Below are 57,671 nucleotides of genomic sequence, written 5' to 3'. Positions count from 1 at the left end.
GCGTTACAGCAAAGACCGCATTCTTGAGCTGTATATGAACGAGGTGTATCTCGGTCAGAGCGGCGACAACGAAATCCGCGGTTTCCCGCTGGCGAGCCTGTACTACTTTGGTCGCCCGGTAGAAGAGCTGAGTCTCGACCAGCAGGCGCTGTTGGTTGGTATGGTGAAAGGGGCGTCGATCTATAACCCGTGGCGTAACCCGAAACTGGCGCTGGAGCGACGTAACCTGGTGCTGCGTCTGCTGCAACAACAGCAGATTATTGATCAAGAGCTCTATGACATGTTGAGTGCACGTCCGCTGGGGGTTCAGCCGCGTGGTGGGGTAATCTCTCCACAGCCAGCCTTTATGCAACTGGTGCGTCAGGAGCTGCAGGCGAAATTAGGCGATAAGGTAAAAGATCTCTCCGGCGTGAAGATCTTCACTACCTTTGACTCGGTGGCTCAGGACGCGGCGGAAAAAGCCGCCGTGGAAGGCATTCCGGCACTGAAGAAACAGCGTAAGTTAAGCGATCTGGAAACGGCAATTGTGGTCGTCGACCGCTTTAGTGGTGAAGTTCGTGCGATGGTCGGTGGTTCTGAGCCGCAGTTTGCAGGTTACAACCGTGCGATGCAGGCGCGTCGTTCGATTGGTTCCCTTGCAAAACCAGCGACTTATCTGACGGCCTTAAGCCAGCCGAAAATCTATCGCCTGAACACGTGGATTGCCGATGCGCCAATCGCGCTGCGTCAGCCGAATGGCCAGGTCTGGTCACCGCAGAACGATGACCGTCGTTATAGCGAAAGCGGCAGAGTGATGCTGGTGGATGCGTTGACCCGTTCAATGAACGTGCCGACGGTGAATCTGGGGATGGCGCTGGGGCTGCCTGCGGTTACGGATACCTGGATTAAACTGGGCGTACCGAAAGATCAGCTGCATCCGGTTCCGGCAATGTTGCTGGGAGCTCTGAACTTAACGCCAATCGAAGTGGCGCAGGCGTTCCAGACTATCGCCAGCGGCGGTAACCGCGCGCCGCTTTCTGCGCTGCGTTCGGTAATCGCGGAAGATGGCAAGGTACTGTATCAGAGCTTCCCGCAGGCGGAACGCGCTGTTCCGGCTCAGGCGGCGTATCTGACACTATGGACCATGCAGCAGGTGGTACAACGCGGTACGGGACGTCAGCTTGGGGCGAAATATCCAAATCTGCATCTGGCAGGGAAAACGGGTACTACCAACAACAACGTAGATACCTGGTTTGCGGGCATTGACGGCAGCACGGTGACTATCACTTGGGTAGGCCGTGATAACAACCAGCCGACCAAACTGTATGGAGCCAGCGGGGCAATGTCGATTTATCAGCGTTATCTGGCTAACCAGACGCCAACACCGCTGAATCTTGTTCCGCCAGAAGACATTGCTGATATGGGCGTGGACTATGACGGCAACTTTGTTTGCAGCGGTGGCATGCGTGTCTTACCGGTCTGGACCAGCGATCCGCAATCGCTGTGCCAGCAGAGTGAGATGCAGCAGCAACCGTCAGGCAATCCGTTTGATCAGTCTTCTCAGCCGCAGCAACAGCCGCAACAGCAACCTGCTCAGCAAGAGCAGAAAGACAGTGACGGCGTAGCAGGTTGGATCAAGGATATGTTTGGTAGTAATTAATGTCTAAGCGTGACATACCGGATGGCGAGTCGCCATCCGGTAAAATAACATCCTACCCAAAGTATTAACCCTTTCTTTTCATCTGATTGTTTATTAACCCCTCAGGAATGCTCAGATTGCGTACCGCTTGCGAACCCGCCAGCGTTTCGAATATTATCTCATCTTTATAATAATCATTCTCGTTTACGTTATCATTCACTTTACATCAGAGATATACCAATGGCGCGTTCCAAAACTGCTCAGCCAAAACACTCACTGCGTAAAATTGCAGTTGTAGTAGCCACAGCGGTTAGCGGCATGTCTGTTTATGCACAGGCAGCGGTTGAACCGAAAGAAGACACTATCACCGTTACCGCTGCACCAGCGCCGCAAGAAAGCGCATGGGGACCGGCTGCAACTATTGCGGCGAAGCACTCTGCTACTGCGACTAAAACGGATACACCAATTGAAAAAACGCCGCAGTCCATTTCGGTTGTGACCCGGGAAGAGATGGATATCAAACAACCCGCAACGGTAAAAGAAGCTCTGGATTATACGCCAAGTGTCTTTTCAACGCGTGGTAGTTCAACAACGTATGATGTTGTTTCTATACGTGGATTTACTACAGCCAGTACAGTAAATACTAACCAATATCTGGATGGCTTAAAACTTCAGGGGGATAACTACTCTGAAGCCTCTATCGATCCTTATTTCCTTGAGCGTGTGGAATTACTCCGTGGCCCAGTATCCGTACTGTATGGTAAAAGCCATCCGGGCGGAGTAGTGAGCATGGTAAGCAAACGGCCTTCAACGGATCCGATTAAAGAGATCCAGTTCAAAATGGGAACGGATAATCTTTGGCAGACCGGATTCGATTTTAGTGATGCAATAGATGATGATGGCGTTTGGTCATATCGTTTGACGGGATTAGGACGTAGTCAGGATGCGCAACAAAAGTACGCAAAAACTACAAGGTATGCAGTAGCTCCCTCATTCAGTTGGCGTCCTGATGATAAAACGGATTTCACTTTCCTGAGTAATTTCCAGAGTGATCCCGATGCGGGCTATTATGGTTGGTTACCGCGCCAGGGAACTGTTGTTCCCTATCAGGATGCAAATGGTAGCTGGCACAAATTGCCAACAGATTTCAATGAAGGCGAGAAAGATAATAAGATGTCTCGTCGTCAACAATTAATTGGCTACAGTTTTGCTCATGAATTTAATGATACTTTTACTGTACGTCAGAATCTGCGCTATACCCGCATTCATACACTCTACGATGCAGTATATGGCAATGGTTACATCGCGCCAGCGCAAATTAGCCGTGCTTATGTACGTTCAGACGAAGATTTAAATTCGTTTACTGTTGATACGCAACTACAGTCCAACTTTGCTACCGGTGCTGTAGCGCATACTTTGCTTACTGGCGTGGATTACCTGCGAATGCGTAACGATATTGATGCAAACTATGGTACTGCTAATCCGATTAGCATGACGGATCCACAGTACGGTAACGCCAATATCAATATCAATTTCCCATATGCGGTAATTAACCGTCAGGAACAGACAGGCCTTTATATTCAGGATCAGTCTGAGTGGAATAAGTGGGTATTGACGCTGGGTGGTCGTTACGATTTTGCGAAAACCTCTACCTATACTCGTTCAACGAGTTCTTTGGATGAAATTAACGATCAGCAGTTCACCTGGAGAGGTGGTATTAATTATCTGTTCGATAATGGTATTTCACCTTATTTCAGTTATAGCGAATCCTTCGAGCCAGTATCTGGATCTACTAAAGAAGGTAAACCGTTTGATCCTTCTCGCGGTAAGCAGTACGAAGCAGGTGTCAAATACGTACCAAAAGATACGCCTGTCACTGTCACTGCCTCGGTATTCCAATTAACGAAAGACAAAAATCTGACTGCAGATCCAAGTAATACTTTGTTTAGCGTACAAGGGGGGGAGATTCGTTCTCGTGGCTTTGAGATTGAGGCCAAAGCAGCTGTCAACGCTAATATCAATGTGACTGCGGCATACAGCTACACCGATGCTGAATACACCAAAGATACACTGTACAAGGGTAAACGCCCGGCAGAGGTCCCCCGAAATATGGCTTCGCTGTGGGCAGATTACACTTTCCACGAAACAGCTCTTAGTGGTCTGAGTCTTGGTGCAGGGGCACGTTATTTTGGCGACACCTCAAGTTTCTACACTACGGGTGATAAGACCAATCAGACATTCAATGTTGGGGGGTATACCTTGGTTGATGCAATGATAAAATATGATCTTGCTCGTTTCGGTATGCCTGGTTCTTCTGTTGGTGTTAACGTAAATAACCTGTTCGACCGCGAATATGTCTCCAGTTGCTATCGTGATTATGCATGTTACTGGGGCGCAGAACGTCAGGTCGTTGCAACCGCAACCTTCCGTTTCTAATTTCTCTTTTGGGGCACGGATTTCCGTGCCCGTTTCACAAGTTGGCTGTTATGCAGGAATACACGAATCATTCCGATACCACTTTTGCACTGCGTAATATCTCCTTTCGTGTGCCCGGGCGCACGCTTTTGCATCCGCTGTCGTTAACCTTTCCTGCCGGGAAAGTGACCGGTCTGATTGGTCACAACGGTTCTGGTAAATCCACTCTGCTCAAAATGCTTGGCCGCCATCAGCTACCGTCGGAAGGTGAGATTATTCTTGATGCCCAGCCGCTGGAAAGCTGGAGCAGCAAAGCGTTTGCTCGCAAAGTGGCTTATTTGCCGCAGCAGCTTCCTCCGGCAGAAGGGATGACGGTGCGTGAACTGGTGGCGATTGGTCGTTACCCGTGGCATGGCGCGCTGGGGCGCTTTGGCGCGGCAGATCGCGAAAAGGTCGAAGAGGCTATCTCGCTGGTTGGCTTAAAACCGCTGGCGCATCGGCTGGTCGATAGCCTCTCTGGCGGCGAACGTCAACGGGCGTGGATCGCCATGCTGGTGGCGCAGGATAGCCGTTGTCTGTTGCTGGACGAACCGACCTCGGCGCTGGATATCGCCCACCAGGTTGATGTGCTGGCGCTGGTGCATCGTTTAAGTCAGGAGCGTGGCCTGACGGTCATTGCCGTGCTGCACGATATCAATATGGCTGCGCGTTACTGTGATTATCTGGTCGCCCTGCGCGGCGGTGAAATGATTGCTCAGGGAACGCCTGCGGAAATTATGCGCGGCGAAACCCTCGAAATGATTTATGGCATCCCGATGGGTATTTTGCCGCATCCGGCGGGTGCTGCACCTGTGAGTTTTGTTTATTGATGAGCGGCTTACCTCTTATTTCGCGCCGTCGACTGTTAACGGCGATGGCGCTTTCTCCGTTGTTATGGCAGATGAATACCGCCCACGCGGCGGCTATTGATCCCAATCGTATTGTGGCGCTGGAGTGGTTGCCGGTGGAATTACTGCTGGCGCTCGGCATCGTACCTTACGGCGTGGCGGATACCATCAACTATCGCCTGTGGGTCAGCGAACCGCCATTACCTGAATCGGTGATTGACGTCGGTTTGCGGACAGAACCTAACCTTGAACTGCTGACCGAAATGAAGCCGTCGTTTATGGTCTGGTCGGCAGGATATGGCCCTTCGCCAGAAATGCTGGCACGTATTGCGCCGGGGCGCGGATTTAACTTCAGCGACGGCAAACAGCCGCTGGCGATGGCGCGTAAATCGCTGACGGAAATGGCAGATTTACTTAACCTGCAAAGCGCAGCAGAAACGCATTTAGCGCACTATGAAGACTTCATCCGCAGCATGAAACCCCGCTTTGTGAAGCGTGGTGCGCGCCCGTTATTGCTGACGACGCTTATCGATCCGCGCCATATGCTGGTCTTCGGCCCGAACAGCCTGTTCCAGGAAATTCTCGATGAGTACGGCATCCCAAATGCCTGGCAAGGAGAAACCAACTTCTGGGGCAGTACTGCCGTCAGTATCGATCGTCTGGCAGCGTATAAGGACGTTGATGTGCTCTGTTTTGATCACGACAACAGCAAAGACATGGACGCACTAATGGCAACCCCGCTGTGGCAGGCCATGCCGTTTGTCCGTGCCGGACGCTTTCAGCGCGTCCCCGCAGTTTGGTTTTATGGTGCGACGCTCTCGGCAATGCATTTTGTGCGTATTCTGGATAACGCCATTGGAGGTAAAGCGTGAGTAAACGTATTGCGCTTTTCCCGGTGTTATTGTTGGCGCTGCTGGTGATTGTCGCAGCAATGCTCACCTGGATGAACTTCTCGCAGGCGCTGCTGCGTAGTCAGTGGGCGCAGGCCATCTGGTCGCCGGATATCGATGTCATCGAGCAGATGATTTTTCACTACAGCTTGCTGCCACGTCTGGCGATTTCGCTGCTGGTGGGGGCGGGTCTGGGACTGGTGGGCGTGCTGTTTCAGCAAGTGTTACGTAACCCGCTGGCGGAACCGACGACGTTGGGCGTTGCAACAGGCGCGCAACTGGGGATTACCGTCACCACGCTCTGGGCGATCCCTGGTGCTATGGCGAGCCAGTTTGCTGCATTGGCAGGGGCTTGTGTGGTTGGCTTAATTGTCTTTGGCGTCGCGTGGGGGAAACGGCTTTCTCCGGTAACGCTGATCCTCGCGGGGCTTGTGGTGAGCCTTTATTGCGGGGCAATGAATCAGTTACTGGTTATCTTCCATCACGACCAGCTACAAAGCATGTTCCTGTGGAGTACCGGAACGCTAACGCAAACCGACTGGGGCGGCGTTGAGCGTTTATGGCCACAGCTGCTGGGCGGCGTGATGCTGACGTTACTGCTACTTCGTCCATTAACCCTGATGGGGCTTGATGATGGCGTGGCGCGTAATCTCGGACTGGCTTTATCGCTCGCGCGTCTGGCGGCGCTGTCGCTGGCGATAGTCATCAGTGCTCTGCTGGTGAACGCGGTGGGGATTATCGGCTTTATCGGGTTGTTCGCGCCACTGCTGGCAAAAATGCTGGGGGCGCGGCGTCTGCTGCCAAGACTGCTGCTGGCGTCACTGATTGGTGCGCTGATCCTCTGGCTTTCCGATCAAATCATCCTCTGGCTGACTCGCGTGTGGATGGAAGTTTCTACCGGTTCGGTGACGGCGTTGATAGGTGCGCCGCTGTTACTGTGGCTGCTGCCGCGTTTACGCAGCATCAGTGCGCCGGATATGAAGGCCAACGATCGTGTCGCGACTGAACGCCAACATGTGCTGGCGTTTGCCCTTGCTGGCGGTGTGCTGCTGATAATTGCTGTGGTGGTGGCGCTGTCGTTTGGTCGTGATGCGCACGGCTGGACGTGGGCGAGCGGGGCGCTGCTCGATGATTTAATGCCCTGGCGCTGGCCGCGAATTATGGCGGCACTGTTTGCGGGCATCATGTTGGCAGTGGCGGGCTGTATTATTCAGCGGCTGACCGGAAACCCGATGGCAAGCCCGGAAGTGCTGGGGATTAGTTCAGGCGCGGCGTTTGGTGTGGTGTTGATGCTGTTTTTGGTGCCGGGTAATGCCTTTGGCTGGCTGTTACCCGCGGGCAGTCTCGGCGCGGCGGTGACGCTATTGATCATTATGATCGCTGCCGGGCGCGGTGGATTTTCCCCACACCGCATGTTACTGGCGGGGATGGCCTTAAGTACTGCGTTCACCATGCTTTTGATGATGTTGCAGGCAAGTGGTGACCCGCGAATGGCGCAAGTGCTGACGTGGATTTCCGGTTCGACCTACAACGCGACCGAGGCGCAGGTCTGGCGCACGGGAATTGTGATGGTGATTTTGCTGGCGATTACCCCGCTGTGCCGCCGCTGGCTGACCATTTTACCGCTGGGCGGTGATACCGCACGAGCAGTGGGAATGGCGCTGACGCCGACGCGAATTGCGCTACTGCTGCTGGCGGCTTGCCTGACGGCGACCGCGACAATGACCATTGGACCGTTGAGTTTTGTTGGTCTGATGGCACCGCATATTGCGCGGATGATGGGATTTCGACGGACGATGCCGCATATTGTGATTTCGGCGCTGGTGGGGGGATTGTTGCTGGTGTTCGCAGACTGGTGCGGGCGAATGGTGCTGTTTCCGTTCCAGATCCCGGCGGGGCTGCTGTCGACGTTTATCGGCGCGCCATATTTTATTTATTTGTTGAGAAAGCAGAGCCGTTAATAAAATGCCTCGCCCGGTGGGCGAGGCAAAATCATTACAACTTCGCAAATACCCGACGTGCAGCATCGATGGTGTTATTGATATCTTCCATGCTGTGCGCCACAGACATAAAGCCCGCTTCAAATGCCGACGGTGCCAGATACACACCTTCATCCAGCATCATATGGAAGAAACGCTTAAAGCGCTCGACGTCGCAGGCCATCACATCCTGATAGCACGTCACGGACTCGGCGTCGGTAAAGAAAATACCGAACATGCCGCCAACGTGGTTAACGACCAATGGAATTCCCGCTTCTTCTGCCGCTTCCAGCAGACCTTCTGCCAGACGTGTTGTCAGCTCATCCAGCGTCTCGTGAACGCCCGGCTGCGCGACTTCATTCAGACAGGCGAAACCGGCTGCCATCGCAATCGGGTTACCGGAAAGCGTACCCGCCTGGTAGACCGGACCGGTCGGGGCCAGCGCATCCATCACATCACGACGACCACCGAATGCGCCTACTGGCATTCCACCGCCGATGATTTTGCCCAGGCAGGTGAGGTCTGGCACCACGTCGTAATAATCCTGCGCGCCAGCCAGCGCCACGCGGAAACCGGTCATCACTTCATCGATGATCAGCAATGCGCCAAATTCGTCGCACAGTGCGCGCAGACCCGGCAGGAACTCTGGCAGCGGCGGAACACAGTTCATGTTGCCTGCTACTGGCTCGACAATAATACAGGCAATCTCTTGCGGGTATTGCTCAAACGCGGCGCGTACAGAGGCCAGATCGTTATAAGTGCAGGTTAATGTATGTTTAGCGAAATCCGCCGGAACACCCGGAGAGTTTGGCTGGCCTAAAGTGAGCGCGCCAGAACCGGCTTTCACCAGCAGGCAGTCAGCGTGACCGTGGTAGCAACCTTCGAATTTAATGATTTTGTCGCGGCCGGTAAAACCACGGGCCAGGCGGATGGCGCTCATCGTCGCTTCGGTGCCGGAGTTCACCATGCGCACCATATCCATCGTCGGCACCAGTTCGGTCACCAGTTGCGCCATTTTCACTTCCATTTCGGTCGGTGCGCCAAAGCTCAGACCGCGTTCGGCGGCTTCAATCACGGCATTGCGGATCGCCGGATGGTTATGGCCCAGCACCATCGGCCCCCAGGAACCGACATAATCGATATAGGCTTTGCCATCAACATCGTACAGATAAGCGCCGTCCGCTTTTTCGATAAACAGTGGAGTGCCGCCCACGCCGGTAAAGGCGCGAACAGGGGAGTTCACACCGCCAGGGATCAGCTCGCGCGCTGCGCTGTATAGATTTTCAGACTTACTCATGGAGGGTTCCTGATTCGTAGAAAAAGTGAATGGCTGCTATTCTATGTTATTCATAACAAGTTAAGTACTCGTCAAACATCAGGTTGCCTGTGCTTATGCAACCTGGACGCATAAGAGTATAAAAGTTTTACGCATTTGAAACATTACGCTTTGCAAAGGATTTTCACGCAACGTGCGAGTAAAATGCCGTCATCTTATTTGTATGACTAATAAGTGATCATTGGATGAAAACTGATACTCCCTCTTTAGAAATACCACAGGCTGCGCGCCTGCGACGCAGACAACTGATTCGCCAACTTCTTGAGCGCGATAAAACCCCGTTAGCCATTTTGTTTATGGCAGCTGTCGTCGGTACGCTTGTCGGTCTGGCGGCTGTCGCTTTTGATAAGGGCGTCTCCTGGTTGCAGAACCAACGGATGGGGGCGCTGGTCCATACTGCCGATAATTATCCGCTACTGTTAACCGTCGCTTTTCTCTGTTCGGCGGTGCTGGCGATGTTCGGCTACTTTTTGGTGCGCAAATACGCGCCGGAAGCCGGTGGCTCGGGGATCCCAGAAATTGAAGGGGCGCTGGAAGATCAACGTCCCGTTCGCTGGTGGCGTGTATTGCCGGTGAAATTCTTTGGCGGGCTTGGGACACTCGGCGGCGGCATGGTGTTGGGGCGTGAAGGGCCAACCGTGCAGATCGGCGGTAATATCGGTCGGATGGTGCTTGATATATTCCGCCTGAAAGGTGATGAAGCGCGCCATACGCTGCTGGCAACCGGTGCTGCTGCGGGGCTGGCGGCGGCCTTTAACGCGCCGCTGGCGGGTATATTGTTTATTATCGAAGAGATGCGTCCGCAGTTTCGCTATACGTTAATTTCGATTAAAGCGGTATTTATTGGTGTCATTATGTCGACCATTATGTACCGGATTTTTAATCATGAAGTTGCGTTGATTGACGTCGGTAAACTTTCTGACGCGCCGCTTAATACACTGTGGCTTTATCTGATCCTCGGTATTATTTTTGGCATTTTCGGCCCTATTTTTAATAAATGGGTGCTGGGGATGCAGGATTTGCTGCACCGTGTGCACGGCGGCAATATTACCAAATGGGTACTGATGGGCGGTGCGATTGGCGGTCTGTGTGGATTGCTGGGGTTTGTGGCACCAGCAACTTCGGGCGGCGGTTTTAACCTGATTCCTATCGCTACGGCAGGGAATTTCAGCATGGGAATGCTGGTGTTTATCTTCGTCGCGCGCGTCATTACTACCTTACTCTGCTTCTCTTCCGGTGCACCGGGCGGTATTTTTGCCCCGATGTTGGCGCTGGGTACTGTGCTGGGTACCGCTTTCGGAATGGTTGCCGTTGAGCTGTTTCCGCAATATCACCTTGAAGCAGGCACTTTTGCTATTGCCGGAATGGGGGCGTTACTGGCGGCTTCTATTCGCGCGCCGTTAACGGGGATCATTCTGGTTCTGGAGATGACCGATAACTATCAGCTCATTTTGCCAATGATTATTACCGGTCTTGGCGCAACACTATTAGCACAATTTACCGGCGGGAAACCGCTATATTCGGCGATTCTTGCGCGCACGCTGGCAAAACAGGAAGCGGAACAACTGGCGCGAAGCAAGGCCGCATCAGCCAGCGAGAATACTTGAACGAAATACCAGGGTATTAGATAATGGCGATTATTATTGGGTTAGAATTTGCCCAATTGCCGATGTCGTTTGGAGCAAAATATGAGTGATGACGTAGCACTGCCGCTGGAGTTTACCGACGCAGCAGCCAACAAAGTTAAAAGCCTGATCGCTGACGAAGATAACCCGAATCTGAAATTACGCGTGTATATCACCGGTGGCGGTTGTAGCGGCTTCCAGTATGGTTTCACCTTTGATGATCAGGTGAACGAAGGCGATATGACCATCGAAAAACAGGGCGTAGGCCTGGTGGTTGACCCGATGAGCTTGCAATATCTGGTCGGCGGTTCCGTTGACTATACCGAAGGTCTGGAAGGTTCTCGTTTCATCGTGACCAACCCGAACGCGAAAAGCACCTGCGGTTGCGGCTCTTCTTTCAGCATCTGATCAAATCACGATTCTTTCTTATGGCCCACAATGTGTTATTTGTGGGCCATTTTCGTTTAACTACTCGCAACGTCGTTCATCGTTTAATGCAAAAGTAGGCAGGCGCAAATTCCAGCGTATTGCTGCAAGGCGTACTAATAATGTGACCGCCATACCCATCAGACAGGCGGTATCTGCAGGAACGCTGAATGCGATAAGTGTTGTGACATGTACCATGCCGCCAATCATGCAGGCGACAGCGTAAATTTCTGTGCGCAAGATTAGCGGTATTTCGCGGGCCAGTACATCACGAATAATTCCACCGCCGACACCGGTAATCACCCCCATTGTTACCGCCACAACGGGGCCTGTTCCGGCTGCGAATGCTTTGTTGACGCCAATGCCGACAAACGCTGCCAAACCTATGGCATCGAGTACTGGAAGAATCCAGTGCGGAACATTTCGGGTATGACGAACCAGAAATAACGTCACCATGCTGGTTACCATAGCGACGACCAAATCGGTGGGATCTTTCGCCCAAAAAACGGGGCCGTTATCCAACGCCATATCGCGGATGGTGCCTCCACCAATAGCAGTTACGACAGCCAGAACAAGCACGCCAAACGGGTCCATCCGTATTTTTCCGGCCAATATAACGCCGGAGATGGCAAATGCTATTGTGCCTACAATATCCAACCAATAGACAAGCATAGTCGAATCCCCACTGAGAGCCTGCGAGGCAGACTCTAATTAACCTGTGAAAGGGCAGTACAGAGTTGTTTTGCTGCGAGGATAATACGCGGGCTTGCTCTTTCAAACCAGTCACTTTTTAGCGGAATAACCGGGATTTGTAGTTGATTGCCCCAGTATTGTTTGATTTTAGGAATATCGCTCGAGTTTCCTGCTATCACGATTGCCTGAGGAGCACGTGCCAGCACCTGTTCACGGCTGACTTGTGGCCAGGGAACCCGGCTATCGGAAAAGATATTTTCTCCGCCACAAAGGGTAATAATTTGGCTTTGAATTGAGTCTTTTCCACTAGTAAATGGAGGATTGATGCCGAACTGCAGAAAAATACGCTTTTTCGCTTTACCGGCAAACTGGGATTTGAGGCTTTCGTACTCGGCAAGCAGGTGTTCTGCGGCTTGCGTAGCTTGCTCCGGGTGTGGACTCCATGGTGCAAGTTTGAGCAACGCATCAGAAATCTGTTCAATGTTTGAGGCATCCACCCACATCACTTTTATACCTAACGACGAGAGCTGATTAACTTGCCGTTCGGCATTACCGCCACGCCAGGCGACCACGAGATCTGGTTTTAGAGCGACAATGCGTTCAAGATTGATTCCTTGCCACGTAGATACTTGCTCAATGTTTTTGGCTTCTGGTGGAAAATCAGAATAGCTGCTGACGCCAACAGGCGTGATCCCGGCGGCAAAAACCAGTTCAGTATTGGCAGGGGAGAGGGAAATAACACGCGGTGCGGCACAAAGCCACAGTGGCAGCAAGAAGAACAGGGCGGCGAGCGCCCTGAATGATAGATTAGCCATGTGCCAGTTTCTGTACCAGCGTTTCAACCATCAGACTTGACTGTTTCGCAGCTACAGCAAGGAACTCATCAAAACTAATGTGTGATTGTTGATCAGCAACGTCGGAGATTGCACGTACTACCACAAACGGTACTTTGAAGTTGTGGCAAACATGAGCGATAGCTGTTGCTTCCATCTCAACGGCAATGGCTTGCGGGAAATTGTGACGAATCTTCGCCAGGCTAACGGAACCGTTAATAAACGCATCACCACTGACAATTAAGCCACGCACCGCATTGAGGTTATGCTCAGCAATGCACGCTTCTGCGGCGGCAATCAATTTATCATCGGCTTTAAAGCCTGCCGGGCAACCAGGCAACTGGCCATATTCGTAGCCAAATGCTGTCACATCCGCATCGTGATAACGGGCTTCGTCGGAAACCACAATATCACCCACTTTCAGTGTCGGAGCCAGGCCACCTGCAGATCCCGTGTTAATGATGACATCTGGTTTAAAATGATCGATCAGCAACGTCGCACCCATTGCCGCAGCAACTTTACCGATGCCCGATTTCAGCAGCGCTACTTCAGTGCCGTTAAGTTGGCCGGTGTAAATTTCTACGCCGCCCATGGTACAGGTTTGACGGTTTTCGATTTTGTCACGTAACAGCGTGACCTCTTCTTCCATTGCACCAATAATACCGATTTTCATAAAGATACTCGCGCCAGGTCAGATTTAAAGGCATAGTTTATCATGCGCTTGTAAGGAAGCGTAATGCTCAGCGGGAGAGGACATGATTCAGATTGATTTCCGAAAAAAAATAAACTGGCATCGTCGTTATCGTTCGCCTCAAGGGGTGAAAACCGAGCATGAAATTTTGCGGATCTTTGAAAGTGATCGCGGGCGGATTATTAACTCGCCAGCCATTCGCCGTCTGCAACAAAAAACCCAGGTCTTCCCACTGGAGCGCAACGCTGCGGTGCGCACACGTCTTACTCATTCTCTGGAAGTCCAACAAGTTGGGCGGTATATCGCCAAAGAGATATTAAGCCGCCTGAAAGAGCAAGACCTGCTGAAGACCTACGGTCTTGATGAACTGACAGGTCCATTTGAAAGTATCGTGGAGATGTCTTGCCTGATGCATGACATTGGCAACCCTCCGTTTGGTCACTTTGGTGAGGCGGCAATTAATGACTGGTTTCGCCAGCGCCTGTTTCCGGCAGATGCAGAAAGCCAACCGCTTAGCGATGACCGCTGTATTGTCGCATTACTGCGTTTGCGGGAAGGAGAAGAGACGTTAAACGAGCTGCGGCGTAAGGTGCGTCAGGATCTTTGCCACTTTGAAGGTAATGCACAAGGTATTCGCCTGGTGCATACATTGATGCGGATGAATCTCACCTGGGCACAAGTTGGCGGTATATTAAAATACACGCGCCCGGCGTGGTGGCGCGGTCAACCACCAGCGACTCATCACTATTTAATGAAAAAACCGGGCTACTATCTTTCTGAAGAACCCTATATTGCGAGATTACGTAAAGAACTTAATTTAGCGCTTTACAGTCGTTTTCCATTAACCTGGATTATGGAGGCTGCCGATGATATCTCCTATTGTGTGGCTGATCTGGAAGATGCGGTAGAAAAAAACATTTTCAGCGTCGAGCAACTTTATCATCACTTGTATGAAGCGTGGGGAGAACACGAAAAAGGTTCTCTCTTTGCTCAGGTGGTAGAAAACGCCTGGGAAAAATCGCACGTGAATTCTCTTAGTCGCAGTACAGAAGATCAGTTTTTTATGTATTTACGGGTAAACACCTTAAATAAACTGGTGCCGTATGCGGCGCAGCGTTTTATTGATAATTTGGCGGAGATTTTTGAAGGAACGTTTAATCACGCCCTGTTGGAAGATAATAGTAGTTATAGCCGATTGCTGGAGCTTTATAAAAATGTGGCGCAAAAACATGTTTTTAGCCATCCAGAGGTCGAGCAGTTAGAATTACAAGGGTATCGGGTAATTAGCGGATTATTAGAAATTTATCGCCCGCTATTAAGCTTACCTTTATCCGATTTTGCCGAATTGGTAGAAAAAGAAAGGTTGAAGCGTTTTCCTATAGAGTCTCGCTTATTTCAGAAGCTCTCAACCCGTCATCGCCTTGCATATGTCGAAGCTGTTGGTAAATTATCGTCTGACTCGCCAGAATATCCGATACTGGAATATTATTATCGTTGCCGATTGCTGCAGGATTATATCAGCGGTATGACAGATCTTTATGCATGGGATGAGTACCGGCGTCTGATGGCCGTAGAACAATAACCAGGCTTTTGTAAAGACGGACAATAAATTTTTACTTTTTGCAGAAACTTTAGTTCGGAACTTCGCGCTATAAAACGAATCTGAGGAACACAGCAATTTTGCGTTATCTGTTAATCGAGACTGAAACACATGAAAAAAACCACATTAGCACTGAGTGCATTGGCTCTGAGTTTAGGTTTGGCGCTTTCTCCTCTTTCTGCAACGGCGGCTGAAGCCACTCCGGCAGCGTCAGCTCAGCAGATGCCAAGCCTGGCTCCGATGCTCGAAAAGGTGATGCCATCGGTGGTCAGTATTAACGTAGAAGGTAGCACAACCGTAAATACGCCGCGTATGCCGCGTAATTTCCAGCAGTTCTTTGGGGATGATTCCCCGTTCTGTCAGGAAGGTTCTCCGTTCCAGAGTTCTCCATTCTGCCAGGGTGGTCCTGGTGGAAATGGCGGCGGCCAGACACAAAAATTTATGTCCCTGGGCTCAGGTGTCATTATTGACGCTGAGAAAGGCTACGTAGTTACCAACAACCACGTTGTTGATAACGCCAATGTGATTAAAGTGCAACTGAGCGATGGTCGTAAGTTCGACGCGAAGATGGTCGGCAAAGATCCTCGTTCTGACATCGCGCTGATTCAGATTCAAAATCCGAAAAACCTGACTGCTATTAAGATGGCGGATTCTGACGCCTTGCGTGTGGGTGACTACACCGTTGCTATCGGTAACCCATTCGGTCTGGGGGAAACGGTAACTTCAGGTATCGTTTCTGCTCTGGGGCGTAGCGGTCTGAACGTAGAAAACTACGAAAACTTTATTCAGACGGATGCCGCAATCAACCGTGGTAACTCCGGTGGTGCGCTGGTTAACCTGAATGGTGAACTGATCGGGATTAATACCGCGATCCTCGCACCAGATGGCGGTAACATCGGTATCGGTTTTGCAATCCCAAGCAATATGGTGAAAAACCTGACATCTCAGATGGTTGAATTCGGTCAGGTGAAACGCGGTGAACTGGGGATTATGGGCACCGAGTTAAACTCTGAACTGGCGAAGGCAATGAAAGTTGATGCCCAACGTGGTGCATTCGTAAGCCAGGTCATGCCGAACTCCTCAGCGGCGAAAGCAGGTATTAAAGCAGGTGATGTGATTACCTCTCTGAACGGTAAGCCGATCAGTAGCTTTGCCGCACTGCGTGCTCAGGTTGGTACTATGCCTGTCGGTAGCAAACTGAGCCTTGGCTTACTGCGCGACGGCAAACCAGTAACGGTGAATCTGGAGCTGCAGCAGAGCAGCCAGAATCAGGTTGATTCCAGCTCTATCTTCAACGGTATTGAAGGCGCTGAGATGAGCAATAAGGGCAAAGATCAGGGCGTGGTAGTGAACAACGTGAAAACGGGCACCCCGGCTGCGCAGATCGGCCTGAAGAAAGGTGATGTGATTATTGGTGCTAACCAGCAGGCAGTGAAAAACATTGCAGAGCTGCGTAAAATTCTCGACAGCAAACCGTCTGTTCTGGCGCTGAACATTCAGCGTGGCGACAGCACTCTCTATCTGTTGATGCAGTAATCCTCCACAGCCCCTTCCTGAAAAACAGGAAGGGGTTCCCTTTTATATAATGTGAAGCCCTCCACAACTCCATATTTCTTCCTTCTCCTTTGTGCGATTGCACAATGTCGGTATTTAAACATCTCCTTATGCTAGAACCCTGCACAATGGAGGGCTTATGGCTGGATGGCATCTTGATACCAAAATGGCTCAGGATATCGTGGCGCGGACCATGCGCATTATCGATACCAATATCAACGTAATGGATGCCCGCGGGCGCATTATCGGCAGCGGCGATCGTGAGCGTATTGGTGAATTGCATGAAGGCGCATTGTTGGTGCTTGCACAAGGACGCGTTGTGGATATTGATGACGCTGTGGCGCGGCATTTGCACGGCGTGCGACAAGGAATAAATCTACCACTGCGGCTGGAAGGTGAGATTGTTGGCGTCATTGGTCTGACGGGCGAACCAGAGCATTTACGAAAATATGGTGAGCTGGTCTGTATGACTTCCGAAATGATGCTTGAGCAGTCACGATTGATGCATCTGCTGGCCCAGGATAGTCGCCTGCGGGAAGAGTTGGTGATGAATCTGATTCAGGCAGAAGAAAATACACCAGCGTTAACTGAGTGGGCGCAGCGGCTGGGTATCGATCTTAATCAGCCACGTGTGGTCGCGGTTGTGGAGGTGGATAGCGGGCAGCTCGGTGTAGATAGTGCGATGGCTGAGTTGCAGCAATTACAAAACGCCCTTACCACCCCGGAACGAAATAATCTGATTGCGATTGTCTCTCTGACGGAAATGGTAGTACTTAAACCGGCCCTAAACCCGTTTGGGCGCTGGGATGCTGAAGATCATCGCAAGCGTGTTGAGCAATTGATTTCACGTATGAAAGAGAATGGACAGCTACGTTTTCGCGTCGCGCTGGGCAACTATTTCACCGGACCTGGCAGCATCGCACGTTCTTATCGTACGGCCCGTACGACGATGATGGTCGGAAAACAACGGATGCCGGAAAGCCGCAGTTATTTTTATCAAGATTTGATGTTGCCAGTGCTGCTGGATAGCTTGCGTGGTGGTTGGCAGGCAAATGAACTTGCTCGTCCTTTGGCAAGACTTAAAGCGATGGATAATAACGGTCTGTTGCGCCGCACACTGAACGCGTGGTTTCGCCATAATGTTCAGCCGTTGGCAACTTCAAAAGCATTATTTATCCATCGTAATACTCTGGAGTACCGGCTTAATCGCATATCGGAACTCACTGGCTTAGATCTGGGGAATTTTGATGACAGGTTATTGTTGTATGTGGCGTTACAACTGGATGAGCAGCGATAGGGTAAAAATAGTAAATGCCGGGAAATATGCTCGTCTTACTTCAAGTTGCATGTACGGCGACTCGAATTATTCAGCGTATACTTTACCCGGCTGGCAGAATGGCAATATGCAAAATTATTTACGTGTCAGCTTCTCTAAATCTGCTTCTATCTCGCTGATTTTATTGGTCACTACTGACTCCAGATGACGTAAGTCGTCGAGAATTTTACGCTTAAGGTCAACTTCGCTGCGGTCACGCTGGCAGATTTGATCAAGCTCATCAATGATATAACGGAGATTAGGGCTGATTTCCTGAACTTCTTTATATCCCTGGCCAATACCATCGGCGACCACCGTTTTGCGCTGACGCGGATATTTAAACTTCACACTCTTGGCGAAAAACTCGCCTTTATCTTTCTGGAAATAGATTTTCAAAATATCGTTATTGGCTTCCTGCCGGAGGCTGTAACGATCAATTTCCTCAGGATTGGTAATGCCCAAACTTTTCAGATTGTCGTACATAGTGGTACCTCAAAAGAGTCAGTAATTGTGCTTATCTTAGCATTTCGCCTGGCGGTTTAGCTCGACGGAGATCGCAGGAAGCCTTTTCTTCCAGACTTTTATCATGGTCTAAAAATCAAAAAATTACCTGCTTTATTCTGATAAGAGAATTCGCTTTCTACACCAGTTCCATGATCGTCACTTCCGGGCGGCAATTCAGACGCAAGCCATACAAACTTCCGACACCCCGAGTCGTGTAAATTTGTCGCTCACCAAAGGCGTTTAAACCAGCGACGTAGCGTTTATCTTCTATGGGCGCAAAAGGCTCACCAACCAACGGTATGCGTAACTGCCCGCCGTGAGTGTGACCACAGAGCATCAGATCCCACTTTTCATTACGCATGACTTCTTTGCTGTCGGGATTATGTGCCAGCACCAGTCGTGGCAGATTTGCTTCGCTGGCGGGAGGCGGTTTGCATTGTCCAGCCCATAAATCACCAGTGCCAACCAGTTCAAATTGCTGCTTTTGAGTGGTGATTAGCGTGGATTCGTTAAATAACACCGTGATCCCCGCCGACTTTAACGCCTCGCCAATCAAGCGATTTTTCACCGTTCCCACGGGGCGATCGTGATTGCCATAACAGGCAAACGTCGGCGCACATTCGGCAAGGGGGGAGAGTACGTCAGCAAACGCCGAAAAATTCAGCGGCATATCGAATAATACGTAATCACCGCCCAGCAATATCAAATCGGGCTTTTGTGCAACTCCAAGATTAATGGCGTCTGAAATCAAGGTAAGCGGAACAAAGCGGGAATAATGGAGATCGGCCAGAAACAGAATTTTGAATGGTGCGGCTTTTTCTTCAAAAAAGGCGAAGCGGTGATGGGTTAATTCAAGCCAGCCGGGTTCCAGGTAATGCATATAACCGAAACTTGAACTCACCGTTAACGTCGCGGCAACAGCCTGTAAAAAACGCCTGCGTGTGATCATCATTCATCCCTGTAAAAAAACGGGCAGCGTCATGCTGCCCGTGTACTGACTTTTAGTCGATGGTACGTAGCAGTTCGTTAATGCCGACTTTGCCACGAGTTTTCGCGTCAACTTTCTTAACGATAACCGCACAGTAAAGACTGTATTTGCCATCTTTCGACGGCAGATTGCCTGAAACAACCACAGACCCCGCCGGGACGCGTCCGTAATGGACTTCGCCAGTTTCGCGATCATAGATTTTGGTGCTTTGCCCAATGTAAACACCCATTGAGATCACCGAACCTTCTTCTACGATGACGCCTTCAACGATTTCTGAACGCGCGCCGATGAAGCAGTTATCTTCAATAATGGTCGGGTTAGCCTGCAGCGGCTCCAGTACACCGCCGATGCCTACACCGCCAGACAGGTGGACGTTTTTACCAATCTGCGCACAGGAACCGACAGTGGCCCAGGTATCAACCATCGTGCCTTCATCAACATATGCGCCGATGTTGACGTAAGACGGCATCAGCACGGTGTTACGGGCAATAAACGCACCCTGACGTACCGCCGCTGGTGGTACAACACGGAAGCCTTCTTTCTGGAAACGTGCTTCGTCGTAATCAGCGAATTTCATCGGCACTTTATCGAAGTAGCGGCTTTCTGCCCCTTCGATCACCTGATTATCATTAATACGGAAAGAGAGCAGCACCGCTTTTTTCAACCACTGATGCGTCACCCACTGACCGTCAATTTTTTCCGCCACACGCAGTGCGCCGGAATCCAGCAGGGCGATCACCTGATTTACCGCTTCGCGGGTAACGGTGTCTGCATTGGCTGGCGTGATCTCGGCACGGCGTTCAAAAGCGGTCTCAATAATGTTCTGTAACTGCTGCATTGTTAAACTCTTTCCATATAAATAAACACATTACCCTTTATCGTTTGGATTGAGGGCCTCTGTCAACCGCTGATGCACTTCCTGCTGCAACTCGTTATTAAGCGCACGCCGGTCAGCGGTAGCAATTATGAATAAATCTTCTACTCGTTCGCCAATGGTTGTAATTCGGGCGCCATGAAGCGAAATTCCCAGATCGGCAAAAATTTTCCCGACCCTTGCCAGTAGTCCTGGTTGGTCGAGAGCGATAAGCTCAAGGAACGATTTGCGGTCGGTATGGGTTGGCAAAAACGTCACTTCGGTTTCAACAGTAAAATGGCGCAATTTGGCAGGTTGGCGACGCGGCTGCGGTGGCTGCCAGCTACTTTGTGTCAGTACTTGCTCCAGACCAAATCGAATAACCTCATGGCGATCTGCGGAAAGTGGGCTGCCGTCCGGCTCAAGGACAATGAATGTATCCATCGCCATACCGTCGCGGGTGGTAAAAATTTGTGCGTCGTGAACGCTTAAGTTGCGTCGATCTAACTCGGCACAAACAGCGGCAAACAAGTAAGGACGGTCCGGGCTCCAGATAAAAATCTCGGTGCCACCACGCGTGGCGTGTGGGCTTAGCAACACTAATGACTTACTTAAATCATGCTTTAGCAAATGGCGTGCGTGCCAGGCCAGTTGATTTGGACTGTGACGAACAAAATAGTTTGCCCGGCAGCGTGACCAGATATGGTGCAGTGCCTCTTCGTCAATATTGTCCATACGCAGTAGCGCCAGCGCCTGGAGTTGGTGATGGCGAACGCGTTCGCGCATATCCGGCGTGTTTTGCATTCCGCGCCGTAGCTGCTTTTCGGTAGCAAAGTAGAGCTCACGCAACAGACTTTGCTTCCAGCTATTCCACAGTGTTTCGTTGGTGGCGCATATATCGGCCACCGTCAGGCATACCAGATAACGAAGTCGGTTTTCTGTTTGCACTTCTTCGGCAAACTGCTTGATGACTTCCGGGTCCTGAATATCGCGGCGTTGGGCGGTCACCGACATCAGCAGGTGCTGGCGAACCAGCCAGGCTACCAGCTGCGTTTCGCGTGAGTTAAGCCCGTGGAGTTCGGCAAAATGCACTACATCCTGAGCACCGAGAATGGAGTGGTCGCCGCCACGCCCTTTGGCGATATCGTGAAACAGCGCGGCGATGAAAATCAGCTCAGTTGACGGCAATCGCGGCCAGACATCCACACACAACGGATGGCGCTGGCGCGTTTCTTCACTGGCAAAACTCTCCAGTTTCAACATCACGCGAATAGTATGTTCATCCACCGTGTAGGCGTGGAACAGGTCAAACTGCATCTGCCCGACGATATGCGACCATTGCGGCATATAGGCACCGAGCACGCTATGGCGATGCATTGGCAATAGTCCGCGCCGCACCGCTCCGGGGTGACGCAGAATGCTTAAAAACAGTTTTCGTGCTTCCGGAATATTACACAGCGGTTGTTGCAGATGGCGACGAGCATGGCGCAGATGGCGCAACGTGGTGGAGTAAATGCCGGTGATCTCACTGTTGCGCACCATGGTGTAGAACATACGCAAGATGGCTTCCGGCTGGCGCATAAATAGTGTTTCATCACGCAGGTCGATTAGCGTACCGCGTAGCTGAAACTCATCGTCGATTGGACGTGGTTTTTCGTCGGCGGGCAGGGCGAGGATGGCTTCATCGAACAGTTGCAGCAACATCTGGTTGAGTTCGCTGACGCGGCGCGTAACGCGGAAGTAATCCTTCATCATCTGCTCGACGGGTTCGTTACCTTCGCCACTGTAATTCAGACGCTGGGCGACGCTAAGTTGGCGATCAAACAGCAGGCGATTATCGTAACGGCTGACGACCAGATGCAGGGCAAAGCGAATACGCCACAATATATGCAGACATTCGTTTAATTCCGCCCGTTCCGCTGAGGTTAAGAAGCCAAATCCAACCATCTCATCCAGCGATGTTGCGCCAAAATGACGGCGGGCAACCCATTGCAGAGTGTGGATATCGCGCAAGCCGCCGGGGCTACTTTTGATGTCTGGCTCAAGGTTGTAGCTGGTGCCGTGGTAACGCTGATGGCGCTGGTTCTGTTCTTCAACTTTCGCTGCGTAGAACTTGTCGGAAGGCCAGAATCCTTCGCTGAAAATATGTTTTTGCAGTTCGAGGAATAACGCAACATCGCCAATTAATAAGCGGGATTCGATTAAATTGGTGGCGACGGTTAAATCCGATAACCCTTCCAGCATGCACTCTTCAAGCGTGCGCACGCTATGACCGACTTCCAGCTTCACATCCCAGAGCAGCGTTAACAGCTCGCCCACTTTTTGCGCCTGATCGTCCGGGAGTTTTTTGCGGCTTAAAATCAGTAAATCGACGTCTGAAAGCGGATGCAGCTCGCCACGACCGTAGCCACCGACGGCGACCAATGCCAGGTCGGCAATCTGGCTGAATCCCGCTTCAATCCATAACCGTTGCAGGAGTTGGTCGATAAACTCGGTACGTGCCTCAATCAACTGTTCTGCGGAGATCCCATTGTCAAAGGCATCACCCAGCCAACGCTGGAAGGTATCAATATGAGCTTTTATCCCACAAACGGTTAATTCATCACGGGGCCAGGCGCATGGATTTTGCGGTTGACCGGGCAGGGTGGGGAGAGCGGTGTTTGCGTACTGTTCTGGAAGGGTATTCATTGTGCGCCACCCATAAGATTAAATTATCGCATTAAAAAAGCCGGCATTCGCCGGCTTCATTTTATTCGTCGTGCGAGATTATCGCTGGGATGGTGTCATCCTTGCGTAGCGTCAGAATTTCGCAGCCGTTATCCGTCACCACAATAGTATGCTCATATTGTGCAGACAAGCTGCGATCTTTGGTTTTTACCGTCCAGCCATCTTTCATGGTGCGGATCTCTTTTTTGCCCGCGTTGACCATTGGCTCGATGGTGAACGTCATCCCCGGTTTCAATACGACGTTGGTTTCACGGGAGTCATAGTGCAGCACCTGCGGTTCTTCATGGAAGCCGCGACCAATACCGTGTCCGCAATATTCACGAACAACGGAGAAGCCTTCTGCTTCGACAAATTTCTGAATTGCCGCGCCGATTTCGCGCAGATTAATGCCAGGTTTTACCATGCGCAGCGCCAGGTAAAGGCTCTCTTGCGTTACGCGGCATAGACGTTCGCCCATGATGGTTGGCTTACCGACGATAAACATTTTTGAGGTATCGCCGTGGAAACCATCTTTGATTACAGTGACGTCGATGTTAACGATGTCGCCATCTTTCAGCAGCTTAGCGTCGTCCGGGATACCGTGGCACACCACTTCATTAATAGAGATACACACGGATTTCGGATAACCGTGATAGCCGAGGCAGGCAGAAACCGCGTGTTGTGCATTAACAATGTAATCATTACAGATGCGATCCAGCTCGCCGGTGCTGACGCCCGGTTTAACATACGGTTCGATCATCTCCAGCACTTCGGCAGCCAGTCGACCAGCGACGCGCATTTTTTCGATATCTTCTGGGGTCTTGATTGAGATAGCCATTAATTCTGTCCATCAGCGTCGGTGATACCGACAATATATATGTAAGTGTCGTCAATGGTATCACACCCGGGCAAATTGAGAATCATTCTGAATTTCGCCAAACGTGCCACTGAACGTTTTCTATAATAGAAAATTCATCGTCTGATGCTGTACACAGCGCCAACAATTATTGGTGTCCACGACGTATTTGTGGTATAAAGCGCGCCGGACTTCCGATCCATTTCGTATACACAGACTGGACGGAAGCGACAATCTCACTTTGTGTAACAACACACACGTATCGGCACATATTCCGGGGTGCCCTTTAGGGTCGGTAATATGGGATACGTGGAGGCATAACCCCAACTTTTATATAGAGGTTTTAATCATGGCAACTGTTTCCATGCGCGACATGCTCAAGGCTGGTGTTCACTTCGGTCACCAGACCCGTTACTGGAACCCGAAAATGAAGCCGTTCATCTTCGGTGCGCGTAACAAAGTTCACATCATCAACCTTGAGAAAACTGTACCGATGTTCAACGAAGCTCTGGCTGAACTGAACAAGATTGCTTCTCGTAAAGGTAAAATCCTTTTCGTTGGTACTAAACGCGCTGCAAGCGAAGCGGTGAAAGACGCTGCTCTGAGCTGCGACCAGTTCTTCGTGAACCATCGCTGGCTGGGCGGTATGCTGACTAACTGGAAAACCGTTCGTCAGTCCATCAAACGTCTGAAAGACCTGGAAACTCAGTCTCAGGACGGTACTTTCGACAAGCTGACCAAGAAAGAAGCGCTGATGCGCACTCGTGAGCTGGAGAAACTGGAAAACAGCCTGGGCGGTATCAAAGACATGGGCGGTCTGCCGGACGCTCTGTTTGTAATCGATGCTGACCACGAACACATTGCTATCAAAGAAGCAAACAACCTGGGTATTCCGGTATTTGCTATCGTTGATACCAACTCTGATCCGGACGGTGTTGACTTCGTTATCCCGGGTAACGACGACGCAATCCGTGCTGTGACCCTGTACCTGGGCGCTGTTGCTGCTACCGTACGTGAAGGCCGTTCTCAGGATCTGGCTTCCCAGGCGGAAGAAAGCTTCGTAGAAGCTGAGTAATAAGGCACGCTCGTACGAGCCCTTATAGACCAGGTAGTACACGTTTGGTTAGGGGGCCTGCATATGGCCCCCTTTTTCACTTTTATATCTGTGCGGTTTAATGCCGGGCAGATCACATCTCCGAGGATTTTAGAATGGCTGAAATTACCGCATCCCTGGTAAAAGAGCTGCGTGAGCGTACTGGCGCAGGCATGATGGATTGCAAAAAAGCACTGACTGAAGCTAACGGCGACATCGAGCTGGCAATCGAAAACATGCGTAAGTCCGGTGCTATTAAAGCAGCGAAAAAAGCAGGCAACGTTGCTGCTGACGGCGTGATCAAAACCAAAATCGACGGCAACTACGGCATCATTCTGGAAGTTAACTGCCAGACTGACTTCGTTGCAAAAGACGCTGGTTTCCAGGCGTTCGCAGACAAAGTTCTGGACGCAGCTGTTGCTGGCAAAATCACTGACGTTGAAGTTCTGAAAGCACAGTTCGAAGAAGAACGTGTTGCGCTGGTAGCGAAAATCGGTGAAAACATCAACATTCGCCGCGTTGCTGCGCTGGAAGGCGACGTTCTGGGTTCTTATCAGCACGGTGCACGTATCGGCGTTCTGGTTGCTGCTAAAGGCGCTGACGAAGAGCTGGTTAAACACATCGCTATGCACGTTGCTGCAAGCAAACCAGAATTCATCAAACCGGAAGACGTTTCCGCTGAAGTGGTAGAAAAAGAATACCAGGTTCAGCTGGATATCGCGATGCAGTCTGGTAAGCCGAAAGAAATCGCAGAGAAAATGGTTGAAGGCCGCATGAAGAAATTCACCGGCGAAGTTTCTCTGACCGGTCAGCCGTTCGTTATGGAACCAAGCAAAACTGTTGGTCAGCTGCTGAAAGAGCATAACGCTGAAGTGACTGGCTTCATCCGCTTCGAAGTAGGTGAAGGCATCGAGAAAGTTGAGACTGACTTTGCAGCAGAAGTTGCTGCGATGTCCAAGCAGTCTTAATTATCGAAAAGGAGCCGCCTGAGGGCGGCTTCTTTTTGCGCCCATCTTGTAAATTCAGCTAACCCTTATGGGGCTGCGCTGAAAAGCGACGTACAATGTCGCCGGTATTAATTCATTTCAATCGTTGACAGTCTCAGGAAAGAAACATGGCTACCAATGCAAAACCCGTCTATAAACGCATTCTGCTTAAGTTGAGTGGCGAAGCTCTGCAGGGCACGGAAGGCTTCGGTATTGATGCAAGCATACTGGATCGCATGGCTCAGGAAATCAAAGAACTGGTTGAACTGGGTATTCAGGTTGGTGTGGTGATTGGTGGGGGTAACCTGTTCCGTGGCGCTGGTCTGGCGAAAGCGGGTATGAACCGCGTTGTGGGCGACCACATGGGGATGCTGGCGACTGTAATGAACGGCCTGGCAATGCGTGATGCACTGCACCGCGCCTATGTGAACGCTCGTCTGATGTCCGCTATTCCATTGAATGGCGTGTGCGACAGCTACAGCTGGGCAGAAGCGATTAGCCTGTTGCGCAACAATCGTGTGGTGATCCTCTCCGCTGGTACAGGTAACCCGTTCTTTACCACCGACTCTGCAGCTTGCCTGCGTGGTATCGAAATTGAAGCTGATGTGGTGTTGAAAGCAACCAAAGTTGACGGCGTGTTTACTGCTGATCCGGCGAAAGATCCAACCGCAACGATGTACGAGCAACTGACTTACAGCGAAGTGCTGGAAAAAGAGCTGAAAGTCATGGACCTGGCGGCCTTCACGCTGGCTCGTGACCATAAATTACCGATTCGTGTTTTCAACATGAACAAACCGGGTGCGCTGCGCCGTGTGGTAATGGGTGAAAAAGAAGGGACTTTAATCACGGAATAATTCCCGTGATGGATAAATAAGGGTAAGATTCCGCGTAAGTATCGCGGGGGCGTAAGTCTGGTTATAAGGCGTTATTGTTGCAGGCAGTTTGGTCACGGCCAGCGCGCAGCAACCGGAGCGTACACAAGTACGTGAGGATGGCGAGCACTGCCCGGGGCCAAAATGGCAAATAAAATAGCCTAATAATCCAGACGATTACCCGTAATATGTTTAATCAGGGCTATACTTAGCACACTTCCACTGTGTGTGACTGTCTGGTCTGACTGAGACAAGTTTTCAAGGATTCGTAACGTGATTAGCGATATCAGAAAAGATGCTGAAGTACGCATGGATAAATGCGTAGAAGCGTTCAAAACCCAAATCAGCAAAATACGCACGGGTCGTGCTTCTCCCAGCCTGCTGGATGGCATTGTCGTGGAATATTACGGCACGCCGACGCCACTGCGTCAGCTGGCAAGCGTAACGGTAGAAGATTCCCGTACTCTGAAAATCAACGTGTTTGATCGTTCAATGTCTCCGGCCGTTGAAAAAGCGATTATGGCGTCCGATCTTGGCCTGAACCCGAACTCTGCGGGTAGCGACATTCGTGTTCCGCTGCCACCGCTGACGGAAGAACGTCGTAAAGATCTGACCAAAATTGTTCGTGGTGAAGCAGAACAAGCGCGTGTTGCAGTACGTAACGTGCGTCGTGACGCGAACGACAAAGTGAAAGCACTGTTGAAAGATAAAGAGATCAGCGAAGACGACGATCGCCGTTCTCAGGACGATGTACAGAAACTGACTGATGCTGCAATCAAGAAAATTGAAGCGGCGCTGGCAGACAAAGAAGCAGAACTGATGCAGTTCTGATTTCTTGAACGACAAAAAACGCCGCTCAGTAGATCCTTGCGGATCGGCTGGCGGCGTTTTGCTTTTTATTCTGTCTCAACTCTGGATGTTTCATGAAGCAACTCACCATTCTGGGCTCGACCGGCTCGATTGGTTGCAGCACGCTGGACGTGGTGCGCCATAATCCCGAACACTTCCGCGTAGTTGCGCTGGTGGCAGGCAAAAATGTCACTCGCATGGTAGAACAGTGCCTGGAATTCTCTCCCCGCTATGCCGTAATGGATGATGAAGCGAGTGCGAAACTTCTTAAAACGATGCTACAGCAACAGGGTAGCCGCACCGAAGTCTTAAGTGGTCAGCAGGCAGCTTGTGATATGGCAGCGCTTGAAGATGTTAATCAGGTGATGGCGGCTATTGTTGGCGCAGCTGGCCTGTTGCCTACGCTTGCTGCGATCCGCGCGGGTAAAACTATTTTGTTGGCCAATAAAGAATCACTGGTCACTTGCGGACGTCTGTTTATGGACGCCGTAAAGCAGAGCAAAGCGCAATTGTTACCAGTCGATAGCGAACATAACGCCATTTTTCAGAGTTTACCGCAACCTATCCAGCATAATCTGGGATACGCTGACCTTGAGCAAAATGGCGTGGTGTCCATTTTACTTACCGGGTCTGGTGGCCCTTTCCGTGAGACGCCATTGCGCGATTTGGCAACAATGACGCCCGATCAAGCCTGCCGTCATCCGAACTGGTCGATGGGACGTAAAATTTCTGTCGATTCGGCTACCATGATGAACAAAGGTCTGGAATACATTGAAGCGCGTTGGCTGTTTAACGCCAGCGCCAGCCAGATGGAAGTGCTGATTCACCCGCAGTCAGTGATTCACTCAATGGTGCGCTACCAGGACGGCAGCGTTCTGGCGCAGTTGGGTGAACCGGATATGCGTACGCCAATTGCCCACACCATGGCATGGCCGAATCGCGTGAACTCTGGCGTGAAGCCGCTCGATTTTTGCAAACTGAGTGCGTTGACATTTGCCGCACCGGATTATGATCGTTATCCATGCCTGAAACTGGCTATGGAGGCGTTCGAACAAGGCCAGGCTGCAACGACCACATTGAATGCCGCAAACGAGATCACTGTTGCAGCTTTTCTTGCGCAACAGATTCGCTTTACTGATATTGCTGCGCTGAATTTATCTGTACTGGAAAAGATGGATTTACAAGAGCCGCAAAGCGTGGAAGATGTGCTGAGCGTAGATGCCACTGCCCGTGAAATCGCCAGAAAAGAGGTGATGCGTCTCGCAAGCTGAGGATAATCCGGCTACAGAGAGTCGTGCTATTTGTTAGCGTAGGGCTTCAGTGATATAGTCTGCGCCATCTGATCGTAAGTAGTTGGCTTTATAAGGTCAGGTATGCCGTGGTTTTACACGGCTTTTTTTTGTATAGGCTTCAGTATTCCTGAGTACCGTAAACCCTGTCAGGGAATAAGAAACGCGTGATGTTGTCTGCTACTCAACCACTTAGCGAAAAATTGCCAGCGCATGGCTGTCGCCATGTTGCGATCATAATGGACGGCAATGGTCGCTGGGCAAAAAAGCAAGGGAAGATTCGTGCCTTTGGGCATAAAGCCGGGGCAAAATCCGTCCGCCGGGCTGTCTCTTTTGCGGCCAACAACGGTATTGAGGCGTTAACGCTGTATGCCTTTAGCAGTGAAAACTGGAACCGACCAGCGCAGGAGGTCAGTGCGTTAATGGAACTGTTTGTGTGGGCGCTCGATAGCGAAGTAAAAAGCCTGCACCGACATAACGTGCGTCTGCGTATTATTGGCGATACCAGTCGTTTTAACTCGCGTTTGCAAGAACGTATTCGTAAATCTGAAGCGCTAACAGCCGGGAATACCGGTCTGACGCTGAATATTGCGGCGAACTACGGTGGACGTTGGGATATAGTCCAGGGCGTCAGGCAACTGGCTGAAAAGGTGCAGCAAGGAAATCTGCAACCGGATCAGATAGATGAAGAGATGCTAAACCAGCATGTCTGTATGCATGAACTGGCCCCTGTAGATTTAGTAATTAGGACTGGGGGAGAACATCGCATAAGTAACTTTTTGCTTTGGCAAATTGCCTACGCCGAACTTTACTTTACAGATGTTCTTTGGCCCGATTTCGATGAACAAGACTTTGAAGGGGCACTAAATGCCTTTGCCAATCGAGAGCGTCGTTTCGGCGGCACCGAGCCCGGTGATGAAACAGCCTGATGGGGGTCGCTTTTGCTGAAGTATCGCCTGATTTCTGCTTTTGTTTTAATACCTGTAGTCATCGCGGCATTGTTTCTGTTGCCGCCGGTGGGGTTCGCCATTGTTACGCTGGTGGTTTGTATGCTGGCAGCGTGGGAATGGGGACAGCTTAGCGGTTTTACCTCTCGCTCGCAGCGGGTATGGTTGGCGGTGCTATGCGGGTTATTGCTGGCGCTAATGCTATTTCTGTTGCCTGACTATAACCGCAGTATTCAACATTCACTGGTTGCGGTTTCGCTTTGGGCCTCAACAGGATGGTGGATCGCTGCGCTATTGCTGGTACTGTTTTATCCTGGATCAGCTGCAATCTGGCGTAATTCAAAAACATTACGCATTATCTTCGGCATTCTGACCATTGTTCCTTTCTTCTGGGGAATGTTGGCGTTACGCAGCTGGCACTATGACGAGAACCATTACAGTGGCGCGATATGGCTGCTGTATGTCATGATCCTCGTATGGGGAGCTGACTCTGGCGCATATATGTTTGGTAAATTATTTGGTAAACATAAGCTGGCCCCGAAGGTCTCTCCCGGTAAAACCTGGCAGGGTTTTATTGGTGGACTGGCAACTGCCGCAGTAATCTCCTGGGGCTACAGCATGTGGGCTGATCTCAATGTTGCGCCAGTAATTTTACTTGTATGCTCTATCGTCGCGGCATTGGCTTCGGTATTGGGCGATTTAACCGAGAGTATGTTTAAGCGTGAAGCCGGAATCAAAGACAGTGGTCATCTGATTCCTGGCCATGGTGGTATTCTGGATCGTATTGATAGCCTGACCGCTGCTGTGCCGGTCTTTGCTTGCCTGTTGTTACTGGTATTCAGGACGCTTTAACGGAAGGTATTATGCTGAGTGTTCTCTGGGATTTGGCTTCATTCATCGTTGCGCTGGGTGTACTTATCACGGTGCATGAATTTGGTCATTTCTGGGTTGCCCGGCGTTGTGGTGTTCGCGTCGAGCGCTTTTCCATTGGCTTTGGCAAAGCTCTCTGGCGCCGAACCGATCGGTTAGGTACTGAATATGTCGTCGCCATGATCCCCCTTGGCGGCTATGTCAAAATGCTTGACGAGCGTGCTGAACCAGTCGTTCCTGAGTTGCGCCGCCATGCCTTCAATAATAAAACTGTCGGCCAACGAGCAGCGATTATTGCAGCTGGCCCGATAGCAAACTTCCTTTTCGCAATCTTTGCTTACTGGCTGGTTTTTATTATCGGCGTACCAGGTGTTCGCCCGGTTGTTGGTGAAATATCAGCCAACTCGATAGCTGCACAGGCGCAAATTGCACCAGGCACGGAACTAAAAGCGGTTGATGGTATCGAAACCCCTGATTGGGATTCCGTGCGTTTACAACTGGTCGACAAAATCGGGGATGAGAGTACAACTCTTAGCGTAGCGCCCTTTGGTAGCGACCAGCGAAGAGATGTAAAACTGGATTTACGTCAATGGTCATTTGAGCCAGACAAAGAAGATCCTGTATCTTCGTTGGGTATTCGTCCACGTGGACCGCAGATTGAACCAGTACTGGTTGTTATTCAGGCAAACTCAGCAGGTATGAAGGCAGGTTTGCAAGCAGGCGACAGGATCGTTAAAGTCGACGGTCAACCGTTAACGCAGTGGGGAACGTTTGTTACTCTGGTGCGCGACAATCCTGGTAAACCGTTGGCATTGGAAATTGAGCGTCAGGGAAACCCTTTATCACTGACGTTGATCCCGGAGAGTAAACCGGGTAAAGGCAAAGCGATTGGATTTGCAGGCATTGAGCCTAAACTCATTCCTTTGCCGGAAGAGTATAAAATTGTACGCCAGTATGGGCCGTTCAACGCCATCCTCGAAGCTACGGATAAAACGTGGCAGTTGATGAAACTGACGGTCAGTATGCTGGGAAAATTGATCACCGGTGATGTTAATCTGAACAACCTCAGTGGGCCGATATCTATCGCCAAAGGGGCTGGGATGACAGCGGAACTTGGAATTGTTTATTACCTGCCGTTTCTTGCGCTCATCAGCGTGAACTTAGGGATAATCAATCTGTTTCCGTTGCCCGTGCTAGATGGGGGGCATCTGCTGTTCCTTGCGATCGAAAAGATCAAGGGCGGCCCGGTATCCGAGCGAGTTCAAGACTTTAGTTATCGCATTGGCTCGATTTTGCTGGTGCTGTTAATGGGGCTTGCACTTTTCAATGATTTCTCTCGGTTGTAAGAGAGTTAGTTAGGAAGAACGCATAATAACGATGGCGATGAAAAAGTTGCTCATAGCGTCGCTGCTGTTTAGCAGCGCCACCGTATACGGTGCTGAAGGGTTCGTAGTGAAAGATATTCATTTCGAAGGCCTACAGCGTGTCGCCGTTGGTGCGGCCCTCCTCAGTATGCCGGTGCGCACAGGCGACACGGTTAATGATGAAGATATCAGTAATACCATACGCGCACTGTTTGCCACTGGTAACTTTGAGGATGTCCGTGTCCTTCGTGATGGTGATACTCTTCTGGTTCAGGTCAAAGAACGCCCGACAATTGCCAGCATCACTTTCTCCGGTAACAAATCGGTGAAAGATGACATGCTGAAGCAAAACCTGGAGGCTTCTGGCGTGCGTGTGGGCGAATCTCTCGATCGCACTACCATTGCTGATATCGAAAAAGGTCTGGAAGATTTCTACTATAGCGTCGGTAAATATAGCGCCAGCGTAAAAGCTGTGGTTACGCCTTTGCCGCGTAACCGTGTCGATCTCAAACTGGTTTTCCAGGAAGGGGTATCGGCAACAATCCAACAGATTAATATTGTTGGTAACCACGCTTTTACTACCAACGAATTGATTTCCCATTTCCAACTGCGTGATGAAGTACCGTGGTGGAACGTGGTGGGGGATCGTAAATACCAGAAACAGAAACTGGCAGGCGACCTTGAAACGCTGCGTAGTTATTATCTGGATCGTGGTTATGCGCGTTTCAACATCGATTCTACTCAGGTCAGCCTGACGCCAGATAAAAAAGGTATTTACATCACTGTTAACATTACAGAAGGCGATCAATACAAGCTTTCAGGTGTACAAGTGACAGGTAACCTTGCAGGCCATTCCGCTGAAATCGAAGAATTGACGAAAATCGAGCCGGGTGAACTGTATAACGGCACCAAAGTGACCAAAATGGAAGATGATATTAAAAAGCTTCTGGGTCGCTACGGTTATGCCTATCCGCGTGTACAGTCGATGCCTGAAATTAACGATGCTGACAAAACCGTTAAATTACGTGTGAACGTTGATGCGGGTAACCGTTTCTATGTGCGTAAAATCCGTTTTGAAGGCAACGACACCTCGAAAGATTCAGTTCTGCGTCGTGAAATGCGTCAGATGGAAGGTGCCTGGTTAGGTAGTGATCTGGTTGATCAGGGGAAAGAGCGTCTGAATCGTCTGGGTTACTTTGAAACCGTCGACACTGACACACAACGTGTTCCCGGCAGCCCGGATCAAGTTGACGTAGTTTACAAGGTGAAAGAACGTAACACCGGTAGCTTCAACTTTGGTATCGGCTACGGTACTGAAAGTGGTGTCAGCTTCCAGGTGGGTGTACAGCAAGACAACTGGTTAGGTACAGGTTATGCAGTGGGTATCAACGGTACCAAAAACGATTACCAGACCTACAGCGAACTGTCTGTTACCAACCCGTATTTTACTGTTGATGGCGTAAGCCTCGGCGGACGTATCTTCTATAATGATTTCCAGGCGGATGATGCTGACCTGTCTGACTATACCAACAAAAGTTATGGTACAGACGTAACGCTCGGCTTCCCGATCAATGAGTATAACTCGCTGCGTGCTGGCCTGGGTTATGTGCATAACAAACTGTCCAATATGCAGCCACAGGTTGCAATGGATCGTTATCTGGAATCAATGGGTGAATATGGTAAAGACAGCTTTGCTGCTGACGATTTCACCTTTAACTACGGCTGGACATACAACAAACTTGACCGTGGTTATTTCCCGACAGATGGTTCACGCGTAAACCTGACTGGTAAAGTCACTATTCCTGGTTCAGATAACGAATACTACAAATTATCGTTAGACACTGCGACTTATGTACCGATCGATGACGATCATAAATGGGTTGTCCTGGGGCGTACTCGCTGGGGTTATGGTGATGGTATTGGCGGCAAAGAAATGCCGTTCTATGAGAACTTCTATGCCGGTGGTTCCAGCACTGTGCGTGGCTTCCAGTCCAACACTATTGGTCCGAAAGCGGTCTATAAAAAGGGTGCTCACTCTTCTAATGATGAGTACGATGATTACGAAGAGTGTACTGAGAGTAATGGTTGCCAATCTGATGACGCCGTGGGTGGTAATGCAATGGCGGTTGCCAGCTTTGAGCTGATCACACCGACACCGTTTATTAGCGAAAAATATGCTAACTCAGTTCGTACTTCCTTGTTCTGGGATATGGGTACGGTTTGGGATACCAACTGGCAAGCAAGTAGATATCCTGATTATCCAGACTATAGTGATCCAGGCAATATCCGTATGTCTGCGGGTATCGCATTACAATGGATGTCCCCATTGGGGCCGTTGGTGTTCTCCTACGCCCAGCCGTTCAAAAAGTACGATGGAGACAAAGCAGAACAATTCCAGTTTAACATTGGTAAAACCTGGTAATTGTTCTTCGCAAAGGAATGTAATGGTAGTGTAGCGATGACTTTTGGCGATCCCAATGTGGATCGCCCAGGCCACGCAAAGAACTGCACCTTCGGGTGCAAATGGGATGGTAAGGAGTTTATTGTGAAAAAGTGGTTATTAGCTGCAGGTCTTGGTTTAGCGATGGTAACGTCTGCCCAGGCTGCTGACAAAATTGCAATCGTCAACATGGGCAACCTGTTCCAACAGGTAGCACAGAAAACTGGCGTATCTAACACGCTGGAAAATGAGTTCAAAGGCCGTGCAGCTGAACTGCAAAAAATGGAAGGCGACCTGCAAGCGAAGATGCAGCGTCTGCAATCTATGAAAGCAGGTAGCGAGCGTACCAAACTGGAAAAAGACGTGATGGCTCAGCGCCAGACTTTTGCTCAGAAAGCGCAGGCTTTTGAGCAGGATCGTGCACGTCGTTCCAACGAAGAACGCGGCAAACTGGTTACTCGTATCCAGACTGCTGTGAAATCCGTTGCCAACAGCCAGGATATCGATCTGGTTGTTGATGCAAACGCCGTTGCTTACAACAGCAGCGATGTAAAAGACATCACTGCCGACGTACTGAAACAGGTTAAATAAGTAATGCCTTCAATTCGACTGGCTGATTTAGCGCAGCAGTTGGATGCAGAACTACACGGTGATGGCGATATCGTCATCACCGGCGTTGCGTCCATGCAATCTGCACAAACAGGTCACATTACGTTCATGGTTAACCCAAAATACCGTGAGCATTTAGGCTTGTGCCAGGCGTCCGCGGTTGTCATGACCCAGGACGATCTTCCTTTCGCGAAAAGTGCCGCGCTGGTAGTGAAGAACCCCTACCTGACTTACGCACGCATGGCGCAAATTTTAGATACCACGCCGCAGCCTGCGCAGAACATTGCACCCAGTGCAGTGATTGACGCGACGGCGAAGCTGGGTAACAACGTATCGATTGGCGCTAACGCGGTGATTGAGTCCGGCGTTGAACTGGGCGATAACGTGATTATCGGTGCCGGTTGCTTCGTAGGTAAAAACAGCAAAATCGGTGCAGGTTCGCGTCTCTGGGCGAACGTAACCATTTACCATGAGATCCAAATCGGTCAGAATTGCCTGATCCAGTCCGGAACAGTGGTAGGCGCAGACGGCTTTGGCTATGCCAACGATCGGGGTAACTGGGTGAAGATCCCACAGATTGGTCGCGTAATTATTGGCGATCGCGTGGAGATCGGTGCCTGTACTACTATCGATCGCGGTGCGCTGGATGACACCGTTATTGGCAATGGCGTGATCATTGATAACCAGTGCCAGATTGCACATAACGTCGTGATTGGCGACAATACGGCGGTTGCCGGTGGCGTCATTATGGCGGGAAGCCTGAAAATTGGTCGTTACTGCATGATCGGCGGAGCCAGCGTAATCAACGGGCATATGGAAATATGCGACAAAGTGACGGTTACGGGCATGGGTATGGTGATGCGTCCCATCACTGAACCAGGCGTCTATTCCTCAGGCATTCCGCTGCAACCCAACAAAGTCTGGCGCAAAACCGCTGCACTGGTGATGAACATTGATGACATGAGCAAGCGTTTGAAATCGCTTGAGCGCAAGGTTAATCAACAAGACTAACGTTCCATCTTTTGTTCGCCAAACTTTACGGCCTGTCTCATTCTTACGATTGCGGCAGGCCGTGTTATTATTGTCGTTTCTTATATTTTGACAGGAAGAGTATCTTGACTACTAACACTCATACTCTGCAGATTGAAGAGATTTTAGAACTTCTGCCGCACCGTTTCCCGTTCTTACTGGTGGATCGCGTGCTGGATTTTGAAGAAGGTCGTTTTCTGCGCGCAGTAAAAAATGTCTCTGTCAATGAGCCATTCTTCCAGGGCCATTTTCCTGGAAAACCGATTTTCCCGGGTGTGCTTATTCTGGAAGCAATGGCACAGGCAACAGGTATTCTGGCGTTTAAGAGCGTAGGAAAACTGGAACCGGGCGAGCTGTACTACTTCGCCGGTATTGACGAAGCGCGCTTCAAGCGCCCGGTCGTGCCAGGCGATCAAATGATCATGGAAGTCACTTTCGAAAAAACGCGCCGCGGCCTGACCCGTTTTAAAGGGGTTGCTCTGGTCGACGGTAAAGTAGTTTGCGAAGCAACGATGATGTGTGCTCGTAGCCGGGAGGCCTGATACGTGATTGATAAATCCGCCTTTGTGCATCCAACCGCCATTGTGGAAGAAGGCGCGTCAATTGGCGCCAACGCTCACATTGGTCCTTTTTGTATCGTTGGACCCCATGTCGAAATTGGTGAGGGTACCGTACTGAAATCTCACGTTGTCGTGAATGGTCATACTAAAATTGGCCGCGACAATGAGATTTATCAGTTCGCCTCCATCGGCGAAGTCAACCAGGATCTGAAATATGCTGGCGAACCGACCCGTGTGGAAATCGGCGATCGTAACCGCATTCGCGAAAGCGTCACCATTCATCGTGGCACAGTCCAGGGCGGTGGATTGACGAAGGTGGGCAGCGACAACTTACTGATGATCAACGCGCACATTGCGCACGATTGTACGGTAGGTAACCGCTGCATCCTCGCCAACAACGCAACGCTGGCGGGTCATGTATCGGTAGACGACTTCGCGATCATCGGCGGCATGACCGCAGTCCATCAGTTCTGCATCATTGGTGCGCACGTGATGGTTGGCGGCTGTTCCGGTGTGGCGCAGGACGTCCCTCCTTATGTCATTGCGCAGGGTAACCACGCAACGCCGTTCGGTGTCAATATCGAAGGGCTGAAGCGCCGCGGATTCAGCCGCGAGGCGATTACCGCTATCCGCAATGCGTATAAGCTGATTTATCGCAGCGGTAAAACGCTCGATGAAGTGAAACCGGAAATTGCCGAACTTGCGGAAACATATCCGGAAGTGAAAGCCTTTACCGATTTCTTTGCACGCTCAACGCGCGGTCTGATTCGTTAATGACTGAACAGCGTCCATTAACGATTGCCCTGGTCGCCGGAGAAACCTCCGGCGATATCCTGGGGGCCGGTTTAATCCGTGCTCTGAAAGAACGTGTGCCCAACGCTCGCTTTGTTGGCGTTGCCGGGCCACGAATGCAGGCCGAAGGCTGCGAAGCCTGGTACGAAATGGAAGAGCTGGCGGTGATGGGCATTGTTGAAGTGCTCGGTCGTCTGCGTCGCTTACTGCATATTCGTGCCGATCTGACAAAGCGTTTTGGCGAACTGAAGCCAGATGTTTTTGTCGGCATTGATGCGCCTGACTTCAATATTACCCTCGAAGGTAATCTTAAAAAGCAGGGTATCAAAACCATTCATTACGTCAGTCCGTCCGTCTGGGCGTGGCGACAGAAACGCGTTTTCAAAATAGGCAGAGCCACCGATCTGGTGCTCGCATTTCTGCCTTTCGAAAAAGCGTTTTATGACAAATACAACGTGCCGTGCCGTTTTATCGGTCACACCATGGCTGATGCCATGCCGTTAGATCCAGATAAAAATGCCGCCCGTGATGTGCTGGGGATCCCTCACGATGCTCACTGTCTTGCGTTGCTGCCGGGAAGTCGTGGTGCGGAAGTGGAGATGCTGAGTGCCGATTTCCTGAAAACGGCCCAGCTTTTGCGTCAGACATATCCCGATCTCGAGATCGTGGTGCCGCTGGTGAATGCCAAACGCCGCGAGCAGTTTGAGCGTATCAAAGCTGAAGTCGCACCGGACCTTGCTGTTCATCTGCTGGATGGAATGGGCCGTGAGGCGATGGTCGCCAGTGATGCGGCGCTACTGGCGTCGGGTACGGCAGCCCTGGAGTGCATGCTGGCGAAATGCCCGATGGTGGTGGGGTATCGCATGAAGCCTTTCACCTTCTGGTTGGCGAAGCGGCTGGTGAAAACCGATTATGTCTCGCTGCCAAACCTGCTGGCGGGCAGAGAGTTAGTTAAAGAATTATTGCAGGAAGAGTGTGAGCCGCAAAAACTGGCTGCGGCGCTGTTACCGCTGTTGGCGAACGGGAAAACCAGCCACGCGATGCACGATACCTTCCGTGAACTGCATCAGCAGATCCGCTGCAATGCCGATGAGCAGGCGGCACAAGCCGTTCTGGAGTTAGCACAATGATCGAATTTGTTTATCCGCACACGCATCTGGTTGCGGGTGTGGATGAAGTCGGACGCGGGCCGTTAGTTGGCGCGGTGGTTACCGCTGCGGTGATCCTTGACCCGGCGCGCCCAATTGCCGGGCTGAATGATTCCAAAAAGCTGAGCGAAAAACGCCGTCTGGCGCTCTGTGAAGAGATCAAAGAGAAAGCGTTGAGCTGGAGTCTGGGCCGCGCGGAACCCCACGAAATCGACGAACTGAACATTCTTCATGCGACCATGCTGGCGATGCAGCGCGCCGTCGCGGGGCTGCATATTGCGCCGGAATATGTGTTGATTGATGGTAACCGCTGCCCAAAATTACCGATGCCTTCGATGGCAGTGGTGAAAGGCGATAGCCGCGTACCGGAAATCAGTGCTGCGTCCATCCTGGCGAAAGTGACGCGCGACGCCGAAATGGCGGCGCTGGATATTGTTTTCCCGCAATATGGTTTTGCCCAACACAAAGGGTATCCAACTGCTTTTCATCTGGAAAAACTGGCTGAATATGGCGCGACTGAACATCATCGTCGTAGCTTTGGGCCTGTCAAACGCGCACTGGGACTTGCGTCCTGATTCTTGTGTCGAGATTAAGTAAACCGGAATCTGAAGATGTCTGAACCACGTTTCGTACACCTGCGGGTGCACAGCGACTACTCGATGATCGATGGCCTGGCCAAAACCGCGCCGCTGGTAAAAAAGGCGGCGGCGTTGGGTATGCCAGCACTGGCGATCACCGATTTCACCAACCTTTGCGGTCTGGTGAAGTTCTACGGAGCGGGACATGGCGCAGGGATTAAGCCCATCGTCGGGGCAGATTTTAATGTCCAGTGCGACCTGCTGGGTGATGAGTTAACCCACCTGACGGTGCTGGCGGCGAACAATACCGGCTATCAGAATCTGACGTTGCTGATCTCAAAAGCGTATCAGCGCGGGTACGGTGCCGCTGGGCCGATCATCGATCGCGACTGGCTTATCGAATTAAACGAAGGGCTGATCCTCCTTTCCGGCGGGCGCATGGGCGACGTCGGGCGCAGTCTTTTGCGTGGTAACAGCGCGCTGCTAGATGAGTGCGTTGCATTTTATGAAGAGCACTTCCCGGATCGCTATTTTCTCGAGCTGATCCGCACCGGCAGGCCGGACGAAGAAAGTTATCTGCACGCGGCAGTGGAGCTGGCGGAAGCGCGCGGTTTGCCCGTCGTGGCGACCAATGACGTGCGCTTTATCGACAGCAGCGACTTTGACGCGCACGAAATCCGTGTCGCGATCCATGACGGCTTTACTCTCGACGATCCCAAACGCCCGCGTAATTATTCGCCGCAGCAATATATGCGCAGCGAAGAGGAGATGTGCGAGCTGTTTGCCGACATCCCCGAAGCCCTTGCCAACACTGTTGAGATCGCCAAACGCTGTAACGTGACTGTGCGTCTCGGTGAATACTTCCTGCCGCAGTTCCCGACCGGGGACATGAGCACTGAAGATTATCTGGTCAAGCGTGCAAAAGAAGGCCTGGAAGAGCGTCTGGCGTTTTTATTCCCTGACGAGGAAGAACGTCTTAAGCGTCGCCCGGAGTATGACGAACGTCTGGATACTGAACTTCAGGTTATCAACCAGATGGGCTTCCCGGGTTACTTCCTCATCGTTATGGAATTTATCCAGTGGTCGAAAGATAACGGCGTACCGGTAGGGCCAGGCCGTGGTTCTGGTGCAGGGTCACTGGTGGCTTACGCGCTGAAAATTACCGACCTCGATCCGCTGGAGTTTGACCTGCTGTTCGAACGTTTCCTTAACCCGGAACGTGTCTCCATGCCTGACTTCGACGTTGACTTCTGTATGGAGAAACGTGACCAGGTTATCGAACACGTGGCGGACATGTACGGTCGCGATGCGGTATCGCAGATCATCACCTTCGGTACGATGGCGGCGAAAGCGGTGATCCGCGACGTAGGTCGTGTACTGGGGCATCCGTACGGATTTGTCGATCGTATCTCGAAACTGATCCCGCCCGATCCGGGGATGACGCTGGCGAAAGCGTTTGAAGCCGAGCCGCAACTGCCGGAAATCTACGAAGCGGATGAAGAAGTTAAGGCGCTGATCGACATGGCGCGCAAACTGGAAGGGGTCACCCGTAACGCTGGTAAGCACGCCGGTGGGGTGGTTATCGCGCCGACCAAAATTACCGATTTTGCGCCGCTTTATTGCGATGAAGAGGGCAAACATCCGGTTACCCAGTTTGATAAAAGTGACGTTGAATACGCCGGGCTGGTGAAGTTCGACTTCCTTGGTTTGCGTACACTCACCATCATCAACTGGGCGCTGGAGATGATCAACAAGCGGCGGGCGAAGAATGGCGAGCCGCCGCTGGATATCGCCGCGATCCCGCTGGATGACAAGAAAAGTTTCGACATGCTGCAACGCTCTGAAACCACGGCGGTATTCCAGCTTGAATCGCGCGGCATGAAGGACCTGATCAAACGTCTGCAACCTGACTGCTTCGAAGATATGATCGCACTGGTGGCGCTATTCCGTCCCGGTCCGTTGCAATCAGGGATGGTGGATAACTTTATCGACCGTAAACATGGTCGCGAAGAGATCTCCTATCCGGATGTGCAGTGGCAGCATGAAAGCCTGAAACCGGTACTGGAGCCAACCTACGGCATCATCCTGTATCAGGAACAGGTCATGCAGATTGCTCAGGTGCTTTCTGGTTATACCCTCGGTGGCGCGGATATGCTGCGTCGTGCGATGGGTAAGAAAAAGCCGGAAGAGATGGCCAAGCAGCGTTCTGTATTTGCTGAAGGTGCAGAAAAGAACGGGATCAACGCCGAACTGGCGATGAAAATCTTCGACCTGGTGGAGAAATTCGCCGGTTACGGATTTAACAAATCGCACTCTGCGGCCTATGCTTTGGTTTCATATCAAACGTTATGGCTGAAAGCGCACTATCCAGCGGAGTTTATGGCGGCAGTAATGACCGCCGATATGGACAACACCGAGAAGGTGGTGGGCCTGGTGGATGAGTGCTGGCGGATGGGGCTGAAAATCCTGCCACCAGATATAAACTCCGGTCTTTACCATTTCCACGTCAACGACGACGGCGAAATCGTGTATGGTATTGGCGCGATCAAAGGGGTAGGTGAAGGTCCGATTGAGGCGATCATTGAAGCCCGTAATAAAGGCGGCTATTTCCGTGAATTGTTTGATCTCTGCGCCCGTACAGACACCAAAAAGTTAAACCGGCGAGTGCTGGAAAAACTGATCATGTCCGGGGCGTTTGACCGTCTTGGGCCACACCGCGCGGCGCTGATGAACTCGCTGGGCGATGCGTTAAAAGCGGCAGATCAACACGCGAAAGCGGAAGCTATCGGTCAGGCCGATATGTTCGGCGTGCTGGCCGAAGAGCCGGAACAAATTGAACAATCCTACGCCAGCTGCCAACCGTGGCCGGAGCAGGTGGTATTAGATGGGGAACGTGAAACGTTAGGTCTGTACCTGACGGGACACCCTATCAACCAGTATTTAAAAGAGATTGAGCGTTATGTCGGAGGCGTAAGGCTGAAAGACATGCACCCGACAGAACGTGGTAAAGTCACCACGGCTGCGGGGCTCGTTGTTGCTGCGCGGGTTATGGTCACCAAGCGCGGCAATCGTATCGGTATCTGCACGCTGGATGACCGTTCCGGGCGGCTGGAAGTGATGTTGTTTACTGACGCCCTGGATAAATACCAGCAATTGCTGGAAAAAGACCGCATACTTATCGTCAGCGGACAGGTCAGCTTTGATGACTTCAGCGGTGGACTTAAAATGACCGCTCGCGAAGTGATGGATATTGACGAAGCCCGGGAAAAATATGCTCGCGGGCTTGCTATCTCGCTGACGGACAGGCAAATTGATGACCAGCTTTTAAACCGACTCCGTCAGTCTCTGGAACCCCACCGCTCTGGGACAATTCCAGTACATCTCTACTATCAGAGGGCGGATGCACGCGCGCGGTTGCGTTTTGGCGCGACGTGGCGTGTCTCTCCGAGCGATCGTTTATTAAACGATCTCCGTGGCCTCATTGGTTCGGAGCAGGTGGAACTGGAGTTTGACTAATACAGGAATACTATGAGTCTGAATTTCCTTGATTTTGAACAGCCGATTGCAGAGCTGGAAGCGAAAATCGATTCTCTGACTGCGGTTAGCCGCCAGGATGAGAAACTGGATATTAATATCGATGAAGAAGTGCATCGTCTGCGTGAAAAAAGCGTAGAACTGACGCGTAAAATCTTCGCCGATCTCGGTGCATGGCAGATTGCGCAACTGGCACGCCATCCACAGCGTCCTTATACCTTGGATTACGTTCGCCTGGCCTTTGATGAATTTGACGAACTGGCTGGCGACCGCGCGTATGCAGACGATAAAGCTATCGTCGGGGGGATCGCCCGTCTCGATGGTCGTCCGGTGATGATCATTGGTCATCAAAAAGGTCGTGAAACCAAAGAAAAAATTCGCCGTAACTTTGGTATGCCAGCGCCAGAAGGTTACCGCAAAGCACTGCGTCTGATGCAAATGGCTGAACGCTTTAAGATGCCAATCATCACCTTTATCGACACCCCGGGGGCTTATCCGGGCGTGGGCGCAGAAGAGCGCGGTCAGTCTGAAGCCATTGCACGCAACCTGCGTGAAATGTCTCGCCTTAGCGTACCGACTATCTGCACCGTTATCGGTGAAGGTGGTTCTGGCGGCGCGCTGGCGATTGGCGTGGGCGATAAAGTGAATATGCTGCAATACAGCACCTATTCCGTTATCTCGCCGGAAGGTTGTGCGTCCATTCTGTGGAAGAGCGCCGACAAAGCACCGCTGGCGGCTGAAGCGATGGGTATCATCGCTCCGCGTCTGAAAGAACTGAAACTGATCGACTCCATCATCCCGGAACCGCTGGGCGGCGCTCACCGTAACCCGGAAGCGATGGCGGCGTCTCTGAAAGCGCAACTGCTGGCGGATCTGGCCGATCTCGACGTGTTAAGTACTGAAGATTTAAAAAATCGTCGTTATCAGCGCCTGATGAGCTACGGTTACGCGTAAACAGCAAATGTTCTGAAAAGGGTCACTTCGGTGGCCCTTTTTTATCGCCATGGTTTGAGCGGGCTATGATTAAGGAAGGATTTTCCAGGAGGAACACATGAATATCATTGCCATTATGGGACCGCATGGCGTCTTTTATAAAGATGAGCCCATCAAAGAACTGGAGTCGGCGCTGGTGGCGCAAGGTTTTCAGATTATCTGGCCACAAAACAGCGTTGATTTGCTGAAATTTATCGAACACAACCCACGAATATGCGGCGTGATTTTTGACTGGGATGAATACAATCTCGATTTATGTAGCGATATCAATCAACTTAATGAATATCTCCCGCTTTATGCCTTCATCAATACTCACTCGACGATGGATGTCAGCGTGCAGGATATGCGGATGGCGCTCTGGTTCTTTGAATATGCGCTGGGGCAGGCAGAAGATATCGCCATTCGTATTCGTCAGTACACCAACGAATATCTCGATAACATTACCCCGCCATTCACTAAAGCCTTGTTTACTTATGTCAAAGAGCGGAAGTACACCTTTTGTACGCCGGGGCATATGGGCGGCACCGCGTATCAGAAAAGCCCGGTAGGCTGTCTGTTTTATGATTTTTTCGGCGGGAATACCCTCAAGGCGGACGTCTCTATTTCGGTAACCGAGCTTGGTTCGTTGCTCGACCACACCGGGCCACATCTGGAAGCGGAAGAGTACATCGCACGGACTTTCGGCGCGGAACAGAGTTATATTGTCACCAACGGAACATCGACGTCGAACAAAATTGTGGGTATGTACGCCGCGCCATCCGGCAGTACGCTGTTAATTGACCGCAACTGCCATAAATCACTGGCGCATCTGTTGATGATGAACGATGTAGTGCCGGTCTGGCTGAAACCGACGCGTAATGCGTTGGGGATTCTGGGTGGGATCCCGCGACGAGAATTTACCCGCGACAGTATCGAAGAGAAAGTCGCTGCTACCACGCAGGCACAATGGCCGGTTCATGCGGTGATCACCAACTCAACCTATGATGGCTTGCTCTACAACACCGACTGGATCAAACAGACGCTGGATGTCCCCTCGATCCACTTCGATTCCGCCTGGGTCCCGTATACTCATTTTCATCCGATCTATCAGGGCAAAAGTGGTATGAGTGGCGATCGGGTGGCAGGAAAAGTTTTCTTCGAAACGCAATCGACCCACAAAATGCTGGCGGCGTTGTCGCAGGCATCACTGATCCACATTAAAGGTGAGTACGACGAAGAGGCGTTTAATGAAGCCTTTATGATGCATACCACCACTTCGCCCAGTTATCCCATTGTTGCTTCGGTTGAGACAGCGGCGGCGATGCTGCGTGGTAATCCGGGCAAACGGCTGATTAACCGTTCAGTAGAACGAGCGCTGCATTTTCGCAAAGAGGTCCAGCGGCTGCGGGAAGAGTCTGATGGCTGGTTTTTCGATATCTGGCAACCGCCGCAGGTGGATGAAGCCGAATGCTGGCCCGTTGCGCCTGGCGAACAGTGGCACGGCTTTAACGATGCGGATGCCGATCATATGTTTCTCGATCCGGTTAAAGTCACTATTTTGACACCGGGGATGGACGAGCAGGGCAATATGAGCGATGAGGGGATCCCGGCGGCGCTGGTGGCAAAATTCCTCGACGAACGTGGGATCGTAGTAGAGAAAACCGGCCCTTATAACCTGCTGTTTCTCTTTAGTATTGGCATCGATAAAACCAAAGCAATGGGATTATTGCGTGGGTTGACGGAATTTAAGCGCTCTTACGATCTCAACCTGCGGATCAAAAATATGCTGCCCGATCTCTATGCAGAAGATCCCGATTTTTATCGCAATATGCGTATTCAGGATCTGGCGCAAGGGATACATAAGCTGGTTCGTAAACACGATCTTCCCGGTTTGATGTTGCGGGCATTTGATACTTTACCGGAGATGATCATGACGCCACATCAGGCATGGCAACGACAGATTAAAGGTGAAGTAGAAACCATTGCGCTGGAACAACTGGTCGGTAGAGTATCGGCAAATATGATCCTGCCTTATCCGCCTGGCGTACCGCTACTGATGCCAGGAGAAATGCTGACCGAGGAGAGCCGCACGGTACTCGATTTTCTGCTGATGCTCTGTTCAGTGGGCCAGCGCTACCCCGGCTTTGAAACGGATATTCACGGCGCGAAACAGGACGAAGATGGCGTTTACCGCGTACGAGTCCTAAAAATGGCGGGATAACTTGCCAGAGCGGCTTCCGGGCGAGTAACGTGCTGTTAACAAATAAAGGAGACGTTATGCTGGGTTTAAAACAGGTTCATCATATTGCGATTATTGCGACGGATTATGCGGTGAGCAAAGCTTTCTACTGCGATATTCTCGGTTTCACGCTGCAAAGCGAAGTCTATCGCGAAGCGCGCGATTCGTGGAAAGGGGATTTGGCGCTTAATGGGCAATATGTGATTGAGCTTTTCTCATTTCCGTTCCCGCCGGAGCGCCCCAGCCGACCGGAGGCTTGCGGCCTGCGTCATCTGGCTTTTAGCGTTGATGATATCGATGCGGCAGTGGCGCACCTTGAAAGCCATAACGTGAAATGTGAAGCCATCCGTGTCGACCCGTATACGCAAAAACGCTTCACGTTCTTTAACGATCCTGACGGGCTGCCGTTGGAACTGTATGAGCAGTAAGGCTTGTCATCGCCGCATTTGCCCGGTAACGTGCCGGGCATTGCTACTGTAAAATCGCACCATCATGACACTCACGCTCAATAGACAACTTCTCACCTCACGCCAGATTCTGGTGGCCTTTAGCGGCGGGCTTGACTCCACCGTTCTGCTGCATCAGTTGGTGCAGTGGCGGACGGAAAATCCGGGCGTCACTCTACGCGCTATCCATGTGCATCACGGTTTAAGTGCCAATGCCGATGCCTGGGTTAGGCATTGCGAGAACATCTGCCAACAGTGGCAGGTGCCGCTGGTGGTCGAGCGCGTGCAACTTGCGCAAGAAGGACTGGGCATTGAGGCCCAGGCGCGGCAGGCGCGTTATCAGGCATTTGCCCGCACCTTGTTGCCCGGTGAAGTGCTGGTCACCGCGCAACATCTCGACGATCAATGTGAAACCTTTCTGCTGGCGCTAAAACGCGGTAGCGGTCCTGCAGGGCTTTCGGCTATGGCGGAAATCTCGGAGTTTGCCGGAACGCGGCTTATCCGCCCGTTGCTCGCCCGCACGCGGGGAGAACTGGAGCAGTGGGCGTTGGCGCATGGTTTACGTTGGATTGAAGACGAAAGTAATCAGGACGACTCATACGATCGTAACTTCCTGCGCCTGCGCGTAGTGCCGTTATTGCAGCAGCGTTGGCCGCATTTTGCCGAAGCAACGGCCCGCAGCGCCGCACTTTGTGCTGAGCAAGAGAGCCTGTTGGATGAACTGCTGGTGGATGATTTAGCACACTGTCAAACGCCGCAGGGAACGCTGCAGATTGCGCCAATGCTGGCGATGAGTGATGCCCGTCGCGCGGCGATTATTCGCCGCTGGCTTGCAGGGCAGAATGCACCGATGCCTTCCCGCGACGCGTTGGTGAGGATCTGGCAGGAAGTGGCGCTGGCGCGAGAAGATGCTTCCCCCTGTTTACGTTTGGGGGCGTTTGAAATCCGCCGCTATCAATCGCAACTGTGGTGGATCAAATCCGTCACTGGGCAAAGCGAAACCATTGTGCCGTGGCAGACGTGGTTACAACCGCTGGAATTACCGGCGGCGCTGGGAAGTGTACAGCTTACTGCGGGAGGCGATATTCGCCCTCCGCGTGCAGACGAAGCGGTCAGCGTGCGTTTCAAAGCGCCAGGATTGCTGCATATTGTCGGGCGCAATGGTGGGCGTAAGTTAAAGAAAATCTGGCAGGAACTGGGCGTACCGCCGTGGTTGCGTGACACCACGCCACTGCTGTTTTATGGCGAAACGCTGATTGCAGCGGCAGAGGTATTTGTGACGCAAGAAGGTGTGGCTGAAGGTGAGAATGGCGTCAGTTTTGTCTGGCAGAAAACGCTTAGTTAAGTGAAAGCCGGATAAGACGCATCAAACGTCGCATCCGGCGAAAGTCAATCAGGACTCGCTCACCACCACCGTACCGATTTCCGGGTGGCTAAAGCTGGTAATTTTATCCAGACGTAGCTCGCGGGTTTCGCCAGCAGCTTCGACGACCAGATATTCCACATTTTTGCGGGAGACTAAATCGCTGGCCTTCCCCTGCAGTTTTTCGCCATCTTTCAGCTCAAGTGTCAGCATTAAATGATGCTGGCAGGCGAGCTCAAGATTATCGTAATCATCACAATTGATTGGTTGATACGTATCATTCATTGACATAATCGCTCACCAGTAAGTTTGCCGCAGCGTATGCTGCTTTTTCCCTGACAGCCTCAGAAAGGGCATCGTCGGCAGCCATTTCATTCAGCACTTTCAAAACGCAGCCCAGCGCGTCCGGAACGTATCCTAAGTCTCCGCTGGCGATTTCCGCGTACCGCTTGCGTATTAACTCACAATATTTTTCCACATGCCCTCCTGTCAGCACTCTGACTTAACCGTGGATGCAAGTCTAAGCCTACGAAGATAAACTCTGTTTCGCAAGGTGACTATACCACACTCATTTCTGCAATATCAGCGTCGCAACTGCACGTATTCCGTTACAATGGCCTCCTGATTCGAAAGGAGTTTTCTTATGGCGCTTAAAGCGACAATTTATAAAGCGACGGTTAATGTGGCCGATCTCGACCGCAACCAGTTTCTCGATGCCTCTCTGACGCTGGCGCGCCACCCTTCAGAAACCCAGGAGCGCATGATGCTGCGCCTGCTGGCGTGGCTGAAATATGCCGATGAGCGTCTGCAATTTACCCGAGGTTTGTGTGCCGATGATGAGCCGGAAGCGTGGCTGCGTAATGATCATCTGGGCATTGATTTGTGGATTGAACTGGGATTGCCGGATGAGCGGCGGATTAAGAAAGCCTGCACCCAGGCCGCAGAAGTGGCGCTGTTTGCCTATAATAGTCGGGCGGCGCAAATCTGGTGGCAGCAAAATCAGAGCAAATGTGCGCAGTTTTCCAATCTTTCCGTCTGGTATCTGGACGATGAGCAACTGGCAAAAGTGAGCGCCTTTGCCGATCGTACCATGACGCTGCAGGCAACGATTCAGGATGGGGTGATTTGGTTATCGGATGATAAGAATAATCTGGAAGTAAACTTAATCGCCTGGCAACAACCTTCATGATTATGATTTCCCGACATGTGGCTATCCCCGATGGCGAGTTTGAGATCACCGCCATTCGTGCGCAGGGCGCGGGCGGACAGCATGTTAATAAGACCTCAACGGCTATTCATCTGCGTTTTGACATTCGAGCGTCCAGCCTGCCAGAGTATTACAAAGAGCGCCTGCTCGCTGCCAGCCATCATCTGATTAGCAGCGATGGAGTGATAGTCATCAAGGCACAGGAATACCGCAGCCAGGAACTGAACCGCGAAGCGGCGCTGGCTCGGCTGGTGGCAGTGATTAAAGAATTAACAACAGAACAAAAAGCCCGACGACCGACACGACCTACCCGCGCATCAAAAGAGCGCAGGCTGGTATCGAAAGCACAAAAATCAAGCGTGAAGGCGTTGCGCGGCAAAGTGCGCGGCGGTCGGGAATAAAAAGAAGGAATGGATGGTGAAAAAAGCGATAGTGACAGCGATGGCTGTAATCAGCCTCTTTACTCTGATGGGATGTAATAATCGAGCCGAAGTCGATACGCTTTTTCCGGCGCAGGCCGCTGAACTGAAGCCGATGCCGCAAAGCTGGCGCGGCGTGCTGCCGTGTGCTGATTGCGAAGGTATCGAAACCTCTCTGTTCCTCGAAAAAGATGGAACCTGGGTGATGAATGAGCGTTATCTGGGGGCTCGTGAAGAACCTTCCTCTTTCGCCTCCTACGGTACATGGGCGCGAACCGCTGACAAACTGGTATTAACCGACAGTAAAGGTGAAAAGTCATATTATCGGGCGAAAGGAGATGCGCTGGAGATGCTCGATCGTGAAGGCAATCCGATCGAATCGCAGTTCAACTATACACTGGAACCGGCAAAGTCCAGCCTGCCAGTGACGCCGATGACTCTACGCGGCATGTATTTTTATATGGCTGATGCGGCAACCTTTACTGATTGTGCGACCGGAAAACGTTTCATGGTAGCGAATAACGCTGAGCTGGAACGGGGCTATTTGGTTGCCCGCGGCAACAGCGAGAAACCGGTGTTACTGTCAGTAGAAGGTCACTTTACGCTTGAGGCTAATCCGGATACTGGTGCGCCGACCAAAGTATTTGCGCCCGATACGGCAGGTAAATTTTACCCGCACCAGGATTGCAGTAGTTTGGGGCAGTAAGCCATCGTGAGACAGAAACAAACGAAAAATTGCCTGATGCGCAGCGCTTATCAGGCCTACAGCCAATAATGCAACATTTTGTATTAGCACGATTTTGTAGGCCGGGTAAGGCGCTCACGCCTCATCCGGCATTTTGTGGAAGAGGCTGGCTTTTATCACTGAGTTAACCCAACGAAGCGACCCGCTTTGATATAAATCCCTGGCTTCAAGTGCCCAATATACTCTAATTGCGTTTCTGGCTTAAACGCAGAGACATCGCCAGTACGCATATGCATCAGATCGGCAGGGCTAATCCAGCCAGACTGTGCCAGCGTAAGCGGATGTCCGGCTTTGGCAAATGCATCAGTGACAAATTCCGAACAAAACCACGACTTTTTGTCTCCTTCGCTCACACTGCTTAACTGCGCTTTCGCCAGGCCGCTGACGCACTGTTGGCGAAAATCCTCGGAGAACGGATTCAGTGAGCACATCTGGCGAGTCACCATAAATGGAATAAATTCGACAATGCCGCGATAGTTATAACCGCTATCTTTGATTTTATTGGCAAACGCGGTAATTTCTGTGGCTTGTTGCGGGGTAAGATCCGGGACTCGTAAGACGAAAAGCTTATCACTATGCTTCATCGCTTTTTTAAGGGAAACAATCTGGACGCCATCTCCTGTCGCTTCTGCAACGTTATTATCTCCTAAAAAGATTGCAACGTGGCTCACTGAGGAAGTGCTGAAGACGCGGATACCAAATGAGGTTACCCCGAGGCTTGAGGAGAACAGTAAATCGCCGGGTTTGAGATCAGGTTCTGTTATTTCTTTTATTGATTGTTCGGTGAAAGAGCTTTGATGCTGGAATTTGACTGCCCATGTTTTTGCCTCGGCATCTACCGCTGTGGCTGATGAGTCTGGCTGGCTGATATCAACGGTACAGGCCGAAAGGAAAAGAAAGCAGGGGAGAAGCAGGCAGCAGTACGCCTTTGGTTTATCCATTTTATACAATCCATGTAATAAAGGGCCCTGAAATTCAGGACCCTTTCTGGCATCAGCCTTTAATCTGTTTCACCAGATAATCGACGATGTCACCGGTCTTAATTAACTGTTTCTCACCGTTACGACGGTATTTGTATTCGATATCGTCGTTGTCGAGGTTACGGTCGCCCAACACGATAGTGTGCGGAATACCGATCAGTTCCATATCAGCAAACATCACGCCCGGACGTTCTTTGCGATCATCCAGCAGCACTTCGATACCCTGTGCGCGCAGTTCGCTGTACAGTTTCTCAGCAAGCTCCTGTACGCGGAAGGATTTGTGCATGTTCATCGGCAGAATCGCCACCTGGAAAGGTGCGATAGCGTCAGGCCATACGATGCCGCGTTCGTCGTAGTTCTGCTCAATTGCCGCAGCTACTACGCGCGTTACGCCGATACCGTAGCAACCCATAGTCAGGATCTGATTACGGCCATCTTCACCCTGAACGGAGGCTTTAAGTGCTTCGGAGTACTTAGTACCCAGCTGGAAGATGTGACCGACTTCGATACCACGTTTGATCAGCAGCGTACCCTGGCCATCCGGGCTTGGATCGCCAGCCACTACGTTACGGATATCCGCAACTTCCGGGGTTGCGACATCGCGATCCCAGTTGATACCGAAGTAGTGTTTGCCATCGATGTTAGCACCAGCAGCAAAATCACTCATCGCCGCAACAGTACGGTCAATTACTACCGGAATCGGCATGTTTACCGGGCCCAGTGAACCCGGACCGGCTTTAACCACGGCACGAATTTCTTCTTCAGTCGCGAAAGTCAGCGGGCTTGCAACCTGCGGCAGTTTCTCAGCTTTAACTTCGTTCAGCTCGTGGTCACCGCGAACCAGCAGCGCAACCAGCGGGAAGCTACTGCCTTCAACGGCTTTAACCAGCAGAGTCTTAACCGTTTTTTCAATCGGCAGATTGAATTGTTCTACCAGTTCAGCGATGGTTTTCGCGTTCGGCGTATCAACCAGCGTCATTTCCTGGGTAGCAGCAGCGCGCGGTTCTTTCGGCGCGATAGCTTCTGCCAGCTCAATGTTCGCTGCATAGTCAGAGGTGTCGGAGAAGACCACATCGTCTTCACCGCTCTGCGCCAGCACCTGGAATTCGTGAGAGGCGCTGCCGCCGATAGAACCGGTGTCGGCCTGTACGGCGCGGAAATCCAGCCCCATGCGGCTGAAGATTTTGCTGTAGGCCGCATACATTGCATCGTAGGTTTCCTGCAGGGATTCCTGAGAAGTATGGAAAGAGTAAGCATCTTTCATCAGGAATTCGCGGGAACGCATGACGCCGAAACGCGGGCGCACTTCATCACGGAACTTGGTCTGGATCTGATAGAAGTTCAGCGGCAGCTGTTTGTAAGAGCTCAGCTCGTTACGAATCAGGTCGGTAATCACTTCTTCATGAGTTGGGCCAAGTACGAACGGACGGTCACCACGGTCAGCAATACGCAGCAATTCCGGGCCATACTGTTCCCAACGACCACTCTCTTGCCACAGTTCAGATGGCTGAACCACCGGCATTAACACCTCGATCGCACCGGCGTTGTTCATCTCTTCACGCACGATGTTTTCGACTTTTTTCAGAACGCGCACGCCGGTCGGCAGCCAGGTGTATAACCCGGAGGCCAGCTTGCGGATCATCCCGGCGCGTAACATCAGCTGATGGCTGATCACCTCGGCGTCGGCAGGTGTCTCCTTAAGAGTGGAGAGCAGGTATTGGCTAGTACGCATGTTGTTACGGTTCCAGTTGGAAGGTAGAGCAGGCTCAAGGCGAGCCTGGGACAAAAAAAGTGATTTAGTTTACCAGTGCAAAAGAAATGTCAAAAGAGAAGGGCGCGAATTTAACGCGGTTCCAGCGCAAAGACTTCAAAACCAGCGTCGGTGACGCGCCAGCGAACGTTAAAATTATGCAGCCAGACGGCATAGGTTTTGCCCGTTTCCTCACCTTTACGATAGGCTGGACGCGGGTCCTGCGCCAGTACTTCGCGGATAAACAGCGTTAACTGCGGATAGCGCTTCTCCAATGTCAAAAGCTGCTTTTCGACCTCTAAGGTAAAACTCACCGCCATCTCTGCCGCTGGTGCACTTTGCGCATAGCTGGCACTGGCATCAGGAAGCGATTCGGCAAAGGGAAGATACGGTTTGATATCTACCACCGGCGTACCATCGACCAGATCCAGACTGCCGAGCTTCAGAATCACGCTATCTTTATGACAAATAACTTCCTTCAGCTCTACCAGCGACATACCAATCGGGTTAGGGCGGAAAGTAGAGCGTGTGGCGAAAACGCCCATTCTGGCGTTACCGCCGAGGCGCGGTGGACGCACAGTCGGACGCCAGCCGCCTTCCATTGTTTGATGAAAGACAAAAAGGATCCATAAATGGCTAAACGCTTCCAGGCCGCGAACGGCGTCGGCCTGGTTGTAGGGAGCAATGAGATGCAGTTCACCGTTGGCGCTTTTTACCAGACCTGGCTGGCGCGGAACGGCGAATTTTTCTTTATAGGGCGAGCGAATAACGCCTATTTGCTCGAACTGAAAACTGCTCATTTCGCCGTAATGTTAAGCGCAGAACCGATACATACAGCCTGACGATAGCAGCCTGGCGTACCGCTGGTAACTTCGCAGCTATGCAGTAATACCGCATTGGCTTTCATTTTAGAGGCATTGATTTGCATCCGCTTACGCGCGGTTGGAATGCTCGGCGGAGAGTCCTGATTAGAGGCCTGGCAAGAATCGCCACTGACTTCACCGAGATCGCGGAATGGTTTGCCGACTAACTCTTCTGCATTGGTATAAATTCGGACCGGCGCGGCGCGCGGTGCTTTCGGTTTTGCAGGCTCCGCTTTCGGCTGGGGTGCAGTGCTTTGAACGGGTTCGACAGGGGATCTGCTTAACATGGAACAGCCGCTTAGCATGAGTGCTACTAAACAGATCGGTAAAGCACGCATAGTATTTCCTCAATGTATGATCAAAACGTCAATATTGAATCAGGAGCTTGTAAAAATGACAAGACGGGCAAGCGCCCGTCCTGAATGATATTACAAATTGTGGAAACAGCCTAAAAATTACCAGCCTTTAACAGCGCCGCCGTTAAACACTTTGTTTGCTGCTTCGTAAACTTCGTCAGACTGATAAGCCTGGACGAATTTCTTCACGTTCTCGGCGTCTTTGTTATCTTCACGCGTTACGATCAGGTTTACGTACGGGGACTCTTTATCTTCAACAAAGATACCGTCTTTCGCTGGAGTCAGGCCAATCTGGCTGGCATAGGTGGTATTGATAACTGCCAGAGCGATTTGCGCGTCGTCCAGAGAGCGCGGCAGCTGCGGTGCTTCCAGCTCAACAATTTTCAGGTTTTTTGGGTTCTCAACAACATCAAGAACTGTTGGCAACAGGCCAACGCCATCTTTCAGTTTGATCAAGCCCACTTTTTGCAGCAGCAGCAGTGAACGACCAAGGTTAGTCGGGTCGTTTGGCACGGCAACCTGCGAACCATCCTGCAGTTCATCCAGCGATTTGATTTTCTTGGAGTAACCGGCAATCGGATACACAAACGTGTTGCCTACTGCGACCAGTTTGTAGCCACGATCTTTCAGTTGCTGATCAAGGTACGGTTTATGCTGGAAGGCGTTGGCGTCGATATCGCCTTTGCTCAATGCTTCGTTTGGCAGAACATAGTCGTTGAAGGTGACCAGCTCAACGTCCAGGCCATATTTGTCTTTCGCGACTTTCTGCGCGACTTCTGCAACCTGCTGTTCGGCACCAACAATCACGCCGACTTTAATGTGGTTTGGATCTTTTTCATCCTGACCGCAGCCTACCAGTGCCAGTGATCCAATCAGGGTTCCCACTGCCGCAAAGGTTTTGAATTTGAACGCCATACCTTATTCCTTCTTCAATTATTTATGTTGTGTTGAACGTTACTTGCGAGTGACAGCCCGGACGATGCGGTCGCCTGCGAACTGAATTAAATAAACCAGAATGACCAGCAATACCAGTACCGTATTCATCACCGTCGCGTTGTAACCGATGTAGCCATACTGATAGCCAATCTGACCCAAACCACCGGCACCGACTGCGCCACCCATTGCGGAATAACCGACCAGAGTAATCAGGGTGATAGTTGCTGCATTCACCAGACCTGGCAACGCCTCCGGTAACAGCACTTTGCGCACGATCTGCATTGGCGTGGCACCCATTGCGCGGGAAGCTTCAATTAACCCGGTTGGGATCTCCAGCAGAGCGTTCTCGACCATACGGGCAATAAACGGTGCTGCACCAACGGTCAGCGGAACAATCGCTGCCTGCAAACCAATCGATGTACCGACAATAACGCGAGTAAACGGAATCATCCATACCAGCAAGATAATGAACGGGATGGATCGGAAAATGTTCACAATCGCAGAAACGGTACGATACAGCTTCGCGTTAGCAATAATTTGCCCCGGACGCGTGACATAAAGCAGGACACCAACCGGCAGACCAATCACAAATCCAAAAAAACCGGATACGAAGGTCATTGCCAGCGTTTCCCATACGCCACGAACCAGCAGCCACATCATCGGCTCAGACATAACCCAGTACCTCTACTTTTACATGGTGTTCTTGCAGCCAGGCAATGGCGGCTTGCGTATCTTGTTGTGTGCCGTGCATTTCAGTCAGCATGATGCCGAACTTAACGCCACCGGCGTAATCCATCTGCGCGCTAATAATGTTGTTGTTGACGTTGAAACGACGCGCGGTTTCAGAAAGCAGCGGGGCATCGACCGATTGACCGGTAAACTCCAGACGCAGCATCGGCACGCAGTCAGCGAATGGTTCCGCTTGCAGTCGTTCCTGATAGTCTTCCGGGATATCCAGATGCAGGGTCGACTGAATAAACTTCTGCGCTAGCGGCGTTTTCGGATGCGAGAACACTTCACTTACCGTGTCCTGCTCGATCAACTCGCCATTACTGATCACCGCCACGCAATCACAAATGCGCTTCACAACGTCCATTTCGTGGGTGATCAACAGAATCGTCAAACCCAGACGACGATTGATGTCTTTCAGCAGTTCGAGAATAGAACGTGTTGTTGCCGGGTCCAGCGCGCTGGTGGCCTCATCACACAGCAATACTTTGGGATTGCTGGCTAACGCACGGGCAATCGCCACACGTTGTTTCTGTCCACCGGAAAGATTCGACGGGTAGCTATCATGCTTATCGCCAAGACCAACCAATGACAGTAATTCTGTCACGCGACGTTTAATCTCGTCTTTCGGCGTGTTGTCCAGCTCCAGCGGCAGCGCTACGTTGCCAAAAACAGTACGCGAAGAGAGCAGGTTAAAATGCTGGAAAATCATACCAATCTGGCGGCGAGCTTTGGTCAACTCGGATTCTGACAGCGTGGTCAGTTCCTGACCATCGACCAGCACGCTACCCTCGGTTGGGCGCTCCAGCAGGTTTACACAACGGATAAGCGTACTTTTACCCGCGCCTGAGGCACCGATAACGCCATAAATTTGTCCAGCTGGCACATGCAGGCTGACGTTGTTCAACGCCTGGATGGTGCGGGTGCCCTGGTGGAACACTTTGGTGATATTCGAAAGTTTTATCATTGATTATTTATTATCGTCATTAAGTTAGTCGTGGCATTTCGAATGCCTGAAACGGTCAAAGCCGTCAATGAAATGGATGTTAAGGCATCCAGACGTCTAAATCAATCAGGTTTATGCGAAGAGCACTTTCTTGCAGGTCGAAACATGCGATACTAGCGTCACATGCCTTATTAAGGAGCTATAAAAGGTGGCGAAGAGCGTACCCGCAATTTTTCTTGACCGTGATGGCACCATTAATGTCGATCACGGCTATGTCCATGAGATCGACAACTTTGAATTTATCGACGGTGTCATTGACGCCATGCGCGAGCTAAAAAAAATGGGCTTTGCGCTGGTGGTAGTAACCAACCAGTCTGGCATTGCTCGCGGTAAATTTACTGAAGCACAGTTTGAAACGCTGACCGAGTGGATGGACTGGTCGCTGGCGGACCGCGATGTCGATCTGGATGGTATCTATTATTGCCCGCATCATCCGCAGGGTAGTGTTGAAGAGTTTCGCCAGGTCTGCGACTGCCGCAAACCACATCCGGGGATGCTTTTGTCAGCACGCGATTATTTGCATATTGATATGGCCGCTTCTTATATGGTGGGCGATAAATTAGAAGATATGCAGGCAGCGGCTGCGGCGAACGTGGGAACAAAAGTGCTGGTGCGTACGGGAAAACCTATTACGCCTGAAGCAGAAAACGCGGCGGATTGGGTGTTAAATAGCCTGGCAGACCTGCCGCAAGCGATAAAAAAGCAGCAAAAACCGGCGTAATGATTAAAAGATGAGCGGTTGAAATAAAAATGCATTTTTCCGCTTGTCTTCCTGAGACGACTCCCTATAATGCGCCTCCATCGACACGGCGGATGTGAATCACTTCACACAAACAGCCGGTTCGGTTGAAGAGAAAAATCCTGAAATTCAGGGTTGACTCTGAAAGAGGAAAGCGTAATATACGCCACCTCGCGACAGTGAGCTGAAAGC

Annotated in this window: 54 protein-coding genes (1 of these 54 running past the window's edge); 36 read left to right on the top strand and 18 right to left on the bottom strand. The window is 51.3% G+C overall.

What is annotated here, in order from left to right; all coding sequences use genetic code 11:
• The 5 genes from mrcB to fhuB all read left to right on the top strand — a co-directional run.
• A protein-coding gene (mrcB, locus tag K0335_RS10320) for a bifunctional glycosyl transferase/transpeptidase (RefSeq protein ID WP_046082496.1) crosses the window boundary here: on the top strand, positions 1 to 1,639 show its 3' portion. 896 nt of this gene lie to the left of the window's left edge; the window shows 1,639 of its 2,535 coding nt (coding positions 897-2,535); its start codon lies beyond the left edge, outside the window; the stop codon is at positions 1,637 to 1,639.
• A gap of 219 nt (positions 1,640 to 1,858) precedes the next feature.
• Positions 1,859 to 4,054 (top strand): ferrichrome porin FhuA, encoded by a 2,196-nt coding sequence (gene fhuA / locus K0335_RS10315; RefSeq protein ID WP_219393812.1) that lies wholly within the window; start codon positions 1,859 to 1,861, stop codon positions 4,052 to 4,054.
• Between the two features lie 50 nt (positions 4,055 to 4,104).
• A complete protein-coding gene (fhuC, locus tag K0335_RS10310; RefSeq protein WP_104920507.1) occupies positions 4,105 to 4,902 on the top strand; it encodes a Fe3+-hydroxamate ABC transporter ATP-binding protein FhuC in 798 nt (265 codons plus the stop codon).
• Positions 4,902 to 5,792, top strand: a complete 891-nt coding sequence (gene fhuD, locus K0335_RS10305; RefSeq protein WP_012599873.1) for a Fe(3+)-hydroxamate ABC transporter substrate-binding protein FhuD — start codon at positions 4,902 to 4,904, stop codon at positions 5,790 to 5,792. The genes fhuC and fhuD overlap by 1 nt, the downstream gene beginning before the upstream one ends.
• A complete protein-coding gene (gene fhuB / locus K0335_RS10300) occupies positions 5,789 to 7,771 on the top strand; it encodes a Fe(3+)-hydroxamate ABC transporter permease FhuB (RefSeq protein WP_219393811.1) in 1,983 nt (660 codons plus the stop codon). The genes fhuD and fhuB overlap by 4 nt, the downstream gene beginning before the upstream one ends.
• 34 nt (positions 7,772 to 7,805) lie before the next feature.
• On the opposite strand, the gene hemL is transcribed toward fhuB, so the two are convergent.
• Positions 7,806 to 9,086, bottom strand: a complete 1,281-nt coding sequence (gene hemL, locus K0335_RS10295) for a glutamate-1-semialdehyde 2,1-aminomutase (protein WP_000045287.1) — start codon at positions 9,084 to 9,086, stop codon at positions 7,806 to 7,808.
• Positions 9,087 to 9,245: 159 nt separating this feature from the next.
• Here hemL and K0335_RS22705 point away from each other — a divergent pair, with 159 nt between their 5' ends.
• The 4 genes from K0335_RS22705 to erpA are packed head-to-tail and all read left to right on the top strand — an operon-like array spanning position 9,246 to position 11,158.
• Positions 9,246 to 9,296 carry a hypothetical protein gene (locus K0335_RS22705; RefSeq protein WP_370918659.1) on the top strand — a complete coding sequence of 17 codons (51 nt, stop codon included), beginning with the start codon at positions 9,246 to 9,248 and terminating at the stop codon, positions 9,294 to 9,296.
• 14 nt (positions 9,297 to 9,310) lie between these two features.
• Positions 9,311 to 10,732: a H(+)/Cl(-) exchange transporter ClcA gene (clcA, locus tag K0335_RS10290; protein ID WP_104920505.1), complete on the top strand. Its 1,422-nt coding sequence runs from the start codon at positions 9,311 to 9,313 to the stop codon at positions 10,730 to 10,732.
• 23 nt (positions 10,733 to 10,755) lie between these two features.
• Positions 10,756 to 10,821 carry a small protein YadW gene (gene yadW / locus K0335_RS10285; protein WP_120795373.1) on the top strand — a complete coding sequence of 22 codons (66 nt, stop codon included), beginning with the start codon at positions 10,756 to 10,758 and terminating at the stop codon, positions 10,819 to 10,821.
• Positions 10,814 to 11,158 carry an iron-sulfur cluster insertion protein ErpA gene (gene erpA, locus K0335_RS10280; protein ID WP_001295564.1) on the top strand — a complete coding sequence of 115 codons (345 nt, stop codon included), beginning with the start codon at positions 10,814 to 10,816 and terminating at the stop codon, positions 11,156 to 11,158. Before yadW ends, erpA begins: the two co-directional genes overlap by 8 nt.
• 60 nt (positions 11,159 to 11,218) lie before the next feature.
• Here the strand turns inward: erpA and K0335_RS10275 are convergent, their stop codons facing one another.
• The 3 genes from K0335_RS10275 to mtnN are packed head-to-tail and all read right to left on the bottom strand — an operon-like array spanning position 11,219 to position 13,375.
• Positions 11,219 to 11,848, bottom strand: a complete 630-nt coding sequence (locus K0335_RS10275) for a TRIC cation channel family protein (protein WP_000964243.1) — start codon at positions 11,846 to 11,848, stop codon at positions 11,219 to 11,221.
• Between the two features lie 35 nt (positions 11,849 to 11,883).
• On the bottom strand, positions 11,884 to 12,684 hold the full coding sequence (gene btuF / locus K0335_RS10270) for a vitamin B12 ABC transporter substrate-binding protein BtuF (RefSeq protein ID WP_000002269.1): 801 nt from the start codon (positions 12,682 to 12,684) through the stop codon (positions 11,884 to 11,886).
• On the bottom strand, positions 12,677 to 13,375 hold the full coding sequence (gene mtnN / locus K0335_RS10265) for a 5'-methylthioadenosine/S-adenosylhomocysteine nucleosidase (RefSeq protein ID WP_000689837.1): 699 nt from the start codon (positions 13,373 to 13,375) through the stop codon (positions 12,677 to 12,679). The genes btuF and mtnN overlap by 8 nt, the downstream gene beginning before the upstream one ends.
• A gap of 82 nt (positions 13,376 to 13,457) precedes the next feature.
• Here mtnN and dgt point away from each other — a divergent pair, with 82 nt between their 5' ends.
• The 3 genes from dgt to cdaR all read left to right on the top strand — a co-directional run bounded on the left by dgt (position 13,458) and on the right by cdaR (position 17,844).
• On the top strand, positions 13,458 to 14,975 hold the full coding sequence (dgt, locus tag K0335_RS10260; protein ID WP_046082491.1) for a dGTPase: 1,518 nt from the start codon (positions 13,458 to 13,460) through the stop codon (positions 14,973 to 14,975).
• A gap of 129 nt (positions 14,976 to 15,104) precedes the next feature.
• Complete coding sequence (gene degP / locus K0335_RS10255) at positions 15,105 to 16,529, top strand: serine endoprotease DegP (RefSeq protein WP_000753932.1); 1,425 nt, start codon at positions 15,105 to 15,107, stop codon at positions 16,527 to 16,529.
• A 157-nt stretch (positions 16,530 to 16,686) separates the two neighbouring features.
• The gene (gene cdaR, locus K0335_RS10250; protein WP_000929412.1) at positions 16,687 to 17,844 is read left to right on the top strand and encodes a DNA-binding transcriptional regulator CdaR; all 1,158 of its coding nucleotides are present in this window, start codon (positions 16,687 to 16,689) and stop codon (positions 17,842 to 17,844) included.
• A gap of 114 nt (positions 17,845 to 17,958) precedes the next feature.
• On the opposite strand, the gene K0335_RS10245 is transcribed toward cdaR, so the two are convergent.
• The 5 genes from K0335_RS10245 to map form a co-directional block, all read right to left on the bottom strand.
• Entirely contained in the window at positions 17,959 to 18,345 is a 387-nt protein-coding gene (locus tag K0335_RS10245; RefSeq protein ID WP_000272185.1) for a DUF3461 family protein, read from the bottom strand.
• A 157-nt stretch (positions 18,346 to 18,502) separates the two neighbouring features.
• Positions 18,503 to 19,315 carry a phosphodiesterase YaeI gene (gene yaeI / locus K0335_RS10240; protein ID WP_104920504.1) on the bottom strand — a complete coding sequence of 271 codons (813 nt, stop codon included), beginning with the start codon at positions 19,313 to 19,315 and terminating at the stop codon, positions 18,503 to 18,505.
• Between the two features lie 52 nt (positions 19,316 to 19,367).
• The gene (dapD, locus tag K0335_RS10235) at positions 19,368 to 20,192 is read right to left on the bottom strand and encodes a 2,3,4,5-tetrahydropyridine-2,6-dicarboxylate N-succinyltransferase (protein ID WP_001186646.1); all 825 of its coding nucleotides are present in this window, start codon (positions 20,190 to 20,192) and stop codon (positions 19,368 to 19,370) included.
• Between the two features lie 30 nt (positions 20,193 to 20,222).
• On the bottom strand, positions 20,223 to 22,895 hold the full coding sequence (gene glnD / locus K0335_RS10230; RefSeq protein WP_001094550.1) for a bifunctional uridylyltransferase/uridylyl-removing protein GlnD: 2,673 nt from the start codon (positions 22,893 to 22,895) through the stop codon (positions 20,223 to 20,225).
• A 61-nt stretch (positions 22,896 to 22,956) separates the two neighbouring features.
• Complete coding sequence (gene map, locus K0335_RS10225; RefSeq protein ID WP_104920503.1) at positions 22,957 to 23,751, bottom strand: type I methionyl aminopeptidase; 795 nt, start codon at positions 23,749 to 23,751, stop codon at positions 22,957 to 22,959.
• Between the two features lie 367 nt (positions 23,752 to 24,118).
• Between map and rpsB the strand changes: the two genes are divergently transcribed.
• The 20 genes from rpsB to tilS all read left to right on the top strand — a co-directional run bounded on the left by rpsB (position 24,119) and on the right by tilS (position 47,731).
• Complete coding sequence (rpsB, locus tag K0335_RS10220) at positions 24,119 to 24,844, top strand: 30S ribosomal protein S2 (RefSeq protein WP_000246882.1); 726 nt, start codon at positions 24,119 to 24,121, stop codon at positions 24,842 to 24,844.
• A gap of 134 nt (positions 24,845 to 24,978) precedes the next feature.
• Positions 24,979 to 25,830: a translation elongation factor Ts gene (gene tsf, locus K0335_RS10215; RefSeq protein WP_000818114.1), complete on the top strand. Its 852-nt coding sequence runs from the start codon at positions 24,979 to 24,981 to the stop codon at positions 25,828 to 25,830.
• Between the two features lie 146 nt (positions 25,831 to 25,976).
• The gene (pyrH, locus tag K0335_RS10210) at positions 25,977 to 26,702 is read left to right on the top strand and encodes a UMP kinase (RefSeq protein ID WP_000224573.1); all 726 of its coding nucleotides are present in this window, start codon (positions 25,977 to 25,979) and stop codon (positions 26,700 to 26,702) included.
• A 291-nt stretch (positions 26,703 to 26,993) separates the two neighbouring features.
• Positions 26,994 to 27,551 (top strand): ribosome recycling factor, encoded by a 558-nt coding sequence (gene frr, locus K0335_RS10205; protein ID WP_000622418.1) that lies wholly within the window; start codon positions 26,994 to 26,996, stop codon positions 27,549 to 27,551.
• A 92-nt stretch (positions 27,552 to 27,643) separates the two neighbouring features.
• Positions 27,644 to 28,840, top strand: coding sequence for a 1-deoxy-D-xylulose-5-phosphate reductoisomerase (ispC, locus tag K0335_RS10200; protein ID WP_000811934.1), 1,197 nt, complete (start codon positions 27,644 to 27,646; stop codon positions 28,838 to 28,840).
• 188 nt (positions 28,841 to 29,028) lie between these two features.
• The gene (gene ispU, locus K0335_RS10195; protein ID WP_001295562.1) at positions 29,029 to 29,787 is read left to right on the top strand and encodes a (2E,6E)-farnesyl-diphosphate-specific ditrans,polycis-undecaprenyl-diphosphate synthase; all 759 of its coding nucleotides are present in this window, start codon (positions 29,029 to 29,031) and stop codon (positions 29,785 to 29,787) included.
• Between the two features lie 12 nt (positions 29,788 to 29,799).
• A complete protein-coding gene (gene cdsA, locus K0335_RS10190) occupies positions 29,800 to 30,657 on the top strand; it encodes a phosphatidate cytidylyltransferase (RefSeq protein ID WP_000922431.1) in 858 nt (285 codons plus the stop codon).
• An 11-nt stretch (positions 30,658 to 30,668) separates the two neighbouring features.
• Positions 30,669 to 32,021 carry a sigma E protease regulator RseP gene (rseP, locus tag K0335_RS10185; protein ID WP_000953849.1) on the top strand — a complete coding sequence of 451 codons (1,353 nt, stop codon included), beginning with the start codon at positions 30,669 to 30,671 and terminating at the stop codon, positions 32,019 to 32,021.
• 31 nt (positions 32,022 to 32,052) lie between these two features.
• Entirely contained in the window at positions 32,053 to 34,461 is a 2,409-nt protein-coding gene (gene bamA / locus K0335_RS10180; protein WP_001240914.1) for an outer membrane protein assembly factor BamA, read from the top strand.
• Positions 34,462 to 34,584: 123 nt separating this feature from the next.
• Entirely contained in the window at positions 34,585 to 35,070 is a 486-nt protein-coding gene (skp, locus tag K0335_RS10175; RefSeq protein ID WP_002431677.1) for a molecular chaperone Skp, read from the top strand.
• Positions 35,071 to 35,073: 3 nt separating this feature from the next.
• Complete coding sequence (gene lpxD, locus K0335_RS10170; RefSeq protein WP_001139282.1) at positions 35,074 to 36,099, top strand: UDP-3-O-(3-hydroxymyristoyl)glucosamine N-acyltransferase; 1,026 nt, start codon at positions 35,074 to 35,076, stop codon at positions 36,097 to 36,099.
• Between the two features lie 104 nt (positions 36,100 to 36,203).
• The gene (gene fabZ, locus K0335_RS10165) at positions 36,204 to 36,659 is read left to right on the top strand and encodes a 3-hydroxyacyl-ACP dehydratase FabZ (RefSeq protein ID WP_000210739.1); all 456 of its coding nucleotides are present in this window, start codon (positions 36,204 to 36,206) and stop codon (positions 36,657 to 36,659) included.
• 3 nt (positions 36,660 to 36,662) lie between these two features.
• Entirely contained in the window at positions 36,663 to 37,451 is a 789-nt protein-coding gene (gene lpxA, locus K0335_RS10160) for an acyl-ACP--UDP-N-acetylglucosamine O-acyltransferase (RefSeq protein ID WP_000565966.1), read from the top strand.
• A complete protein-coding gene (lpxB, locus tag K0335_RS10155) occupies positions 37,451 to 38,599 on the top strand; it encodes a lipid-A-disaccharide synthase (protein ID WP_104920502.1) in 1,149 nt (382 codons plus the stop codon). Before lpxA ends, lpxB begins: the two co-directional genes overlap by 1 nt.
• Positions 38,596 to 39,192, top strand: coding sequence for a ribonuclease HII (gene rnhB / locus K0335_RS10150; RefSeq protein WP_000569402.1), 597 nt, complete (start codon positions 38,596 to 38,598; stop codon positions 39,190 to 39,192). Before lpxB ends, rnhB begins: the two co-directional genes overlap by 4 nt.
• A gap of 36 nt (positions 39,193 to 39,228) precedes the next feature.
• Positions 39,229 to 42,711, top strand: coding sequence for a DNA polymerase III subunit alpha (gene dnaE, locus K0335_RS10145; RefSeq protein WP_104920500.1), 3,483 nt, complete (start codon positions 39,229 to 39,231; stop codon positions 42,709 to 42,711).
• A 12-nt stretch (positions 42,712 to 42,723) separates the two neighbouring features.
• Positions 42,724 to 43,683, top strand: a complete 960-nt coding sequence (gene accA / locus K0335_RS10140; RefSeq protein WP_000055746.1) for an acetyl-CoA carboxylase carboxyl transferase subunit alpha — start codon at positions 42,724 to 42,726, stop codon at positions 43,681 to 43,683.
• 97 nt (positions 43,684 to 43,780) lie between these two features.
• Positions 43,781 to 45,922: a lysine decarboxylase LdcC gene (gene ldcC, locus K0335_RS10135; protein WP_104920499.1), complete on the top strand. Its 2,142-nt coding sequence runs from the start codon at positions 43,781 to 43,783 to the stop codon at positions 45,920 to 45,922.
• Positions 45,923 to 45,978: 56 nt separating this feature from the next.
• Positions 45,979 to 46,368 (top strand): VOC family protein, encoded by a 390-nt coding sequence (locus tag K0335_RS10130; protein ID WP_000901098.1) that lies wholly within the window; start codon positions 45,979 to 45,981, stop codon positions 46,366 to 46,368.
• Between the two features lie 64 nt (positions 46,369 to 46,432).
• Positions 46,433 to 47,731, top strand: coding sequence for a tRNA lysidine(34) synthetase TilS (gene tilS, locus K0335_RS10125; protein WP_104920498.1), 1,299 nt, complete (start codon positions 46,433 to 46,435; stop codon positions 47,729 to 47,731).
• 48 nt (positions 47,732 to 47,779) lie between these two features.
• Here the strand turns inward: tilS and rof are convergent, their stop codons facing one another.
• Complete coding sequence (gene rof / locus K0335_RS10120; protein WP_000062318.1) at positions 47,780 to 48,040, bottom strand: Rho-binding antiterminator; 261 nt, start codon at positions 48,038 to 48,040, stop codon at positions 47,780 to 47,782.
• A complete protein-coding gene (locus K0335_RS10115; protein ID WP_000417058.1) occupies positions 48,027 to 48,227 on the bottom strand; it encodes a YaeP family protein in 201 nt (66 codons plus the stop codon). The genes rof and K0335_RS10115 overlap by 14 nt, the downstream gene beginning before the upstream one ends.
• Positions 48,228 to 48,392: 165 nt before the next feature.
• Between K0335_RS10115 and K0335_RS10110 the strand changes: the two genes are divergently transcribed.
• The 3 genes from K0335_RS10110 to nlpE are packed head-to-tail and all read left to right on the top strand — an operon-like array spanning position 48,393 to position 50,081.
• Positions 48,393 to 48,938 (top strand): YaeQ family protein, encoded by a 546-nt coding sequence (locus K0335_RS10110; protein ID WP_104920497.1) that lies wholly within the window; start codon positions 48,393 to 48,395, stop codon positions 48,936 to 48,938.
• The gene (gene arfB, locus K0335_RS10105) at positions 48,935 to 49,357 is read left to right on the top strand and encodes an alternative ribosome rescue aminoacyl-tRNA hydrolase ArfB (RefSeq protein WP_000605340.1); all 423 of its coding nucleotides are present in this window, start codon (positions 48,935 to 48,937) and stop codon (positions 49,355 to 49,357) included. The genes K0335_RS10110 and arfB overlap by 4 nt, the downstream gene beginning before the upstream one ends.
• Positions 49,358 to 49,370: 13 nt before the next feature.
• On the top strand, positions 49,371 to 50,081 hold the full coding sequence (gene nlpE / locus K0335_RS10100; RefSeq protein ID WP_104920496.1) for an envelope stress response activation lipoprotein NlpE: 711 nt from the start codon (positions 49,371 to 49,373) through the stop codon (positions 50,079 to 50,081).
• Between the two features lie 155 nt (positions 50,082 to 50,236).
• Here the strand turns inward: nlpE and K0335_RS10095 are convergent, their stop codons facing one another.
• From K0335_RS10095 to metN, 7 genes are all read right to left on the bottom strand, one after another.
• Complete coding sequence (locus K0335_RS10095; RefSeq protein ID WP_104920495.1) at positions 50,237 to 51,061, bottom strand: YaeF family permuted papain-like enzyme; 825 nt, start codon at positions 51,059 to 51,061, stop codon at positions 50,237 to 50,239.
• A gap of 52 nt (positions 51,062 to 51,113) precedes the next feature.
• The gene (gene proS / locus K0335_RS10090) at positions 51,114 to 52,832 is read right to left on the bottom strand and encodes a proline--tRNA ligase (RefSeq protein WP_001260696.1); all 1,719 of its coding nucleotides are present in this window, start codon (positions 52,830 to 52,832) and stop codon (positions 51,114 to 51,116) included.
• A gap of 110 nt (positions 52,833 to 52,942) precedes the next feature.
• Entirely contained in the window at positions 52,943 to 53,650 is a 708-nt protein-coding gene (gene tsaA, locus K0335_RS10085; protein WP_024224770.1) for a tRNA (N6-threonylcarbamoyladenosine(37)-N6)-methyltransferase TrmO, read from the bottom strand.
• Positions 53,647 to 54,051: an Rcs stress response system protein RcsF gene (gene rcsF, locus K0335_RS10080; protein ID WP_001202321.1), complete on the bottom strand. Its 405-nt coding sequence runs from the start codon at positions 54,049 to 54,051 to the stop codon at positions 53,647 to 53,649. Before rcsF ends, tsaA begins: the two co-directional genes overlap by 4 nt.
• 117 nt (positions 54,052 to 54,168) lie before the next feature.
• A complete protein-coding gene (gene metQ, locus K0335_RS10075; protein ID WP_219393810.1) occupies positions 54,169 to 54,984 on the bottom strand; it encodes a methionine ABC transporter substrate-binding lipoprotein MetQ in 816 nt (271 codons plus the stop codon).
• Between the two features lie 39 nt (positions 54,985 to 55,023).
• Positions 55,024 to 55,677, bottom strand: coding sequence for a methionine ABC transporter permease MetI (locus tag K0335_RS10070; protein ID WP_001294600.1), 654 nt, complete (start codon positions 55,675 to 55,677; stop codon positions 55,024 to 55,026).
• Positions 55,670 to 56,701 (bottom strand): methionine ABC transporter ATP-binding protein MetN, encoded by a 1,032-nt coding sequence (gene metN / locus K0335_RS10065; RefSeq protein WP_000593991.1) that lies wholly within the window; start codon positions 56,699 to 56,701, stop codon positions 55,670 to 55,672. Before metN ends, K0335_RS10070 begins: the two co-directional genes overlap by 8 nt.
• 187 nt (positions 56,702 to 56,888) lie before the next feature.
• Here metN and gmhB point away from each other — a divergent pair, with 187 nt between their 5' ends.
• Positions 56,889 to 57,461 carry a D-glycero-beta-D-manno-heptose 1,7-bisphosphate 7-phosphatase gene (gmhB, locus tag K0335_RS10060; protein WP_001140174.1) on the top strand — a complete coding sequence of 191 codons (573 nt, stop codon included), beginning with the start codon at positions 56,889 to 56,891 and terminating at the stop codon, positions 57,459 to 57,461.
• Positions 57,462 to 57,671: the final 210 nt, after the last annotated feature.

This window comes from Escherichia sp. GZ89, from assembly GCF_019366485.1.
GTDB lineage: Bacteria > Pseudomonadota > Gammaproteobacteria > Enterobacterales > Enterobacteriaceae > Escherichia > Escherichia fergusonii.
This window is presented reverse-complemented; position numbering and strand designations above follow the sequence as displayed.

What these genes read in the sequence shown, in the direction of transcription:
- K0335_RS10245 (WP_000272185.1), bottom strand. Translation starts at nt 18,345, where the DNA reads ATGTACGACAATCTGAAAAGTTTGGGCATTACCAATCCTGAGGAAATT.
- dgt (WP_046082491.1), top strand. Translation starts at nt 13,458, where the DNA reads ATGATTCAGATTGATTTCCGAAAAAAAATAAACTGGCATCGTCGTTAT.
- proS (WP_001260696.1), bottom strand. Translation starts at nt 52,832, where the DNA reads ATGCGTACTAGCCAATACCTGCTCTCCACTCTTAAGGAGACACCTGCC.
- ldcC (WP_104920499.1), top strand. Translation starts at nt 43,781, where the DNA reads ATGAATATCATTGCCATTATGGGACCGCATGGCGTCTTTTATAAAGAT.
- K0335_RS10070 (WP_001294600.1), bottom strand. Translation starts at nt 55,677, where the DNA reads ATGTCTGAGCCGATGATGTGGCTGCTGGTTCGTGGCGTATGGGAAACG.
- fhuA (WP_219393812.1), top strand. Translation starts at nt 1,859, where the DNA reads ATGGCGCGTTCCAAAACTGCTCAGCCAAAACACTCACTGCGTAAAATT.
- rnhB (WP_000569402.1), top strand. Translation starts at nt 38,596, where the DNA reads ATGATCGAATTTGTTTATCCGCACACGCATCTGGTTGCGGGTGTGGAT.
- cdaR (WP_000929412.1), top strand. Translation starts at nt 16,687, where the DNA reads ATGGCTGGATGGCATCTTGATACCAAAATGGCTCAGGATATCGTGGCG.
- K0335_RS10110 (WP_104920497.1), top strand. Translation starts at nt 48,393, where the DNA reads ATGGCGCTTAAAGCGACAATTTATAAAGCGACGGTTAATGTGGCCGAT.
- metQ (WP_219393810.1), bottom strand. Translation starts at nt 54,984, where the DNA reads ATGGCGTTCAAATTCAAAACCTTTGCGGCAGTGGGAACCCTGATTGGA.
- accA (WP_000055746.1), top strand. Translation starts at nt 42,724, where the DNA reads ATGAGTCTGAATTTCCTTGATTTTGAACAGCCGATTGCAGAGCTGGAA.
- tilS (WP_104920498.1), top strand. Translation starts at nt 46,433, where the DNA reads ATGACACTCACGCTCAATAGACAACTTCTCACCTCACGCCAGATTCTG.
- K0335_RS10275 (WP_000964243.1), bottom strand. Translation starts at nt 11,848, where the DNA reads ATGCTTGTCTATTGGTTGGATATTGTAGGCACAATAGCATTTGCCATC.
- map (WP_104920503.1), bottom strand. Translation starts at nt 23,751, where the DNA reads ATGGCTATCTCAATCAAGACCCCAGAAGATATCGAAAAAATGCGCGTC.
- fhuD (WP_012599873.1), top strand. Translation starts at nt 4,902, where the DNA reads ATGAGCGGCTTACCTCTTATTTCGCGCCGTCGACTGTTAACGGCGATG.
- dapD (WP_001186646.1), bottom strand. Translation starts at nt 20,192, where the DNA reads ATGCAGCAGTTACAGAACATTATTGAGACCGCTTTTGAACGCCGTGCC.
- rseP (WP_000953849.1), top strand. Translation starts at nt 30,669, where the DNA reads ATGCTGAGTGTTCTCTGGGATTTGGCTTCATTCATCGTTGCGCTGGGT.
- rpsB (WP_000246882.1), top strand. Translation starts at nt 24,119, where the DNA reads ATGGCAACTGTTTCCATGCGCGACATGCTCAAGGCTGGTGTTCACTTC.
- rcsF (WP_001202321.1), bottom strand. Translation starts at nt 54,051, where the DNA reads ATGCGTGCTTTACCGATCTGTTTAGTAGCACTCATGCTAAGCGGCTGT.
- yaeI (WP_104920504.1), bottom strand. Translation starts at nt 19,315, where the DNA reads ATGATCACACGCAGGCGTTTTTTACAGGCTGTTGCCGCGACGTTAACG.
- tsaA (WP_024224770.1), bottom strand. Translation starts at nt 53,650, where the DNA reads ATGAGCAGTTTTCAGTTCGAGCAAATAGGCGTTATTCGCTCGCCCTAT.
- lpxD (WP_001139282.1), top strand. Translation starts at nt 35,074, where the DNA reads ATGCCTTCAATTCGACTGGCTGATTTAGCGCAGCAGTTGGATGCAGAA.
- K0335_RS10095 (WP_104920495.1), bottom strand. Translation starts at nt 51,061, where the DNA reads ATGGATAAACCAAAGGCGTACTGCTGCCTGCTTCTCCCCTGCTTTCTT.
- K0335_RS10130 (WP_000901098.1), top strand. Translation starts at nt 45,979, where the DNA reads ATGCTGGGTTTAAAACAGGTTCATCATATTGCGATTATTGCGACGGAT.
- pyrH (WP_000224573.1), top strand. Translation starts at nt 25,977, where the DNA reads ATGGCTACCAATGCAAAACCCGTCTATAAACGCATTCTGCTTAAGTTG.
- nlpE (WP_104920496.1), top strand. Translation starts at nt 49,371, where the DNA reads ATGGTGAAAAAAGCGATAGTGACAGCGATGGCTGTAATCAGCCTCTTT.
- fhuC (WP_104920507.1), top strand. Translation starts at nt 4,105, where the DNA reads ATGCAGGAATACACGAATCATTCCGATACCACTTTTGCACTGCGTAAT.
- arfB (WP_000605340.1), top strand. Translation starts at nt 48,935, where the DNA reads ATGATTATGATTTCCCGACATGTGGCTATCCCCGATGGCGAGTTTGAG.
- erpA (WP_001295564.1), top strand. Translation starts at nt 10,814, where the DNA reads ATGAGTGATGACGTAGCACTGCCGCTGGAGTTTACCGACGCAGCAGCC.
- hemL (WP_000045287.1), bottom strand. Translation starts at nt 9,086, where the DNA reads ATGAGTAAGTCTGAAAATCTATACAGCGCAGCGCGCGAGCTGATCCCT.
- lpxB (WP_104920502.1), top strand. Translation starts at nt 37,451, where the DNA reads ATGACTGAACAGCGTCCATTAACGATTGCCCTGGTCGCCGGAGAAACC.
- mtnN (WP_000689837.1), bottom strand. Translation starts at nt 13,375, where the DNA reads ATGAAAATCGGTATTATTGGTGCAATGGAAGAAGAGGTCACGCTGTTA.
- degP (WP_000753932.1), top strand. Translation starts at nt 15,105, where the DNA reads ATGAAAAAAACCACATTAGCACTGAGTGCATTGGCTCTGAGTTTAGGT.
- tsf (WP_000818114.1), top strand. Translation starts at nt 24,979, where the DNA reads ATGGCTGAAATTACCGCATCCCTGGTAAAAGAGCTGCGTGAGCGTACT.
- dnaE (WP_104920500.1), top strand. Translation starts at nt 39,229, where the DNA reads ATGTCTGAACCACGTTTCGTACACCTGCGGGTGCACAGCGACTACTCG.
- clcA (WP_104920505.1), top strand. Translation starts at nt 9,311, where the DNA reads ATGAAAACTGATACTCCCTCTTTAGAAATACCACAGGCTGCGCGCCTG.
- glnD (WP_001094550.1), bottom strand. Translation starts at nt 22,895, where the DNA reads ATGAATACCCTTCCAGAACAGTACGCAAACACCGCTCTCCCCACCCTG.
- bamA (WP_001240914.1), top strand. Translation starts at nt 32,053, where the DNA reads ATGGCGATGAAAAAGTTGCTCATAGCGTCGCTGCTGTTTAGCAGCGCC.
- rof (WP_000062318.1), bottom strand. Translation starts at nt 48,040, where the DNA reads ATGTCAATGAATGATACGTATCAACCAATCAATTGTGATGATTACGAT.
- ispC (WP_000811934.1), top strand. Translation starts at nt 27,644, where the DNA reads ATGAAGCAACTCACCATTCTGGGCTCGACCGGCTCGATTGGTTGCAGC.
- metN (WP_000593991.1), bottom strand. Translation starts at nt 56,701, where the DNA reads ATGATAAAACTTTCGAATATCACCAAAGTGTTCCACCAGGGCACCCGC.
- ispU (WP_001295562.1), top strand. Translation starts at nt 29,029, where the DNA reads ATGTTGTCTGCTACTCAACCACTTAGCGAAAAATTGCCAGCGCATGGC.
- btuF (WP_000002269.1), bottom strand. Translation starts at nt 12,684, where the DNA reads ATGGCTAATCTATCATTCAGGGCGCTCGCCGCCCTGTTCTTCTTGCTG.